The organism is Limnohabitans sp. Jir72, assembly GCF_003063575.1.
Lineage (GTDB): Bacteria > Pseudomonadota > Gammaproteobacteria > Burkholderiales > Burkholderiaceae_C > Limnohabitans_A.
Genome location: NZ_NESC01000002.1, coordinates 223,297 through 278,241 on the forward strand (window position 1 = coordinate 223,297; position 54,945 = coordinate 278,241).

Consider the following 54,945-nt stretch of genomic DNA (forward strand, 5'->3'; position numbering starts at 1 on the left):
GAAAGAGCCGTCCATGCCCTTCCAGAAGCAGGTGGTGGCAGCAGAGGTGATCGTGATGCCACGCTCTTGCTCTTGCTCCATCCAGTCCATGGTAGCAGCGCCGTCGTGCACTTCACCAATTTTGTGGTTCACGCCGGTGTAAAACAAGATACGTTCGGTCGTGGTGGTCTTGCCAGCGTCAATGTGCGCCGAAATACCAATGTTGCGATACCGCTCGATAGGGGTGATGCGAGCCATAAATTTCTCCAATGATTAAGTACCAAAGCCCGCCACCCCTTTTGGGGCCAGCGGGCTGGCTTCTGACAGTGTCGGGCTTCTTTGTGAAGCCCTTGTGAATCAGAAGCGGAAGTGCGAGAACGCCTTGTTGGCTTCGGCCATGCGGTGAACTTCGTCACGCTTTTTCATGGCACCGCCACGGCCTTCGTTGGCCTCGAGCAATTCGTTGGCCAAACGCAGGGCCATCGACTTCTCGCCGCGCTTGCGTGCGGCTTCTTTGATCCAGCGCATCGACAGGGCCAAGCGACGAACAGGGCGCACTTCAACAGGCACCTGGTAGTTCGCACCACCCACGCGGCGGGATTTCACTTCCACCATGGGCTTGACGTTGTTGATGGCGATGGAGAACAGCTCGACAGGGTCTTTGCCTGTTTTCTTTTCCATGTTTTCGAGGGCACCATAAATGATGCGCTCGGCAACAGCTTTTTTGCCGCCTTCCATGATCACGTTCATGAACTTGGACAACTCGACATTGCCGAACTTGGGATCCGGCAGGATTTCACGTTTAGGGACTTCGCGACGACGTGGCATATTTCACCTCATATTGCTTCAGTTGGCGTCTTTTCAGACACCGCGAGCGTTATTCAAAACACTCACTTACTCGACCCACCAGGACAATTCCGGGCTTCGGGTCACTTCGCTGGATCACCGCGCCACGCGGGAAACAGCACCGAAAAATTTCAACCCGTGAGGGCTTACTTGGCTTTTGGCTTCTTCGCGCCGTACTTGGAGCGAGACTGCTTGCGGTCTTTCACGCCTTGCAGATCCAGAGAACCGCGGACAATGTGGTAACGCACACCTGGCAAGTCTTTGACACGACCACCGCGCACCAGAACAACAGAGTGCTCCTGCAGGTTGTGGCCTTCACCGCCGATGTAAGAGATGACCTCAAAACCGTTGGTCAAGCGCACTTTGGCAACTTTACGCAGAGCGGAGTTAGGCTTTTTAGGCGTTGTGGTGTACACACGGGTGCAGACACCACGACGCTGTGGAGAGTTTTGCATCGCAGGGCTTTTGGACTTGATCGTTTCGACCTCGCGCCCCTGACGCACCAATTGATTGATGGTTGGCATTGTTTGTAACGTCCCTAAACGTTGAATTTAGACAAAAGAAACTTCCCCGCCCCAAAAGCGGAAAAGCCCGCCAGTATAACCGCCCGACGAGCTTGTGACAAGTTCTGCACAATTGACGGGGGCTGACAGGGACCCGATTCACTTGACCCACAGGCGTACAGCATCCCAGGCACGCCCCAGCACTCCGGCTTGCTCCACGCCGTCCAAGGCCACGAGAGGCACATCCAGCAAAGGCTGATCGCCGCGCAAAACCTTCAAAGTGCCCACCGCCTGCCCTTTGGCAAAAGGCGCAACCAAGGGATCTGGACGCACAACCTGAGTTTTGATCTGTGTCGCACTGCCCGACGGCACAGCGACAACCAACGGCCGAAATGTGCCCAGTTTCAAGGTGTTTTCTTTTCCCTTCCAAACAAAAGGCACAGCAACTGGCTGGTTGGCATCAAACAGCTTGACCGCATCAAACGCTGTGTAACCCCAATTCAGAAGTTTTTGACTTTCATTGGCACGGGCGTTTTCGCTGTCGGTGCCCACCACGATGGACAGTAAACGACGCACGCCCACATTCGGGAATTCCCTTTTTGCCGTAGCTACCATGCAATACCCTGCAGCCTGGGTGTGTCCGGTTTTCAAACCATCGACCGTTGGGTCGCGGAACAACAACAAATTGCGATTGGACTCGTTGGCGGCAGGGGTGCCTGGATAGCGGTACTTCTTGATCGCGTAGTAAGACAAATATTCTGGGAAATCTCGCATCAAGCGCGTAGCGAGAATACTCAGATCACGCACCGAAGTCCTGTGACCAGGGGCGGTCAAGCCCTCTGGATTCTTGTAGTTGGTCTGGTGCATGCCCAAGGCCTGTGCCTGGTTATTCATCATCTCCACAAATCGATCCACGTGGCCGCCCACGCCTTCAGCCAATGCGATGGTTGCATCGTTTCCGGACTGCACGATCATGCCCTTGATGAGATCCTCAACAGGCACTTTCATTTTCGGGTCGATGAACATGCGAGAACCTGGCATCCTCCAAGCACCCTTGGACACCGGGAGTGTTTGCTTCAGATCGATCTTGTGGGCCTTCAAAGCATCAAACACCAGGTAAGCCGTCATCAGTTTGGTCAGCGATGCAGGTTCAATTGCCGTATCAGGATCTTTGGCTGCCAGAACCTGATTGGCTGTGACGTCCAGTAACAAATAGGCTTTTGCTGCAACTTCTGGCGCTTGCGGCATTTGCGCATGAACGCTCACAGCAAACGCTGCCCAGCCACTCATTAGAAAAGTTTTAAATAAACGAGTCATAGACTCCAAGTGAAGACCTCAAAATAGGCGATCTAGAATGTATCTCAGGCCCGCAAGTGACGAACCACCAGAGACTTCAGAAGGGGCAATTGTCCATGAAAGAAGTGCCCAACACCGGGAATCACCGTCACGGGCAAGGTTTGTGGCCGGGCCCAATCCATCACACTGCTCAAGGCTACCGTATCGTCCTGCTCACCATGAATGACCAACGTGCGTTCATGCATCTCGGGAACCACGGATGCCACCTTAAAACGGGATACAGCCGTGCCCACCAAGACCAACTTGTCTAAGTTGCGCTGCATGCACTCAGCTTGTGCCACATGGCTGGTCACGAAAGCGCCAAATGAAAAACCCGCCAAAGCCAAAGGTCCATCAGCTGCGACTTGCGCAATGACCGATCGCATATCTGATGCCTCGCCTCGTCCTTCATCATATGTGCCATCACTGGCACCCACACCACGAAAATTGAAACGCACTGCTTGCCAGCCACATTGAACAAAAGCACGTGCCAATGTTTGCACTACCTTGTTTTGCATGGTGCCGCCAAATAAAGGATGGGGATGCGAAATCACAACCGTGCCCCGCACAGCGCCATGAACAGGCAAATCACGCAAGGCCTGCACCTGACCAGCGCCTCCCTCCAAAGTAAGAGATTGGGTAGCCGAGTTCATCAGCGCCCCAAATGCTCAGGCGTGACCAAGCGCTGCACAATTTGGCCATTTTTGAGATGCGATTGAACAATTTCTTCAATATCTGCGTGATCGACATAGGTGTACCAAACACCCTCCGGGTACACCACCGCCACTGGTCCACCCGAACAACGGTCCAGGCACCCCGCCTTATTCACCCTCACCTGACCCGTGCCAGACAACCCCAGCTCTTTGATGCGGTTTTTACAATGGTCAAACGCTGCCTGCGCGTTGTGTTGAGCGCAGCTAACTTCGCCATTTTTTCGCTCATTGAGACAAAAAAAGATATGGCGCTTGAAATATGAAGAAGTGTTTGAGTCGATCATCACTCCATTCTAGGGCCGCCTGATCAGTCCACCATCATGGATTTAACCGACGACAATCGCCGCACCAGATACAGCAAGGTCGCATACGGCCATAACCAACCCAACCACTGAATCAAGCCGTGGAAGCGGATGAACTGCCCACGCTCCCAAGTCTGCAAAGTCAAGGAGAAATATGCGTCTGCCGAAGCATTGTTGAGCAAGCTCAGTTGCCAGACCAATGCGACCAAAGCCATGACCAAGCACATCCGGGCAGAAGCAAAAATAAAGCCCCCAGCGCCAACGACGGCCAACCCAAACCCCATGGCCACCTCGGTACTGACCCAACCCCAGGCATGCACGGGGCCATAAGTCAATGCAGCAGACAAAGCACTCGCTGCAACTCCAACAACCAGCCATAAGCAAGCCACGATGAAGCGCTGCCGTCTTTCACGCAACACACTAAAAGCGAGCCAGCACGGCAAACACAAACCGATCGCTACACACAACATTTCGCTCATCGGTAAAAGAGGCTGCAACTCCACCTCACGCAAAGGCATCCATTCCAGCCAAGGCGTACCCTCCAGCAGATCAGCCAATGCCGCTTCAAATCGTTCCAAAATTTGCCCCAAGCCAAACGCTACGGGAGCAGGAAACAAAAGCGCCATTGGCCAAACCGCCAGCAGCACCAACGCACTGCCAGCATCCGTTACAAACCAACGGTCTCGAAAACGACTCCAGCGCTCAATCAGACCCACCCAAGTCAAAGTACGCGCCGCAACCGCACCGAGCCAGGCTCCAATCACGTTCAAAGCTGCATCAACATTAGAAGGAACACGGACTGGCAAAAACACTTGCAAGGTTTCCATGGCCAGTGCCAAAGCAGCCGCAGCCAAAGTGGCGATCACAATAGGCGGCCAGTCCCTTTGCGTGCGATGCAAAGCCAACGCCAGCAAAAAGCCCAAAGGGGCATAGCCAAGGACATTGGACAACACATCAAAGCCTGTCCAATACTTGGGCAAAGGGGCAGAAAGAAATGACCAGGGCGATATGCCCTGAACACGCCAGTTGTCAAACGGGTACAAGCTGGCATAGACGATCAGGACTGTGTAAATCCACGCCAAAGGCCAAGCCGCTGTTTTGCGCATCATGGCTTTGCGCGTGCAGCCCTCAGAAGGGCTTGACGACCACCAACACGACAACGGCCAACATCAGCAACACAGGCACTTCGTTGAACCAGCGGAACCAGACATGGCTGCGCTGCATGCGACTGGATTCGAATTTGCGCAAAATCATGCCGCAGCCATGGTGGTAACCGATCAGCAACAACACGATCAACAGCTTGGCGTGCATCCAGCCCTGACCGGGGCCCCGACCAATGCCGTATACCAGCCACAGCCACAACCCCAAACCCAAAGCGGGCACAGCCAAAATCGTCATGAATTTGTAGAGCTTGCGTGCCATGAGCAGTAACCGGTCGAGCTCCGCCTGCGATGCAGGCTCGATCATGGCCAGATTCACAAAAATGCGAGGCAGATAAAACAGGCCCGCAAACCAGCTGGCGATGAAGACGATATGAAAGGCTTTGATCCAGAGCATGAGGCAAGTGTAGCCATTGACCGCTGCATGCGGGCATTTTGTCCCTTGCGGACAAAAAACCCCTCGGCCATAAGCCGAGGGTGGGAAGCCTTTTTGCTGTCACACATCAAGGCACCCGCTCAGGGAGGTAAAGCGGGAGGCAGCAAGCTGCCTGGGTACAAATTTATCAAATAACAAAACCAATAACAAGCTTGTTTAAAAAATTTTTATGGTTTTTTGTTGTTTTCGCGCTTCAGCAGAGTGGTCTGTCCACAACAGGACCGCTCAGCAAAAGACTTCAGGCACAATTTTCAACATGAACCCCGTCGCCCCCTTCCCCTCCAACCGCCCACGGCGCCTGCGTCGTGACGACTTCACCCGCAACCTGGTACGCGAACACCAGGTCACGCCGCACGACCTGATCTACCCCGTCTTCGTGTTGGACGGCCAGAACCAGCGCCAGCAAGTGGGCTCCATGCCGGGCGTCGAGCGCCTGTCGCTCGACCTGCTGCTGCCCGTGGCCGAAGACTGCGTCAAGCTCGGCATCCCGGTGATGGCGCTGTTCCCGGTGATCGACGCCTCACTCAAGGACCCGACCGGCAGCGAAGCCATGAACCCCAATGGCCTGGTGCCCCGCGTGGTACGTGAGCTGAAAAAACGCTTTCCCGAACTGGGCGTGATGACCGACGTGGCGCTCGACCCCTTCACCAGCCACGGCCAGGACGGCCTGCTGGACGAGACCGGCTACATCTTGAACGACGAAACCACCGCCGTGCTGGTGCAACAAGCCCTGACACAAGCCGAAGCTGGCGTGGACATGGTGGCCCCCAGCGACATGATGGACGGGCGCATCGGCGCGATCCGCAACGCGCTCGAAGCCCGTGGCCTGATCCACACCCGCATCATGGCCTACAGCGCCAAGTACGCCAGCGCCTTTTACGGCCCCTTCCGCGACGCGGTCGGCTCGGCCAGCAACCTGGGCAAGAGCAACAAGAAGGTCTACCAAATGGACCCGGGCAACAGCGATGAAGCCCTGCGCGAAGTCGCCATGGACCTGGCCGAAGGCGCCGACATGGTCATGGTCAAGCCAGGCATGCCGTATTTGGACATCGTGCGCCGCGTCAAAGACGAATTCAAGGTGCCCACCTTTGCCTACCAAGTGTCGGGCGAATACGCCATGCTCAAAGCCGCTGCACAAAACGGCTGGCTGGACCACGACCTGGTCATGATGGAAAGCCTGCTGGCCTTCAAGCGCGCAGGCGCCGACGGCGTGCTGACCTACTTTGCACGCGACGCGGCCCGTTTGATCCGCCAGGGCTGAGCCCATGCGGGTCTTCAGCGTTTCGGGCACACAGGTTCAGGCGGGACTGGCCCTGCCCGAGCAACTGCCCGAACACGGCTACCTCTGGATCGCCTGCTCGCGCGAAGCCTTTTTGGCCGAGCTGAGCGCCATCCAAAGCACACTGGAAAAACTCACGGGCCAAACACTGGTCGACCTGCACGTCTCCGACCTGCTCAACGCCCAGCTGCCTTCGCGTTTTGATTACAGCTCGCATTACGACCTGATGGTGTTCAGGCGTCTGGCGCAGCGCCCGGACAGCGCAGCCGCCAGTCCCACCGCGCTCACAAACAACGGCCTGACGGCACAAGGCGCCAAGCGCTCGGGCCCGCCTGTGCTGCACCGCATCGACACCAGCCCGGTGGGCTTTGCGGTGTTCGACCGCGTGCTGGTGAGCGTGCACCCGGCCGACTGCGCCGTGCGCGAGGCCTACGCCAGCCGCCTGCTGGCCAGCACGCAGGCCCACGATGCGACCGACCCGCGCTCGACTGGCGCACGCGGGGTGCCCCACAACCCGGCCGACATGATGCTGCGCATCGTCAGCCACATGGTCGACGGTTACTTGGATCTGCGCCGCGAACTGAGCCGCCAGCTGGACCACTGGCAAGCCGAACTGCTGCACCCGCGCACGCGCTTCAACCGCTGGGACGCCTTGCTCCACGCCCGCATGGCGCTGCACCAACTCGAAGCCCTGTGCGACGACCAGCACACCGCCATGCAAAGCTGGACCGAATCACTGGACAGCTGGCGGATTGCACCCGACAACACAGCGCAGCGCGAACACGAGCTGCTCAAGATCCGCAGCCGTGACGTGCTCGAACACATCGACCGCGTGGTCCAGCATGTGCGCCGTCTGGAGCACAACACCGAAACCGCGGTGCAAATGCACTTCAATGTGCAGGGCAACCGCACCAACGACATCATGCGCACCTTGACGGCGCTGACGGCCATCTTTTTGCCACTGAACCTGATTGCAGGCATCTTCGGCATGAACTTCGAGTTCATCCCCTGGCTGCACCAAGCCTCGGCCTTCTGGTGGACGCTGGGCACCATGGGCTTCATCGCACTGAGCATGGGTCTGCTGTTCTGGCGCAAGCGCTACCTGGCCAGAACCGGCGACTAGGGACAAACTGTCGCAGCGGGGCGCATTTCCTACAGGGGCCTTTTGTTGTGGGAGCCGCGCCCTCGCGGCGAATGCTTAGGCCTTCAAAGGGCCTATCGCGGCTGAGCGCCGCTCCCACTCAATCAGGCGAGGTGCTTGGCAAAAAACGCCAGCGTGCGCTCACGGGCCAGCTGGGCCGATGGGGCATGCCAGGCACCGCGCTGGTCGCAGTTGAAGCCATGGTGCGCCGCATAGGTGTGCACCTCGACCTCAGGATGCGCCTTTCTGAAGGCGTCCACTGTGTCCAGCGGGATCCACTTGTCTTCCTCGGCAAAGTGCGCCAACACGGGCACTTGGGATTGGCGTGCGGTTTCTTCCGGGGTGGTCACGCCACCGCCGTAATAAGGCGCAGCAGCGCTGAGACCCGTGAGCGTGCAGGCTGCGCGCCAAGTCAGCAGGCCGCCCCAGCAATAACCCACGATGCCCACCTTGCCGCCCGAGGCCTTGGCCGCGTGGTCAATGGCAGCCTGGATGTCCTGCATCACGCCGGGTGCAGGCAAAGCCTCGACCGCGGTCTTGTAGCCAAAGCCCTCGCCCATGTCGGCGTCACTGTAGCCCAGCTCGACACCGGGCTTGACGCGGTGAAAGGCCGCTGGAGCCACGGCCACATAACCCTCGGCCGCATAGCCATCGGCCACGTTGCGGATGTGGCTGTTGACGCCAAAAATCTCCTGAATCACCACCACCGCGCCTTTGGGTGTGCCTGCTGGGCGGGCCTCGTAAGCGGGCACCAGCGTGCCGTCTGCGGTTTTCAATTCAATCATCGTTCCCATGTTCATTCCTTGGTTCAATTCAACACATCAACGGCTCAGGGCCCGCTCAACAAAGTCGAGACGGTCCTGACCCCAAAAAATCTCGCCACCGACCACGTAGCTGGGCGCGCCAAACACCCCCGCATCGATGGCCGCTTGCGTGTACGCCTCATAACGCTCTTGCACCGCCTGGCTGTGCGACTGCTCCAGCAATGCCGCAGGCAAACCCTGCTCGGCCAGCAACTCGGCCAACACCTTGTCATCGGCGATGTTGCGCTCCTGCGCCCAGCACGCCGACAGCACCGCGCCCGCCACCTGCATGGCCGCAGCCGAGCCTTGTGCCAAGTCCGCCGCGATGATGAGCCGCGCTGCATCGTCGCCGCCCACAGGGAAATACTTGGGCTTGAGGTTGAGTGGTGCATTCAGGTGTTCGCTGAAACGCTGCAACTCCACCAACCGGTAAGCCTGGCGCTGCGGCGCGCGCTGCCCCAAAGGCAGCCCGCCCGAAATAGGGAACACCTTGCCCCCCAGGTCGATCGGCATCACCCGCACCGTGGCCCCTGCCCGCGCCGCGATTTCAACCAAGCGCTGGTGCCCCAAATAAGCCCAGGGGCTTTGGGGGGCCAAGTAATAGTCCACTGCGTGACCCATGTTGTCTCCTTGTCTGTTGTGTAATCTTTGGACGAAACAGCGGTTGTAACCGCCATACCGAATTTTTGCAGGAGACACACGATGAACAAGGTCTTGTTGGTGACCGGCGGCAGCCGGGGCATTGGGGCGGCCACCGCCTTGCTGGCAGCGGCGCAGGGTTGGACTGTGGCGGTGAACTACACCGCCAATTCGCTCGCCGCAGATGAAGTGGTGCGGCAGATCCGCAGCACGGGCGGCAATGCCATCGCGGTGCAGGCCGATGTGGCCGACGAAGCGCAGGTCCTGCGCATGTACGAGCACATCGACGCCAAGCTGGGCCGCCTGTCGGGCCTGGTCAACAGCGCAGGCGTGGTCGACGTCTACGCCCGCGTGGCCGAGATGAGTGTCGCGCGCCTCAAACGCATGTTCGACATCAACGTCATCGGCTCCATCGTCTGCACCCGCGAAGCCGTGCGCCGCATGAGCACGCGCTACGGCGGCGAAGGCGGCAGCATCGTCAACGTGTCGAGCGCCGCGTCCCGCCTGGGCTCGCCCGGCCAGTACGTGGACTACGCCTCGGCCAAAGGGGCGATTGACGCCTTCACGCTGGGCCTGGCCAAAGAAGTCGCCGCCGAGGGCGTGCGCGTCAACGCCGTGCGCCCCGGCCTGATCGACACCGAAATCCACGCCTCGGGCGGCCTGCCCGACCGCGTCAAAGACCTGCAGCACCTGGTGCCCATGCAGCGCGGCGGCACCGCCGACGAGGTGGCGCAAAGCATCGTCTGGCTCTTGTCCGACGCCGCGAGCTACACGACCATGAGTTTGATCGACGTCTCCGGAGGCCGCTGATGGCCGAGTTCAAGTATTACTGGGAAGACTTTGCCCCCGGCCAGGTCCGCGACCTGGGCACCATCACGCCCACCCGCGAAGACATCCTCGCCTTTGCCCAGCAGTTTGACCCGCAGCCCTTTCATCTGAACGACGAGGCAGCCAAAGCCTCGGTCTTTGGCGCTTTGTCGGCCAGCGGCTGGCACACTTGCTCAATGGCCATGCGGCTGATGGTGACAAACTTTTTGAACGACACCTCCAGCCTCGGCTCGCCGGGCCTGGAAGGCATCAAGTGGCTCAAGCCCGTCTACCCTGGCGACACCCTGCGGCTGCAAAGCACCATGCTCGAGACCAAAGCCATGAGCAAGCGCCCGGACGTGGGCATGACGCGCAACCTGTGGGAAATGTTCAACCAGCACGGTGACAAGGTGCTGCACATGGAAGGCTGGGGCATGTTCAGAAGGCGCACACCGGCTGCCCCCTCTGCAGCCGTGCCCGCCAACCCGGCTTAAAGCCGCACAATGCGGTCATGGATTTCAAACCGCTCATCACCCTGATGGCCATCGTCAACCCGCTGGCCTGTGTCCCGTTCTTCATCCACTACACGCAAGGTTTCAGCCCGGCCCAGCGCAAGAAGACGATTTGGGTGTCTTCCTTTTCTGCCTTTGTGGTGATCGCGGCCAGCGCCCTGCTCGGTTTGCAAATCTTGGAGTTCTTCGGCATCTCGCTGGCGAGCTTCCAGGTGGGTGGCGGCATGCTGCTGCTGACCTCGGCGCTGTCCATGCTCAACGCCCAACCGGCCGAGGCCCGCGCCAACGCAGACGAAGTGCAAGACGCCGAAGCCAAAGCGGCTGTAGGCGCCAGCATCGCCGTGGTGCCACTGACCATCCCGCTGCTGACCGGCCCGGCCACCATGTCCACGGTGGTGATTTACGCCGAAAAAGCCAAAACCATGTTCCAGCTCGGCACCCTGGTCGGCTACGGCGTGGTCATCGCCCTGGCCACCGCGCTGTGCTTTTCATTGGCAGCGCCCATCGCCCGGGTGCTGGGGCGCACCGGCATCAACGTCATGACACGCTTGATGGGCCTGATCCTGGCTGCCTTGGCGGTCGAGGTGATGACCGACGGGCTGCACAAGCTGTTTCCGGTGCTGGCGCGCGGAATCTGACCGGGCCAAACGGCATCGGCAAGGTCAGTTCGTGGCCGTCTGCAAGTTGGCACCACGCTCAATCACGAATTCGCAGTCCACCAGCTTGCGTGAGTGGTTCAGATCGCTTTGTGCGATCAAGACCGACACCTCAGTACCTTTGAGGCCAGCAATGACCTCGCCCAAGCGCTTGGACAAGGCGGGCGCTACCCCCTCAAAGGGTTCATCGAGCAACAACAGACGGGTGCCGACGGCCAATGCACGTGCCAAGGCCACCAGCTTTTGCTGCCCACCTGAGAGCAGCAAGGCCCGGCGGTCTTTCATCTCGAGCAACTCAGGCAAGACTTTGTAGACCAGCGCCAAGCGCTCCTGAGGGTCCAGCGTCGGACTGACCCAAACGGGGATCAGGATGTTTTCTTCCACCGTCAGCTCAGGCACCAAGCCGCGATCCTCGGGCATGTACCCAATGCCCAGGCCCGCCCGTGCGTGTGGGGGCAAGGCGGACAGATCCTGCCCATTGAAAGTGATGGTGCCTTGCGTGGGCGTCAGATGGCCCATCACCGAGCGCAGCAAGGTGGTTTTGCCTGCGCCGTTTCGGCCAATCAAACCCACCATGGTGCCGTCTTCGACGGCAAGCGACAAACCGCGCAAAGCGACGACCGACTGGATGGCCACATGGAGGCCTTCTACCTTGAGCATGCGTGTTCCTTTGGGGGCGGTGTCTTATTCACTCAACAGTTCGCCAGTGACATAGCGCCGCACATCGTCGGTGGCCAAAGCCACTTCGGGTTTGTCGTCGGCAATGATGCGGCCGCTGTAGAACGCCACCACCCGGCTGGCATAGCGGTTGACGATGTCCATGTCATGCTCCACAAACAAGACCGTGGTGGACTGGTCCTGTCCCAGCCCGGCCATGATGGTTTCCATCATCGGAAATTTTTCTTCTGCTGACACGCCACTGGTGGGCTCGTCCAGCAGCAGCAGCTTGGGTGAACTCGTCAGCGCCATCGCAATGTCCAGCAGTTTGCGCACACCACCGGGCAACTCGGCCACGCGGCGCGAGCGGTGCTCGGTCAAAGCAAAGCGCTCGAGCAAGGCATCGGCGCGTTCGATGGCATCGCGTCGCCGCGCAGGCTGCCAAAAACTCAGCTTTTGGTCATGACACGCGTTGGCCACGAGCATGTTGTCCAGAACGGTCAACTCGCCATAGAGCTGCGGAATCTGAAACGACCGCGCCACACCCAAGTGCGTGATGGCGCGCGGGAACAAAGGTGTGATGTCCTGACCATCGAGCAGTATCTGCCCATGGTCGGGCTTGAGGTAGCCCGTGATCATGTTCACGAATGTGGTCTTGCCTGCGCCGTTGGAGCCGATCAGGCTCACACGCTCACCAGCAAAGATGTCGATGTTCAGGTTCGACGCCGCCACCACGGCACCGAATTTTTTACCCACATCGCGGGCCTGCAGCATGGCCTTCATCGCGTGCCCCCTTTGACCCAAAGGGACCCAATGCCACGCGGCAAGAAACGGATCACGATCAACAAGAAAATACCCAAGGCCATTTGCCAAGTGTTGGGGAAATAGGCACTCGAGAACGAGCGCACCACTTCCAGCACCGTGCTGGCCAGGAACAGGGCAATCACGCTTTGCCAGCCGCCCAAAATGGCGACAAACACGAACTCACCCGAGGTGGTCCAAAAACTGAAGTTCGGTTCGATGTGCCCCAAAGCCATCACCGCCAGGGCACCGCCCAAACCGCCACAAAAAGCCGCCAGGATGAAGTTGATGGCCATGGCGTGGCGCACCGAGCCGCCCAAATACTCCACCCGCAATTCGTTTTCTTTGGCGGCCACAGTGATCAAGCCACGCGTGCTGTCAAAATAAATTCGGGCCAGCAAAGCCATGACCGTCGACACCACCACGGTGAGCACATACATGATGTAACCCACCTGCTCGTCGGGCAGCTTTTGCCCCAACAGCGTAGGCCGTCCCAGATTGAACCCGTCAGAGCCGCCCAGCACCTCCAGCTTCATCAAGAGGCCATAGGTCACCATCGACAAAGCCAGGGTCAGCATGGCAAAAAAGATCCCACGGTAACGCGACAGCAGCGGCGCGAAAGGCGCCGCCACCAAAGCGGCCGCCACACCACCGCACAAGGTCAGCAGCAGCGCATCGGTGATGCCCAGCTTGTTGAACAGCAAGGCAGCGGCGTAACCGCCAACCGCAAACACCATGCCTTGACCAAAAGGCACCACACCACCGCGCATCAGCACCACGATGCCCAGCGATACAAGGCCATTGGCCGCCGCCATGGTGATCAGGAAGGTGAGCCACTTGGGCATGACGATGCCGGCCAAGGCCAAGGCCAGGCAAATGCCTGCCGCCCACAACACGGTTTGCCCCACGGGCGTTTCTTGAGAAGGCAGCACTGTGCCCAGATTTTTCGCCATGGCTCAGATCTTTCGGGCCTGAATGCGCTGGAACAGTCCTTCCGGACGGAACATCAGCACCACAGCCATCACCACATAAATTGAGAACAGTTCGGCCACGGGTGCCAGGTGAACGGCCATGGCCCGGGCCAGACCCACAATCAAAGCGCCAATGGCTGCGCCTTCAATGCTGCCCAAGCCGCCGATGATCACCACCGCGAACGACACGATGATCACGCCAACAGACACCCCAGGCTGCACTGAAATCATCGGCGCGGTGAAGGCACCGCCCAACGCCGCCAGAAAGATGCCCACCGAGAACGCCAGCATGTACACACGCGAGACGTTCACACCCATGCTCGACGCGATCTCCGAGCTGTGGATCACGGCGATCATGATCTTGCCCTGTTGGGTGCGGTTGAGCCACCACCATACGGCCAAACCCACCACCACCGCCAAAGCCACCAGCGCGAAGTCGTAACCCACATAGGTTTGCGTGCCGATGTCGATGTTGCCAAACAGCCCGTAAGGCTCCGACACGTAGTAAGGATTGGCGCCCCACAACAACTTGGTGCCATCTTCCATGACCAAGAACATGGCGTAGGTGACCAACACCAACAGCACCTCGTCGCGCCCATAAAAGAAACGCAGCAAGCCACGCTCAGTCAGGGGTGCCACGAGCGCTGCCACAGCCACGGCGGCCAACAGCATGGCCACCAGCGTGTAACCAGGCGCCCACTTCATGGCGCTGGCCCAGCCCACGAAACTGGCGGCCGCATAGGCCCCCAGTGCGTAGAAACTGCCGTGCGCGATGTTGAGGATCTTCAGCACGCCGAACACCAGCGTCAGCCCCAGCGCCACGATGAACAGCCACGAGGCGTAGGTCAGTCCGTCAATCAATATGGTCAGCATGCCTTGAGAACCTTATTTACAGCAGCTTATGGGCAACCCTTGGCGCCCGCGAAGCCAGACTTGATCCAGTCTTCAGACTTCATGTTGGCAGGCGGGTTCACACACTCCGCAGGGAAACGCATGATGTCGTCCAGCACCACCATCTTTTTGGCAGCGTCGTAACGTGTGCGGCCAATGGCGGTTTCTTGTGTGGCCTGATGCCCGCCACCCAAGTTCATGCGGATCTTGCCTGCAGGCGAGTCCCACTCGGAATTGCGCAAGGCCGCAGCCAATTGCTCGGCGTTGGGCTTCTTGCCGCCGTTGGCAGCCATGGCTTTTTCAACCGCCAACTTCAAGCCCAGCAGCGACTGCACCATGCGGTAGGGGGCTTGCACCGGGTACACGTTGTTGGCCTTGCTGTAAATGTCCCACCACCAGTCGTTCAGGGCCGACTTGGGCGCCATCAGGCCGTAGGCACCCCGCGCACCCAAAATCACGCCGTCGGGCATCTTCTCACCCAGGCCAGGCAACACATGGTCACCTGCAGAGAGGATCACTTGCGAGCGCTTGAACAAACCGCGCGGTCCAGCCTGCAAAATGAAGGCCTGCAAATCGCCGCCCCACAAGCTGCTGTGGGTGATGTCTGCTTGCTTGGACATCAGGGCTGAAATTTCTGTTCCGTACTGGCCTGCGCCAAATTTGGGCAACTGGTCTTCACCCGCCTTGGCGTTGGGGTAGAGCTTTTCCATCGACCAGACAAAGTCTTTCTTGGAGTCTTGGCCCCAAGCGTAGTCCTGGTTGATCATGTTGAAGGTGCCGACCTTGATGTCCTTGGCCTTCAGGTAACGGGCCAGGGCCACGTTGTCCATGGCCGCATGAGACGCGGTGCGGAACACGTAATTGAGTTTGTTGTCTTCAAAAATACGGGGCGTGCCGCAGTCATAAAGAATCAGGAATTTCTTCATTTCCTCGGCCACCGGGGCCACGGCCAGACAGTCGCCTGAGCCCACATAGCCCACCACCGCATCGACTTTTTCGCGCTCGTACAGGTTGCGCAACTCTTGCACTTGCTTGGTGGCACCACCGTTTTCATCGACATAGACCGCTTCGAGCTTCATGCCCCCAAAACCGGTCTTGTTGTAAGGCGCAGGCGCTGCGCCTTTGTTGAAAGCATCCACCAACACCTTGGCACCATTGACGGCCGGAATGCCAAAGCTCTCTGCCGCTTGGCCCGACAAGAAACTCACAATACCGACCTTGAAGGTCTCTTGGGCCTGAACCGCCCCGGCCGTGCACAGTGCAGCGACCAAGCTCACTGCCGTGCCGACCACCTTGCGCGACCAAGTCGCTTTGCGAATGCCTTGAATTGCCATGAGCCTCTCCACTTGTTTGTCCTAAACGGGACGACATCGAAAAAAACGCCAACGTCATCTTGTGCGGAGAAACTGGAAGGGCTCATCAGTGCAAACCCCTGCCTTCGCCAGCAAAGGGCTGAAAAATGTCACGCCCGTGACCTTTTCGTCATTGCTTGCGACTTGGCACTGCACTCAATGGGCTTACAGCGGCCTCACACGCCAAACCCACCCGCCAGCCCTTGGCGCAGGTGACCCACCAGCGCCGTCACTGCCCGAGGCACATGGGGCGCATACGGGCGAATGGCGTAAATGGTTTCAGCAAATGCGCCAACGGGTCGCCAGTTGGGCAGCACGCGCACCAACTTGCCCTGGCGCAGAGCGGCCTGGGCGCTGAAGTCGGGCATCAGGGCGATGCCCGCGCCCATAAGGGCCGCTTCGCGCAGAGCCTCGCTGTTGTTGGCGGACAAATTGCCCGACACAGGCACGGTGATGCGCTCGCCAGCTTGCGGATCGCGGGGCTCGAAGGTCCACGCCGGGGTGTCTTGCGAACGGGGGTAGTGCAGGCAGTTGTAGCTTTGCAGGTCGGCAGGGGCCTGCGGCTCCCCCTGCTTGCGCAAATAGGCGCGGGTAGCCACCAGCACCGATTCGGTGGGGCACAGTGCCCAAGCCACATGGGTGTCGGGCGGACGGGCGGTGTGTCGGATCGCCAGATCGAAGCCTTCGGTGGTCAGCGCGCTCAGGCGGTCAGACATGTCCAGCTCGATCCGCACATTGGGGTAGTCCTTGAGGAACTCGGCCAATAAGGGCATCAGTTGCTGACGTGCAAAGGCCACCGGGGCGGTCACCCGGATCAAGCCACCCGGTTGCTCGGCCAAATCGCGCACTTGTGCAAAGCTCTGCTCGATCTGCTCGAACGAGGTGCGCGTGTCATCCACCAGCTTTTGTCCCGCCTCGGTCAAGCGCAGGCTGCGGGTGGTGCGCTGCACCAGTGTGACTTTGGCTGCCCGCTCGAGCTCGGCAATGCGCTGACTCATGGCGGCCTTGCTCACGCCCAGCCGGGCGGCGGCGGCCGTGTAGCTGCCTTGCTGGGCGAGCACGCTCAGCCAGTGCAAGTGCGTCCAGAGGGTGTTGATTTTTTGCTCTTCCATACGTGTATTGTTCACTATTTTGAACAATCAATTCAGGTTTAAAGGCTTGTGAGGGGTGTCGGGGGTGCCTACACTCTGGGCTCTTTCGGCGCTTCTTATCGGCAAGAGCTGCACACAAAGCGCCGATTTTTTGTAGGAACCCACCCCTGTGGGCGATTGTTTGACGCTGTGGCCAGGCATCATCGCCCACGGGGTGGGCTCCTACAAAATACAAATTCACAAGCCACAAGGAGCACCCCATGAACATCACCCACATCGGCCATTACATTGGCGGCCAAGCCGCTGCAGGCGCTTCGGGCCGCAGCCAGCCCGTCACCAACCCCGCCACCGGTGCCGTGACCGGCAACGTGGCCCTGGCCAACAGCGCCGAAGTGGCCAAGGCCGTGGCCGCTGCGCAAGCCGCCTTCCCCGCTTGGGCCGACACGCCACCACTGCGCCGCGCCCGCGTGATGTTCAAGTTCCTGGAATTGCTGAACCAGAACAAGGACACGCTGGCCCACATGATCACTGCCGAGCACGGCAAGGTGTTCACCGACGCACAGGGCGAAGTCTCGCGCGGCATCGACATCGTGGAATTCGCCACCGGCATTCCGCAGCTGCTCAAGGGTGACTTCACCGACCAGGTCTCCACCGGCATCGACAACTGGACGCTGCGCCAGCCTTTGGGCGTGGTGGCGGGCATCACGCCCTTCAACTTCCCTGTGATGGTGCCCATGTGGATGTTCCCGGTCGCCATTGCGGCGGGCAACACCTTCATCTTGAAACCCAGCCCGACCGACCCGACACCCGCCTTGTTCATGGCCGAGTTGCTCAAAAAAGCCGGTTTACCAGACGGCGTGTTCAACGTGGTGCAAGGCGACAAAGAAGCCGTGGACGCGCTGCTGGAGCACCCCGATGTGAAGGCCATCAGCTTTGTGGGCTCCACACCGATTGCCAACTACATTTATGAGACCGGCGCACACCACGGCAAGCGCGTGCAAGCCCTGGGCGGCGCGAAAAACCACTTGGTGGTCATGCCCGACGCCGACATCGACCAGACCGTGGACGCGCTGATTGGCGCAGGCTACGGCTCGGCAGGCGAGCGCTGCATGGCGATTTCGGTCGCGGTGCTGGTGGGCGATGTGGCCGACAAGATCTTGCCAAAGCTGATCGAGCGCACCAAAGCACTGCAAGTGCTCAACGGTGAAAACCTGGCCGCCGAGATGGGCCCCATCGTGACTGACGCGGCGCGCCAGCGCATCAAGGGTTACATCGACGCGGGCGTGGCCGAAGGCGCACAGCTGCTGGTGGATGGCCGTGAGTTTGACGGCGCGAAAGCCGGTGCAGGTTGCGAGAACGGTTTCTGGCTTGGCGGCACCTTGTTTGACAACGTGACCACCGACATGAAGATCTACAAAGAGGAAATCTTTGGCCCGGTGCTGTCCTGCGTGCGTGTGCCCGACTTTGCAACGGCTGTGCAGATCATCAACGACCACGAGTTCGGCAACGGCGTGAGCTGCTTCACCCGCGACGGCAATGTGGCCCGTGAATTCTCGCGCCGCATTCAGGTGGGCATGGTCGGCATCAACGTGCCGATCCCCGTGCCCATGGCTTGGCACGGCTTTGGCGGCTGGAAGCGCTCGTTGTTTGGCGACATGCACGCCTATGGCGAAGAGGGCGTGCGCTTTTATACCAAGCAAAAGTCCATCATGCAGCGCTGGCCTGAGAGCATCGGCAAAGGTGCTGAGTTTGTGATGCCTACGGCCAAATAAATTGCCGTAGTCAACAGCCGTGGTGATTTCCGCGGGGGCGACTGGCCGGGGCCGCAGGGCCTCATCAGTCGCTTCGCGCCAGCAAATCGGCCCAGCGGCCCCGGCCAGTCGCCCCCGCTGCGCTGGCTGTGTCCATACTGCAAATGGGAGGCCTTGTAGGTCGGCACCTTCAGGTCCGACATGGTGTGCTGATCAAAACAGTTCGCTTGTCATGTGTGCATCAACCCCATCAACGTCGGCTCTCAAGCGCCGACCTGCAAAAATCCACAGGCACAATCGTTCCATCAGGAGACTGGGAAGAACATGAACGACAACACCTTCGACTACATCATCGTAGGCGGCGGCACGGCAGGCAGCCTGCTGGCCAACCGCCTGAGCGCTGACGCCAGCAAGCGCGTGCTGCTGCTGGAGGCGGGCAAAAAAGACGATTACCACTGGATCCACATCCCTGTGGGTTATCTGTACTGCATTGGCAACCCGCGCACCGACTGGCTGTACCAGACCGAGCCAGCCGAAGGCCTGAACGGCCGCACCCTGCGCTACCCGCGTGGCAAGGTGCTGGGCGGGTGCTCCAGCATCAACGGCATGATTTACATGCGCGGCCAGTCGCGGGACTACGACCAGTGGGCGCAGATCACCGGCAACGACGAATGGCTCTGGGAACGGTCCTTGCCTTACTTCAAGTTGCACGAAGACCACTACAAGGGCGAAAACGAATTTCACGGAGCCAAGGGTGCCAAGTCCGAATTGCTGGCCCCCACCGATTTAGCCAAGGGCAGTTACCTGCACACCCTGCGCGGGCGCAACACCGGCGGTGAATGGCGCATCGAAAAGCAACGCCTGCGCTGGGACGTGCTGGATGCGTTTGCGCAAGCTGCGCAGCAAGCGGGCATTCCGGCCACAGACGACTTCAACCGGGGCAACAACGAGGGCGTGAGCTACTTCGAGGTCAACCAAAAAGACGGTTGGCGCTGGAACACGGCCAAGGCCTTTTTGCGGCCCACCTGCTACGCCCGCCCCAACTTCGAGTTGTGGAACAAGGCACAGGTGGCCAAGCTGATCATCGAAACCCAAGCCGATGGCAGCCAGCGGTGCACCGGCGCGCAGGTCTGGTCGGGCGTGGAGATGGTCGAGGTCAAAGCCACCCGCGAGGTGATTTTGAGTGCGGGCAGCATCGGCTCGGCGCAAATCCTGCAGCTGTCGGGCATTGGGCCTGCCGCCTTGCTGAAAGACAAAGGCGTGGACGTCAAGCACGAGCTGCCCGGCGTGGGCGCCAACTTGCAAGACCACTTGCAGATCCGCTCGGTCTACAAGGTCAAAGGCACCAAAACGCTGAACACCATGGCGGGCAGCCTGTGGGGCAAGGCCATGATCGGGCTGGAATACGCCCTCAAACGCACCGGCCCCATGAGCATGGCGCCCAGCCAACTGGGCGCGTTCACCAAAAGCGACCCGTCGCAGCCACACGCCAACATCCAGTACCACGTGCAACCCCTGAGCTTGGACGCTTTTGGCGAGCCGCTGCACAGCTTCCCGGCCATCACGGCCAGCGTGTGCAACCTGAACCCCACCAGCCGGGGCTCGGTGCAGATCAAAACCCATCGTTTCGAAGACGCCCCTGCCATTGCGCCCAACTACCTGGCCACCGACGAGGACCGCAAGGTGGCCGCCGACAGCTTGCGCGTGACCCGCCGGATCATGGGCCAAGAGGCCATGAAACCCTTTCAGCCCGAAGAGTTCAAGCCCGGCGTGCAGTACCAGACCGATGAAGAACTGGCCAAATTGGCCGGTGACATTGCCAGCACCATCTTCCACCCCGTGGGCACCACCCGCATGGGGCGCGATGACGACCCGATGGCGGTGGTCAATGCGCGGCTGCAGGTGCGCGGCGTGGCGGGCCTGCGCGTGGTCGATGCGGGCGTGATGCCCACCATCACCAGCGGCAACACCAACAGCCCGACGCTCATGATTGCCGAGAAGGCCGCGCACTGGATCGCACAGGACGCCCAGCGTTGGGTGCCCTGAATTCCGGTTTGGGTCAGCTCATATCCAGTTTTGATCAGGGATTTCCCGCGAATCGGGAAATCCCTGAGGGTTTCATCTCCCGCCAGCCCTTACATTTCATTCACTCGATGCATAGCAGTACCTTGCATCCCGAGGGCCGAGGAGACAACTCGAACCCCTAAGAACTCCAACATGAACCAACATCCGAACGAGATGTGACTTCTCAGGCGCCGCGCAAGCGGCGCTTTTTTTTCGCCCGTCGCTGGCCCGACAGGCCTTGCGCCGCCCCAATGCCACAATCGACTGCATGGAATTGCTGATTGTTTCGCTGGCCTCGCTGCTGGCTGGCTTGGTGGACTCGATCGTCGGTGGCGGTGGCCTGATCTTGCTGCCCGCCCTGTTTGCCGCCTTCCCTGGCGCGGCCCCGGCCACCTTGTTTGGCACCAACAAAAGCGCCTCGATCTGGGGCACCGCCTTTGCCACCGTGCAGTACAGCCGCAAAGTGGTCATGCCCTGGCGATCTTTGCTGCCCGCAGCCGGTCTCGGTCTGCTGGGCTCTTTGGCCGGTGCCTGGGTCGTCACCCAGGTGGACCCCAGCCTGTTTCGCAAAGCTTTGCCGGTGCTGCTGGTCTTGCTCTTGCTGTACACCTTGGTCAAAAAAGACATGGGCCGCAGCCACGCGCCGCGCTTTGCCGGTTCGCAAGAGGCTTGGGTGGCGGCAGGCATCGGCCTGGTGATCGGGTTTTACGACGGCTTCTTTGGCCCCGGCACCGGCAGTTTTTTGGTGTTTGCCTATGTGCGCTGGCTGGGTTATGACTTTTTGCACGCCTCGGCCGCTGCGAAATTCATCAACCTGTTCACCAACATGGCGGCCTTGGTGCTGTTCACGCTCAAAGGCCATGTGTGGTGGCACATGGCGCTGCCCATGGCGCTGGCCAATGTGGTGGGCAGCCTGATCGGCACCCGACTGGCCCTGAAACACGGCGCTGATTTTGTGCGCCACGTTTTCATCCTGGTGGTGCTGGCCTTGATCTGCAAGACCGCTTACGACACCTGGCTGCGCTGACGCCTCAGCGCAAGCGCCACTTGATCTGCCCGGCGTACTGCGCCAGCGCCACACCCGACAAGATCACGCCCGCCCCGGCGATCTTGATCCAGGTGTAGTGTTCCCCAGACCAAGCCCAAGCAAACAGGCCCGTCATGGGCGGCATCAAATACATCAGGGGCGCGGTGCGGGCCACGCCACGCACGGTGTTGATCCAGCCCCAGATCAGCCAGCCCATGAAGGCCGACACCAGCACCGACCAGAACAGCCCTGCCCAGGCCCACATGTCGAGGCTGGCCCATGGCGCCTGCAAGCCCACCGGGATCGACAAGACCAAAATCGGCAGGCTGCCGAGCAAGGTGGTGTAACCCATGGTCAGCACCGGCCCATGCCGCTCCATGAGGGGCTTGGCTGCCACGGTGTAATAAGAAAACAGGCTGGCCGCGATCAGCAAGACCAGATCACCGCCCCCGGCCCGCCAGTGGCCGCCCAGCAGCTTGTCGGACAGGAACATCAAAACACCCAGCAGCGCCAAGCCAACCCCGGCAACTTGGGCCAGACTCAGGCGCTCAAAACCTTTGTACCGCAGGATCAGCAAGGTGAAAACTGGCCCGCACGCGAGGATGACCGCGCTGGAAAACGCCGTGGACCAATGGATGCCGTAGGTCACCAGGCCCACATGCAAGGTGTGGCCTGCAAAGCCCAGCCAGGCCATGTGCAGCAGGTCTTGGCGGGGCAAAGCGGGCAACCAGCGGCCCAGACGCCAGCGCATCAACAAGAGCGCACACGTGGGCATGATGATGTAACGCGCCATCAGAAAACCGGTGGGCGAGACCAGCTCGAACAGAAATTTTTGCAGTGTGAAGTTGGCCCCCCAGATCACGATCAGGGCCAGCGCGGCCATCAAAGCGGTCTGATCGTGGCGGTGCGTGGGCGATCGGTGGGGCATGGGCCATTGTCACCGTGACCTGCCAGAAGGCTTGTCACGCGTGCAGCAAACCGCTGGACCCCACTGGATCGCCACGCTTCGCTCGCGATGACAAAAGGACGTCTGCGATGACTGGTGGGGAGAAGTTCAGTCCACCACCACCGGCACGCGCTGGGACAGTGCGCACATCAGCTCATAACCCACCGTGCCAGCGGCCTGCGCCACCTCGTCGATGCTGAGCACCGCACCGTCAGCGGCACGCCCCCACAGGGTGACTTGGCTGCCCACACCTGCGGCTGGGACATCGCTCAGGTCCACCGCCAGCATGTCCATGCTCACGCGGCCCAAGGTGCGGCTGCGCGAGCCACCTACCAGCACCGGCGTGCCCGTGGGGCACAGGCGCGGATAGCCGTCGGCATAACCGCAGGCCACCACACCGATGCGCATCGCGTCGTCTGCCACAAAGCTGGAGCCATAACCCACGCTGTCGCCCGCTCGCAGGTGCTGGACCGCAATGACGTTGGCGTGCAGGCTCATGGCGGGCTGCAAAGCCCAATCGGCAGCAGTGTGCGCCGGGAAATCTGGCGAGCTGCCATACAGCGCAATGCCTGGACGGATCCAGTCGGCTTTGACGCTGGCCTCTTGGGCATGGCGCAAGGTGGCAGCGCTGTTGCTCAAGGAACGCTCTCCGGGGAGATCGCGGGTGGCTTCTTCAAAGCGGGCCACTTGCTCGGCAATGCCCTTGTCGCCATCGGCATCGCTGAAATGGGTGATCAGCGAAATCTCGTCCACTTGGGGCAAGGCGTTCAGGCGCGTCCAGGCCGAGCGAAAGCGCTGCGGCGCAAAACCCAAACGGTTCATGCCCGAGTTCATCTTGAGGAAGACCCGATGCGGCTCGTGCGTTTTGTGCAGCGCCAGCATGTCAATCTGCTCATCGCAGTGCACCGTGTGCCACAGGTGCAGGCGCGAGCACAGCTCCAAGTCTCGCGCCTCAAAAGCGCCTTCAAGCAACAAGATGGGGCCGCGCCAACCCAAGGCCCTGACGCGCTCGGCTTCGTTCAGGTCCAGCAAAGCAAAGCCGTCGGCCCCGCGCAGGCTTTCAAACACACGCTCAATGCCGTGGCCATAGGCATTGGCCTTGACCACCGCCCAAGCCTGAGCATCAGGCGCAGCCTGGCGGGCAACTCCCAGGTTGTGGCGCAGCGCGGCGGTGTGGATGGTGGCTTGTATGGGGCGGGGCATGGGTGCAAACGTGAAAAAGGCCGATGAAGTATGCCAGCTTCACCAGCCCTGAAGGCGCCGAGTCCAAACCAGACCCACCGCCCGCTGATCCGGCTCAGCGGGCTTTCAAAAACTCGCCCACTTCCAACAACACCAGCTCGTTGTCGTCGGCCTTGTTGGGCTCACGGCTGCTGGAAAACGGCAGGTTGTTGTCATTGCCCACCACGATGTGGGTGGCATCCACCACCTCCACATTTTCGATGGTGAAGAAGGGAAAGCTCAAAGCACCGTTCACCAGCGGCTTGCGAGCCAACTTTTGGGGGTCGGCCATGTTCAGCAAGTCGATGTAACCGATCTTGCGCAGTGGGCCTCCCACGTTGGCTTCGGTCAGTTCGACTTTGTAGACGCGCTTGAATTGGGGCAAGTCATGGAAGCAGTCTGTGCGTTTCACGCCTGCGGGGCAGGCCTTGTCGGGCGTGCCCTCGCCGTTGTCGCGCTCGATGATCAGGCCGGTGGTCTCGTCGATCATGTTGAAGTCACCGATGGCGTGGTGATTGGCTTCCAGCACGTATTTCCAGTGGCGACCGGTCCATTTTTCGGCTTTCACGTCAAATTCGAGCACGCGCAGGTAGGGCTTGCCATTCAGCGTCTCGGGGGCTTTGGCCGCTTCGTCCCACACAGCGCCTTCCAGCAGCGCATAGAGCTTGCTGCCGTCTTTGGAAGATGCCATGCCCTCAAAACCCTTGGAGCGGCGCACCTGGAACTTCACGGCCTGGTCCGGAGAGCCTGGCGTGGTGACTGCGGGGTGGTCGGGGGAGCGCACCACTTGGCCATCCACTAGCGTTTCAAACACCGCCAGCACTTTGCCATTCAGGTCGGCCTTGACCAAAAAAGGGCCAAATTCGTCACCGATCCACATCGCGCCACCCGCAAACTGGAAGCTCTCGGTGTCCAGGTCCGAGCCGGTCAGGTAGCGCTGCGGGGTGCCTTCGTGGACGATGCGAAACGGCACTTTTTTGTCCGGGTCGTGCAAGAACACGGTGCGCAGGCGTTTGAATTCGCCGGACTTGAAATCGACCTTGTACTGGTTCAGGTAAAGCATGAAGTCGGGCGAGTTGGCTTTGGAGCCCGCGCCGTTGTCGGTCAACAGCCAGTAGCTGCCATCGGCCATGCGCTTGATGCCCGAATGGCCCTGCACCGGCTGACCCTTGAAGGGCAAAAACACGCCGGTGGGGCGGCCTGCCGACAGGCCTTCCACGCTGCCGATCTTGTCAACGCGCTGGCCAGTGGTGAATTTGCCGCTGACCTGCAAGTCAGCCGGGGCATCCTTGGGCGCAGGGATCAGGCTCAGGGCGGGCAGCACGGCATGACCGGCCAAGGTGGCGGGAAATGCGGTTTGCGCTGCGGCTGGCAAAGTCCAGGATGCCGCCGTGGTCAGCAAGATCGCTGCCAGAGTGCAAGAACGTGGGTGCAAAGATGAAATCATGACATGTTCCAGAGTTAAGCCGTGATCTCAGCTTAGAAACACAGAATGAAAGTGGCATGACGAAGACATGACGCCAGCAAGTCAGACAAGCCCGTTCATCCTTCGGGAATACCCCCTGAACCCCGTTTCGGAAGGGGCATTCAAATGAATTACACTGGCCCGCTGCCTTTGCAGACCGAGCATTTCGCTCACCCGCCAAGGCGCTGGTTGAACTTTGATATTCGATGGAAGTTTTTCAATTTCTGATGCCCATTTTCACCGAGTACGGCTACTGGGCCGTGTTCGTGATGCTATTGGTTTGTGGCTTCGGCATTCCTGTCCCTGAAGACGTGACGCTGGTGACCGGCGGGGTGATCGCGGGTCTGGGCCATGCGCATGTGCACACCATGTTTGCCGTGGGCATGGCGGGTGTGTTGATTGGCGACGGTTTGATGTTCACCCTGGGCCGCTTGTACGGCCAACGCATCTCGCAGATGCCTGGTTTTCGCAAAGTGCTCACCCCCGAACGCTTTGCCAGCGCGCAAGACGCATTTCACAAATACGGCAAATGGGTCATGTTCGTGGCCCGTTTCCTGCCCGGTCTGCGCACCCCCGTGTTCTTCTCGGCTGGCATGAGCCAGCGCGTGACCTTCCCCACCTGGTTCCTGATGGATGGTTTTGCCGCCCTCATCAGCGTGCCAATCTGGGTGTACCTGGGCTACTACGGCGCCCAAAACTGGGACTGGATGTTTGGGGTGTTGCGCCAGTTCCAGCACGGCATCTTTGCACTGCTCGCACTGGGCTTGGGCTGGGTGGGCTGGCGCTGGTGGAACAAGCACAAAGCTTCAGCCGCCACCAAAGACCCTCTCTGAGCCTGCCCCATGGCACGCACCTCTGACAAAAGCCTGGCCGTGGCCGGGCTGCTGTTCAATGCCCTGGTCTGGGGTCTGTGCTGGTGGCCCTTCAAACAACTCGAAACCCAAGGACTGCACCCGCTGTGGGCCACGGCGCTGGTCTATGGCTTTGTCTTCCTGTCGATAGGCCTGTGGCTGGGGCTGCGGGGCAGCTTGGTCAGCTGGCACCAACACCCTGCACTGTGGCTGCTCTTGCTTGCATCGGGCCTGACCAATGTGGGCTTCAACTGGGCCGTCACGGTGGGCGATGTGGTGCGTGTGGTTTTGCTGTTTTACCTGATGCCCGCCTGGTCGGTGCTGGTGGCTTGGTGGCTTTTGGGTGAAAAGCCCAGCGGCATGGCCTTGCTGCGGCTGGTGCTGGCGCTGAGCGGTTTGTTCATCGTGCTCAAAACACCCGAAACGCCTTGGCCCGTACCTGAAAGCCTGGCCGATGTGCTGGCGTTGCTCAGCGGTTTGACCTTTGCCATCACCAACGCCTTGCTGCTCAAACTCAAAGACTCACCCAGCGCCTCGCGCACCTTGGCCATGTTTGGCGGCGGCGCCACCATGGCCGCCGTGGCTGCACTTCTGGGCATGGCGACCGGCGTGGTCCATGCAGGCGCAGCGCCCACCTGGGCCTGGCTGCCCTTCGTGGCTTTGCTGGGCACCTCCTTCCTGTTTGGCAACTTGGCCTTGCAATACGGCGCAGCACGCTTGGCAGCACACACCACGGCCTTGGTCATGTTGTCCGAAGTGCTGTTCGCCAGCGTGTCTTCCGTCATACTGGGCGCTTCAAGCTGGGAAGGCCGCACCTTGGTAGGCGGCTCGCTGATCCTGCTGGCGGCGGTGCTGTCGGTGGTCAGCCCCGGTTCACACGATTGAAGCAGGAGCGCCCCCATGAGCATTTATGACTTTGAAGCCCTCGGCATCGACGGCCAAGCCGTTCGCCTGAACCAATACCAAGGCCAGGTCATGCTGATCGTCAACACCGCCAGCGCCTGCGGCTTCACGCCCCAGTTCACCGGCCTCGAAAAACTGCACCAGCAGTTCGGCACACAAGGCCTGGCCGTGATCGGCTTTCCGTGCAACCAGTTCGCCAGCCAAGACCCGGGCGACGATGTACAAATTGCCAACTTCTGCCAGAAAAACTACGGCGTCAACTTTCAGATGATGAGCAAGGTCAAAGTCAACGGGGAGGACGCACACCCGCTGTACCAATGGCTCACCGCCGAGGCCCCCGGCATTTTGGGCAGCAAGGCCATCAAATGGAACTTCACCAAGTTCCTCGTCGGCAAGGACGGGCGTGTGGTCAAGCGCTACGCGCCGCAGGAAGCGCCTGAAAAAATCGCCAAAGACATCGAGGCTGCGCTGGCGGCTTGATCAAAACAATGCCGCCTGAATCGACGAGACCGGCTCGGGCAGGCCATCACACCGCCATCTGCATGCCTGGTCCCACATAGCTTTCACGCTGCAAGGTCGTTTGCAGCACCGCCTCGTAAAACGCCTGCGCACGCAGCACATCGCTCACCGGAATTTCAAACCAGTCAATCACTTTTTGCATATTGTCTTTCTCCCTGAAAGCACACAGACCATCTGTGCACAGGAAAAGACTTTGCCTGAGGGGTACTGACAACGTGGTGTCAGGAGGGTGGGTGTCCTGCAGCGTTCAATCCATTGAATTCAGCTTTGCTGCTTTGAACAATACAGCTTGCGGTAGTGCTGATGATTGAAATCCAATCGCTTGGAAGAATTTCTCGGACGTCCCTAGTGTCTTCACATACATGGGAGCATTTGGAAAGCGTTTTTCAATGGCTTGGAACATGTCTGTTCCAATGCCTTGGTTTTGATGTTCTGGGTGAACAACAACTTCACCAAACATCGTCGTGAACACACCATCAGAGAAAACCGAAACATACCCCACCAACACCCCATCGAGGTCACGTGCGCAAACTGTTTCGGTATATGCAGCAATCGATGTTTGAAGCGCATCCAACGCATTCACGCCCCAACCTACAGCTTCCAATAAATTCGCCAATTCTTGTGCATTGGGCCTCTCACAATTGATCTCGTAACTCACTCCATCCCCCTTTGACGTTGTTTGCTCAAGACAACCCCATCCAAATACTGCGCCAGCAGATCCATATCCGCATCGCGCACATGCAAATGCTTGAACACCGCTTTCCATTGCGCGACTTGTGTGGCGATTTCTGCCACGGTCTGCCGTGCCTGTGCATCCGTCAGACCAAACGCCCGCACTTCTGACAATGCGTTGGCGATGCTGCTCTCATGGCCCTGAGCACCCACACGCATTTGCTGATAGCCCAGACCTTGCGCAGAGGGCAACACATCGAAGGCGGGCGACAAGGCATAAAAGCCATCGTCGCCTCGCACCAGTGCATGGTTTTTTTCGTGGTCGTCGGTGTTGTCGATCAGGATGTTGAAGACCATGCGCCTGAACAACTCTTGCTGCTGTGCACGAACTTGCTCAGGGTGGCCCAAGCGTCGGATCAATTGCGCCAACTCGGGGTAGCCCATCGCTTCTCCCGCTGCACGCAAGGCCACATGGGCGGACAAGACATGTAGGCGCTGATCGCCTTGTCGGTCAAACCGTTTGATCGCCACCGCATGGCCTTGCGGCAAAGGCAACGCCAAGGTCTCGGCCGTGTGGATGCCGCAAGCACGCGCCAACTGCATGCTGGCATGTTCGATCAAAGGCGCGTCAAGCTCGCTGCCCTCTGAAAACTTGACCACCCAGGACAAGCCATCGATTTGCATCAAGGACTTGGGCCTGGCCCCGCCCATGCTGACGCCCGGCTGCAACAAGCGGCGCTGATGTTCAGTGACCGCCTCACCCGCCATGATGCGCTGCACCGCTTGATGCATGGCGGCCAAGCCCTCAAACGTGGGCATGGCCGCTGTGGGTGCGGGCACATATTTTTCAGCGTGCAATGAAACACCCAATGCGCCAAAGCGCTCATCGCCCGCAAAGTACAAATACTCCAGCAAAGACAAACGCGCAGGTCGCTCGATCAAGCGGATCACGCGCTCGCCCCACTGGTCAGGCCGGGCATCGTCCACGGCACCGGCTGCCGTATCGCGCATGTCAGGCATGTGCAAACCCGGCTGCAAGGGCAAGTCTTCGCTCAAGGCAAAGCCTAGCGGCGATGCGATCCATGCAGGGTCGTAACTCAATGCCACCTTGCGGCGCTGGTCTTGCAAGCTCAAGGTACCAATGCGTTGTGGTGACTTGGCATCGGCCAGCCACCACAAGCTCATGCTGTCCTGGGGTTCATAGCTCATGCGGGCTCCTCGGCTTTGCGCGACATGCGACGACCACGTTGACGCACCGCCTCAATGTCCTGCTCCAACGCGTTCAGATCTTGCGCAGGCGCGGCCACCTCAGGCAGAGCCGCATGTCGGCCCATGAGCCACAGCGCAGTGGCGTACACCCCCATGCCCACCGACGGATCGCCCTTTTCCATGCGAATGAGCGTAGGCACCGAAACCGCCATGCGGCTGGCCCATGCACGCAGACTTTCCTTGCGACGCTGTCGGGCCAGCGCCAGGTTTTCACCGAAATCCTTCAGCGCTTTGGCAGCGGATGCCGGCAGTTGGTCGTTGGCACTGGAAGGTTTTGGCATAACACAAACTTTAACAGAAGCTAAATTTTGTGTCTTTTTGTGTTTTATTTAGGAACGTTCTACATGTCTGCCGCATTTCCGCACGCAGCATATTTCAGGGGCGACACACCCGACATGGCGTGTATCCACGATTTATTGCTGCTTCTCGGGAGGTGAAATTGATCTCACTCGCAGCAACTACGCTGTGCATCTTGGTGCAACTGCTCCGATGAAAAATCCGGTTTTCACTCTCCGACGTTCCCCAATAACGATCGCTGTCCTTGTACGGCACTGACTCCACCACCACCGACTTCGCGCCACACTGAGAACACTTCAGACGCGGGGCAATGGCCTCAATTTCACCGACCGTCGGTCGACGCGCACCGGCCAAAATACCGGCATTGCGGAACGCCAGAAAAGCCGAAACCTTGTGATGACAAGCGGTGCAGTGAAGGAAGATCGCGATGTCAGGCATTCAGATCAGTGGAATCAATTGATGGCTGTACACGATTTTTCAGACAAGTCCATAGCCTGCGGCAACGATTGATGCCGAAATGAGCAAGCCCAGAAGAAAGGGGGACTTTGGGATGGCGATGACGCCAACGATGGATACAACAAGCAAGTAAACCCCAACCAGTTTGTAAAGCCCCATATCGCCAATTGCTGCTGCATGTACGGCCACTTGGCCTGCAAACATAAGAAGAGGGCCGAACATGACAAACCAAAAGGCCGTGCGTCTGACTTCGGGTGCACCGAACTGACCTACGCACCCCGCCTTCAGACCGCCCATCAATGGCGATCCAAACTTTACGAAGGCATAAACAATGTGCCCTATCCCCAGTGCGAAGAGCAGCCAAGCGAGTGCGATGTTCATGGTGGTGTAGTGATTGAATGTATGAAGGTTGAATGGCCGCTGTAGACCTGACGCATTCGATGTCGACGTTTATTTCTGCCTGAGCACAGCCACAGACAACCCAGAGGCCACAAACGCCACACCAGCCCCCACATTGAGCCCTGCCACGACGCGGGGTTTTTGACGGAGCCAAGTGGACAAACGCGATGAGAAAACCCCCATCAATGCAAAACCCCCCGCCGTTAAAAGTGCAAACCATCCGCCATAAACCAGCATCTGGGTGGTCACCGAGCCACGCTCAGGGCTGACGAACTGAGGGATAAACGCCAGTACAAACAAGCCTGGCTTGGGATTGAGTGCTGCTGACAAAAATCCGGTCGCAAATATGGTGGAGAGGGGTTGCTGTGCAGCGGGTGCAAAACTGATCAAGTTGCGTGAGCGCAAGACCTTGATTCCCAACCACAGCAAATAGGCGGCACCTGTCAGTTTGACCGCCCAAAACGCGAGGACCGAGGTTTGCATGAGCAGGGTCAAGCCAAATGTTGCGGCGGCAACGTGAAACAAAATGCCCGCCCCCGATGAGATACCCGAAACCATGGCCGCCTGCTTGCCCTGGCTGAGGCCGCGCCCAATGGCCAACAAGTTGTCCGGGCCTGGCGATAACACCAACAACAAACAAGCCGCGCTGTAGGCCAGCCAGATTTCGATGGGGAACATGAGAACTCCTCCTGAGCGCTTCGATACGCCGACTCCGCAAGCCATTGTATGGCTGCCAATGACTACTTAAATCGTATAAGCCATCATCAAGATCCCGGGTGCCGCAACACCCCATGCGCCAATGCGGGCGGCATTGTCGGCATAGGCCGGGTCGTCCTTGAACGCCCCGACGGTCACTCAAGGTTCCACCGTTTCCATGTGGATCAGTGTGGGCAACAACCTCAAAAAAAATCCGCTAAACCTTTTCAATGAAGACGATACGACACTCTTTCCGGAGATTTCTTTCTTGAAATTTCAACGCCACACGTTAAAATTTCAATGATGATTGACCGTCAAACCCTTTCTGTCTTGTCTGAACGCCTGCATGAAGCACCGGCTGTCGTGCTGCTCGGGCCACGGCAAGTGGGCAAAACCACCTTGGCCCTGACACTGGCCGAGCGGTGGCCAGCTGGCTCCACCTACCTGGATCTGGAGAGGCCTGCAGACCGTTTGCGGCTCCAAGATGCGGATGCATTTTTGCGCGCACAAGGCGGCAAGCTGATCATCCTGGACGAAATTCACCGCATGCCGGGCCTGTTTGAAGTGTTGCGCGGCATCATCGACGAGCGCCGCCGTGCAGGCCAACGCTTTGGGCATTTTTTGCTTTTGGGCTCGGCTTCGCTGGACCTGATGCAGCAAAGCAGCGAAACACTGGCCGGACGAGTGGCCTATCTGGACATTGGCCCCATCCATGCGCTGGAATGGCCCGCCACCGATCTGGACTCGCTGTGGCTGCGCGGCGGTTTTCCAGACAGCCTGCTGGCCGCCAGCGATGCGGCCAGCCTGCGCTGGCGTGAAGATTTTGTGCGCAGCTATTTGCAACGCGATGTGCCCATGTTTGCGCCGCGCCTACCCGCCGAAACCGTGGGCCGACTGTGGACCATGCTGGCCCATCAGCAAGGCGCCTTGCTCCAGCAAAGCCGCTTGGCCAGCGGACTGGGCGTGAGCAGTCCGGCGATTGAGCGCTACATCGATTTGCTTGTAGACCTGCAACTGGTGCGCCGCTTGCGCCCCTGGAGCGGCAACGTAGGTAAGCGCTTGGTCAAAGCCCCCAAGGTCTATGTGCGCGACAGCGGTTTAGTGCATGCCTTGCTGGGCGTGGGCAGTTTGCATGATCTGGCCGGGCACCCGGTGTGCGGTCCCAGCTACGAAGGCTTTTGCATCGATAACCTGATGGCTGCCGCTAACCCGCAATGCACGGCGTACAGCTACCGAACCCATGCAGGGGCCGAAATTGATCTGCTGATCGAGCGAGCAGGACAACCCTGGATGGCCATCGAAATCAAACGTTCGACAGCGCCCACCCTGAGCAAAGGCTTTGACATCGCCTGCGCCGACTTGAACATCGCGCAACGCTACGTGGTCTACCCCGGTGCAGAACGCTTTCCGATGCGCTACGGCACGCAGGCCATCGGCTTGGTAGAGCTGATGGGCGCACTCGCTGCAGGGTGAGGCTGGGCACTCTTCACGGGGGTGCTGCTCCACTCGAAGCCTGCCTTTACGCAAATTCAAACCAGTAGCAGACGTGATTCAACACTTCAATGCTTCGTTTTTAACCGTCGGCGGATGCGCGAAAGCGCTACATCGGTCAATCCCAGATAACTGGCAAGGCGGTGCTGCGGCACTCGATCTAACCAGCTCGGGGCCTCATGCAGAACTTGCAGGTAACGCTCGGTGGCGCTGAGCATCAGCCATTGATGTTCTCGTTGCGTCAGCCTTTGACGTTCAGCCATCAGGGCTTGCAGCATCCAATCGCCAACTCGCGGCTCCAACTCTTTGGCATCCTGAAGTTGTCCGCGGCTCAATACCAACATGCGACTGGGTACCTGCGCCTCGATACGCCAAGCATGTGGTGGCAAGCCCAATGGCGGTGCTAACCAATGGGCGGCCGAATGAAAATGGTGCACCCGCTCACGCCCTTGGGTGTCGGCAAACACGGTGGCCAACAAACCCGTTTCCACCTAGCAAACGGCCTCGCTGTCTGCTCCAATCCCCCAAACTTGGCCCGCAGCGAGCGAGATGCGAGGCAGGCCATTCCAATAAGCGCACATTCGCGCATCACCGCAAAGACTGGCCAATCAGCCCGGTTCGCAAACGGTGCACGGCGTAACTAAGGTGGGATTGATTTCCGGAGAGTTCATGAACCTGGGTTAATGCGCCTTGTGGCTTTATTACGCACAGTGACGACATCCAAACAGGAGTCAACGCATGGATTATGAGCCGACCGACACGCCCACCCGACACATCAAAAACGATTCGATTCACACGATTTTTTTGCCAGGTGGAACCTCGCCCATCTTTTGGGCCTGACCCTGTTGTTCCCCCTCGGGACGCTGATGCTTTCAATCTGGTCACCCACCACCACCACGGCCGCTTGGCTTGTAATCTGTCTTTTAGGCTTTGCAGTGGCCGAACGTCTGTGGCCATACCGCATCGACTGGCAACCCACACGCCGAGACATCAGCACAGATGGCTTACTCCTGATAACAGCCTCATTGGTGGATGGGCTCCTTAGACTTGGCGGTCTGTGGTTAACGCAATGGGCGACAGGTCAAGGTTACAGCCCGGGTTTGGCCAGCGCCTGGCCTTTGGCCTTGGCAGTGCCTGTGGCCATCGTTGTGGGCGAATTGGGGCCCTATACATTGCACCGCTGGGCGCACAAGCACCCTTGGGGATGGCGCTGGCACCAACTGCATCATGGCCCTGTGCAAGTCAATGTCAGTAACAGTGTGCGGGTTCACCCCGTGAATCTGACATGGAATATAGCTTCGCGTGGACTGCTGTGGTGGAGCTTGGGCTTGACACCTGAAACGCTCGCCTGGGCGACGCTTTTCATGATGTTGCAAAGTGTGGCGGTACATGCCAACGTGCGCGGACGCATTGGATTTTTGGCTTACTTGATTGGCAGTGCAGAGGCTCACCGCTGGCATCACAGCACTCAAGAAAACGAGGCTTTGAATTTCGGTACCACGGTGCCCCTTTGGGATCAGCTACTTGGTACATGGCACAACCCCACCGGTTTGGGTCCGAGCACGGTGGGACTGCATGCGTTGCCGAAATAATCTCCTAAATCAGAGTACCCATGCGAGTGAGGTGTTCCTGGTCATGTCATGACTGGAATGCATGAAGTTTGAATGGACACTCTGGGCCAAACGCATTCGATGCCGACATTTCAATCTAGGCAAGCGTTTGGACAAAGCCTCCACAGTCACCAAAGGCTTCTGGCAATCCCTGCAAGACGTGCAACCCGATAAAACCTACATCGTCGCCCCCGTGCAGCAGCGCTGGCCTTTCGCCGATGGGGGCGAGGTGATTGGCGTTGGCGACATTGTCAGGGTGCTGACCAGTTAATTCACTCCGCCGCTCAAAGCCTCATCCACCAACTCCACCCAATGCCGTACCGGCAGGCCGCTGCCGCTTTGCAGGTGGGTGATGCAGCCGATGTTGGCGCTGATCACACCTTGCGGCTCCAGCGCGTTCAGGTGGCCCAGCTTGCGGTCGCGCAGCTGCTTGGACAGTTCGGGGTTGAGGACGCTGTAGGTGCCGGCCGAGCCGCAGCACAGGTGCGATTCATTGGCCGTGACCTTGATCTGGAAACCCAAATCACCCAAATGCTTTTCGACGCCACCTTTGAGCTGCTGGCCGTGTTGCAGCGTGCAGGGCGGGTGGTAGGCCTGCAGGCCTGCGGCTTGCAGGGCTTCAGGTTTGAGCTTGTCTTTGAGCAAGGGCACCAACTCGGGCAGCAGCTCGCTCAGGTCGCGGGTCAGCGCACCGATGCGGGCGGCTTTGTCAGCGTAGACCGGGTCGTCTTTGAGCACATGGCCGTAGTCTTTGACCATGACGCCGCAGCCCGAGGCGTTCATCACAATGGCTTCGACTTCGCCGCTTTCAACCAGCGGCCACCAAGCGTCGATGTTGGCACGCATGTGGTCTTTGCCGCCGTCGTGGTCGTTCAGGTGGAACTTGAGCGCGCCGCAGCAACCGGCCTTGGGGGCGGTCACGGCTTGGATGCCTGCGGCGTCCAGCACTCGGGCGGTGGCGGTGTTGATGTTGGGGCTCATGCTCGGCTGCACGCAGCCGGCCAGCATCAGCACCTTGCGGGCGTGCTGCGCGGCGGGCCAGGCACCGGCGTCTTGCGGCGCGGGCACTTTGGCCTTCAGGCTGTCGGGCAGCAGGCCGCGCGCCATTTGGCCCATCTTCATGGCCGGGGCAAACAGGGGCGAAGGCAGACCTTCTTTGAGCGCCCAACGCACCAGCTTTTCGCCCACGGGTCGCTCGACTTTGGCATCCACCAGTTTGCGGCCGATGTCCACCAAGTGGCCGTATTGCACGCCGCTCGGGCAAGTGCTTTCGCAGTTGCGGCAGGTGAGGCACCGGTCCAAGTGTTGCTGGGTTTTGCGGGTGGGCGTTTGGCCTTCCAGCACCTGCTTCATCAGGTAGATGCGGCCACGCGGGCCGTCCAGCTCATCGCCCAACAGCTGGTACGTAGGACAAGTGGCGGTGCAAAAGCCGCAGTGCACGCACTTGCGCAGGATGGCTTCGGCCTCCAGGCCTTCGGGGGTATTTTGGTATTCGGGGGCGAGATTGGTTTGCATGAGGGTTCGTGCCGATCTCAGAGGGGGTGCATGCGACCGGTGGCGAACACGCCTTTCGGGTCGAACTGTTGTTGCAGCTGTCGTTGGATGCGCTCTTGCACGGCGTCCAGCGGGGTGTTCACACCGGCGATTTTGTCGACCTCGGCATGGGTGGCGCTGGCACGGAACAGGCTGGCGTGACCGCCCACCGATTGCGCCAACTCGCGCAGCGGCACCGCCGCCGAGGCCGGGGCCCACAACCAGCGCTGCGCGCCCTGCCACTCGACATATTCAGCAGGATGGTCCAGACCGGGCAAGTCCAGCACAGGCGCGGTTTGCGGCAGCGACAAGCGCCAAAGGCAAGCATCGGGCGCGGGTGCCTCAAAAAATGGCAAAGTCTGCTCACCACTTGCACGCCAATCGGCTGCGGCTTGGGCCTTGTCCATCACGGTCACCTGGGCACCCAAGGCGGCGGCATCGGCCGTCATGCGCGTCGTGGCCGACTGCACCGCCGCCACGGCGCCGCGCAGGCGCACAAACAAAACATCGGCCACGGGCTGGGCGGTGGTGTCGCGCACCCAGGCACTGGCGTTCAGTGGCAGGGGCTGACCGCCCCAGCGGTGCAACAAATCAAGGGCCGTTTTTTGCGGCAGACCCGCGCACATGAGCGTGGCCTCGGCCGGGGCCACGGGCAAAACCTTGAGGCTGACTTCGGTGATCAAGCCCAGCGTGCCCCAACTGCCCACCATCAAGCGGCTGACGTCGTAACCGGCCACGTTTTTCATGACCTGACCGCCGAAAGTGAGGTGCTCACCCAGACCGTTGATGAAGCGTGCACCCAAGACATAGTCGCGCACAGCGCCAGCGGTGGCGCGGGCCGGGCCGCTCAGGCCTGCGGCCAACATGCCGCCGACGGTGGCACCCTCGCCAAAGTGTGGCGGCTCAAACGCCAGGCACTGGCCCTTCTCGGCCAATGCGGCTTCCAGCTCGGCCAGCGGCGTGCCGCAGCGCACCGTGGCCACCAATTCGCTGGGCTCGTGGCTGACGATGCCCCGGTAAGCGCGGGTGTCCAGCACATCGCCCGTGAGGCTTTGGCCCCAGAAATCTTTGCTGCCACCGCCGCGCAAGCGCAGCACGCGGCCATCCGCACCCGCCTGGCGCACGGCGTCGATGAGGGAATTGAGTTGAGCTTCCATGGGCCAAGATGGTAACCCCCCGCCCTATGGCGCGAGTGTGAAGATTTTTAACGAGGGGGTTGTGGGAAATTGCGCAGTGGGCGCTTGTCTGAGTGTTCTCCGGCTGCGCGTTGACAGCATGCCAAAAGACACGTCGGCTTCAGTAGAAGCAAGAACGATTGCAACTTAAAAGGGTTTATCCCGAATCGTTCTTTTCATAAAATTTGTATGATGACCTGATCAATTCAGTGGGCAGGTCATCATGAAAACAGTCGGTTTGATCGGTTTGGGGGCCATGGGCTCAGGCATGGCCGCTTCGCTTCGGCGTGCAGGGCACTCGGTACACGTCTTTGACGTGCGGCGCGATGTGGCCAAAACCTTTGCCCAAGAGGGCGGCACGGCGCACGACACCCTGGCCTCTTTGGGCGCGGCGTGCGACGTGGTCGTCTCGGTCGTGGTCAATGCCGCGCAGACCGAGAGCGTGCTGTTTGGCGATGGCACCACCCCGGGCAACATGACGGGTTGCGCCGCCAGCATGAAACCCGGCAGCGTGTTTGTGATGTGCTCCACCGTGGACCCGAACTGGTCGGTGGCTTTGGAATCGCGCTTGGAGGCCATGGGTCTGCGCTATGTGGATGCGCCCATCTCGGGCGGTGCGGCCAAAGCGGCATCCGGCCAGATGACCATGATGACCGCGGGCAAGCCCGAGGCTTATGCGCTGGCCGAGCCCTTCTTGAACGCCATGGCCGCCAAGGTCTACAAGCTGGGCGACAGCGCAGGCGCGGGCAGCAAGGTCAAGATCATCAACCAGCTGCTGGCGGGTGTGCACATTGCGGCCGCTGCCGAAGCCATGGCCCTAGGCCTGCGCGAGGGTGTGGACCCGGCCGCCCTGTACGAGGTGATCACCAACAGCGCGGGCAACAGCTGGATGTTTGAAAACCGCATGGCCCATGTGCTGGCGGCCGACTACACACCGCTGTCGGCCGTGGACATTTTTGTGAAGGATTTGGGCATCGTGCTCGACATGGCGCGTGCCAGCAAATTCCCGCTGCCGCTGTCGAGCACCGCGCACCAGATGTTCATGCAAGCCAGCACAGCGGGTTTTGCCAAGGAAGACGACAGCGCGGTGATCAAGATTTTCCCGGGCATCGAGTTGCCCAAAGCACCGGGCTGATCCCCTGTGTAGGAGCCCACCCCGTGGGCGATGGGCGTGGAACACGCCCTCAAAAACCATCGCCCACAGGGTGGGCTCCTACAAAATGCAATCGCCAGCAACAAGAGATTTGACATGAGCACTTTGAAATTGGGTTTGAAACTCGGATGCATTGCCGACGACTTCACGGGCGCCACGGACCTGGCCAACAACCTGGTGCGCTCGGGCATGCGGGTGGTGCAGACCATTGGCGTTCCTACAGCGCCGCTGGCCGCCGATGTTCATGCCGTGGTGGTGGCGCTCAAGTCGCGCACCATTCCGGCTGCCGAGGCCATTGCGCAGTCGCTCGAGGCTTTGAAGTGGTTGCAAGCGCAAGGTGCAGAGCAGATCTATTTCAAATACTGCTCGACCTTTGACAGCACATCCGAAGGCAACATCGGCCCGGTGACCGAGGCGCTGATGGATGCGCTGGGCACAGACTTCACCATCGCCACCCCCGCCTTTCCGGACAACGGCCGCACCGTGTTCAAGGGTTACCTGTTCGCGGGCAACGTGCTGCTCAACGAAAGCGGCATGCAAAACCACCCGCTCACACCCATGACAGACGCGAACCTGGTGCGCGTGATGCAGGCGCAAACCCAGCGCAAGGTCGGACTGATCGACTACAAAACCGTGGCCCAAGGTGAGGCGGCCATCCGCGAACGCATCGCCGCGCTGCGCGCCGAAGGTGTTGGCGTGGCGGTGGTGGACGCCACCAGCAACGACGATCTGCACCTTCTGGGGCCTGCCTTGAAGGACATGCCGCTGCTCACCGCCGGTTCGGGCGTGGCCATTGGGCTGCCGGCCAACTTTGGCCTGAAGCCTTCGCTGCAAGCCAGCCAATTGCCGGCGGCCAGTGGCTTGCAGGCGGTGGTGTCGGGCAGCTGCTCGCTGGCCACCAACGCGCAAGTCGCGCACTTCAAAAACACCGGCCGACCTGCGATGGCCATTGACCCCGCCAACTTGATGAACGGCCAAAGCGACGCCGTGGTGCAGCAGGTGCTGGCCTGGGCCGCGCCGCTCTTGCGGGACGGCCCGGTGCTGGTCTATTCCACCGCCGAGCCCGAGGCCGTCAAAGCCGTGCAGGCGCAGCTGGGCGTGGCCGAGGCGGGCGCTTTGGTGGAACATGCCTTGGCGTCTGTGGCCCGTGGCCTGGTGAGCCTGGGTGTGCGGCAGTTGGTGGTGGCTGGGGGCGAAACCTCGGGCGCTTGTGTGCAGGCGCTGGCCATTGCGCAGCTGCAAATCGGCCCGCAAATCGACCCGGGCGTGCCGTGGTGCCATGCGCCCTCTGGCGACGGGAAGGGTGTGCACATCACCCTCAAATCGGGCAACTTCGGCACCGAAGACTTTTTCAGCAAGGCGTTTGACACATTGCATTGACCTGTAGGAGCCGCACCCTGTGCGCGATTCAGTCGCTTGCGGCGCACAAACAATCGCGCACAGGGTGCGCTCCTACAATGAATCCTCTATTTCCGGAGCCCGCAAATGAATGAATCCCAAGCCCGCGAAGAGATCTGCCGCGTGGGCCGCAGCCTGTTTGAGCGGGGCTATGTGCACGCCACGGCAGGCAACATCAGCGTGCGACTGGACGATGGTTTTTTGATCACGCCCACCGACGCATGCTTGGGCTTTCTGGACCCTGTGCGTCTGGCCAAGCTGGACCTGCAAGGTGAGCAAATCAGCGGTGACAAAGGCAGCAAAACCATCGCCTTGCACCGCCAAATTTACGCCGCAGCTTGCGAGAGTGATGCCGACACCCGCTGCGTGATCCACACCCACAGCACGCACTGCGTGGCGCTCAGCCTGAATGCCCACGGGCCAGAATTGCTGGCGCCGATCACGCCTTACTTTGTGATGAAAGTCGGCCATGTGCCGCTGTTGCGTTACCACCGCCCGGGAAGCCCGGATGCAGCCAAGGAAGTGGCAGCCCTGATCCGCAGCCATGCCGCGCAAGACACACCGATCCGCGCCGTGATGCTGCCGCGCCTGGGACCCAATGTTTGGCACGATACGCCAGCAGCGGCCATGGCCACGCTCGAAGAGCTGGAAGAAACCGCACGGCTGATGCTGCTGCAACCCCACACCCCGCCGCTGAAAGCCAGCGATCTGGACGAGTTGCGCCAGATTTTTGGGGCGAGGTGGTGAGCGAGACTGAATCGCCACGCATCGCTCGCGATGACAAAACACACCGTTCGTGATGACCCCACATACACATTGAAAGAAAACCCATGCCCCGTTTTGCCGCCAACCTCTCGATGATGTACCCCGACCTGCCGTTTCTGGACCGCTTTGAAGCGGCAGCCAAAGATGGCTTCAAGGCGGTGGAGTATTTGTTTCCGTATGCCTTCCCGGCCGCCGAGTTGACGGCGCGGCTGAAAGCCAATGGCTTGCAGCAAGTGCTCTTCAACACGCCTGCCGGGGGCACCGACACCGACAGCTTCAACGCCGCCTGGACCCAAGGCAGCCGGGGCACGGCCAGTGTCCCGGGCCGGGAGGCGGAGTTCCGTGCGGGTTTTGAAGCCGCTTTGGTCTATGCCCAAGCACTGGACTGCCCACGCATCCACACCATGGTGGGCTTGCGTGCCGATGGCGCATCGGTGGAGGCAGCCGACAACACCTTGATCGGCAACTTGAAATGGGCCGCAACCCTGGCTGCACAAGACGGTCGCGATGTGCTGATCGAGCCGATCAACACGCGCAGCGTGCCGGGTTTTCACCTCAACCGCCAAGACCACGCGCACCGCATTGCGCATGCGGTGGGTGCAGAAAACGTGAAAGTGCAAATGGACCTGTTCCATTGCCAAATCGTGGAAGGCGACCTGAGCACCAAAATTGCGCATTACCTGCCCACGGGCCGTGTGGGTCATTTCCAGATTGCCGAAGTGCCGCAGCGCCACGAGCCGGGCACCGGCGAGTTGAACTGGACGCACATCTTCCAGACCATCGACAAGGTGAGTACCGAATGCGGCTGGGACGGCTGGATCGGCTGCGAGTACAACCCGGCGGACGCCACGGCCGGTGGGACCTCGCGGGGCTTGGCTTGGGCGCGCCCCTACTTGTGAGCGCAGGCGGTCAGGCGACACGCTGGTGATGTGGGCGCTTGTTCTGCCAGCGAATGGCTGCAGACCTTCAACGCAGTATCGCCAGCAGGGCTGACTGACGCCACCGTGGATGGGTACGCCACCACAAGGCGGCTGCTTGCCACGCGGCCAAGGCCCCCAGCACAGCCAATGCCGACTGCACCGCCAGCGGGCCGTGCCAAGGGCTGGCCATCCCCACCCCCACCAGCAGCACCGGCCCCATCAGCAACGCCATGCCGCGACTGGCGCGAGGCCGCATGAGGGCGCCACCGACGGGTGAGCGGTGGCGGTTGCAATGCACCGCCCAACCCAGCGAAGGCAGCAGCATGGCCAGCACACTGCTCACGGCGCTGTTGCCCAGCCCCATGAGCGCGCCCAAGCACAGCAAAGCCAAGCTGGCATAAGTCAATTGTTCTGACGACAAGCCCCCCGCCCACTCAGGCAAACGGTTTAGCCCGTGAAGCACAAGCCCGACCAGCGTCGGCAAGCCAGCCATCAAGGCCAGATGCACGGCCACCATCTGCCCAGTGGACCAGCCCAGCCCCGCGCACCAGACATTGCCCAGCCACAAAGTACCCATCATCAAGCCCATGGCCGACGGGGTCAGGCAGGTGTGAAGTCCGGCGCGCTGGCCGCGGCATGCCGAGACACGTCCGCTGCCGTGCCGATCTCGTGCATACACAAGCGCGGCGCACAGCGCCAGCAAGAGGCTGACGCCCCATGGGGCTGCAGTGTCGCTGCCCGGCATGCGCCAAGCGCCACTCACCAACCCGGCAGCCACCAAGGGGTGCCAGGCCACGCGGCCCATTTGAAAAGTACTGACCCGGGTGCGTGTTTCGATCAAGGCACTCCACAGGCCCCACACCGCCGCCAGCACCAGCAAGCCCGCGTGGGCCGCAGCCGGGCGGGCTAAGAGCCCAGGCAGCCACACGCCGCAAGCGGTCAGCACACCACACACGCCCATCACGGACGAGGCAGTTTGAAAAGCCCAGCCACTGCCCCGGCAGACGATGCGCGCAGCCCACCACACAGCCACCGCCAACACGCCGCTGGCCATCGACCAGCCCAGGCGCATGCCCTGCTCGCCCAGCCACAACCAGCCCAGCAGCAACACCGCCCATTGCGCGACCTCGCCTGCATGCGCCAGCCATGCGTCGCTGGGGTCAGTGCGGGTTGCTGCATCAGACATGGGCATACCCGTGCAACTGGTCCGAGCCGCCTGCAGCATGCACGCTCACATTAAAAGACACGATCACCCGGTCGGCGCTGCCGTGGTAGGGCATGGCCTGGTGCGCCAGCCACGAGGGGAACACCACCAGCTGGCCGGGCACAGGCTCAATGTCAAGGTGCGCGTTTTGCAAATAGGCGTTGCCAAAGTCCATGGCCGCGCCGCCCAGACGGTTGAAGTGCGGGCCATAAAACCGCGTCACGCCGTTGGCCGCTGCCAGCACCGGGTGCTGGCAGCGCTGCTCGGGCGGGTCGACCTGCAGGCAATACACCCCTGACCACGAACAGTTGCCGTGCGTGTGCACATCGTGGTGGCTGCCCTGGCTGGAGATTTGGAACCAGATGCCGCGCAGCGCGATCTGAAAGCCCGGTTTGGCCTCGGGCCAGGCGCCTTGGTTGGCCAGCACCACGGTCTGGCGCACGCTGTCCACGATGAAGCGCACCAGCTGCTCCCACTCGGCCAAGCGAATGCGTTGCAGCAAATCGTCGCGGCTGGCGTAGAAAGCTTTGGGCTCACCCGACACGGCCGGGTCGGTGGCACGCAGGGTCTGAAACACCCGCACCAGCACGGCGTTGACGGCCTCGGCTTGCGCAAAACGGTGCACGCCGATGGGCGTGTGCCACAACTGGTGGAGTGGGTCGGGCTGGAGCATGGTGCGCTGTGGATCAGATCGTGCAGATCAGGCCGTGATCATCAGATCAGCCGGCCACTTGAGCCGGTGACCGGTGCGTGCGGCCAGCGCTTCGATGTCTTCCAGCGTGTCGACATCGGTGCGGTAACGGGTGTTGGTCGTGGCCCAGGGATGGACTTGTTCAGGGTTGGCCGACTGCCATTGGCGGCAACCCACGTTGGCCGCGCCCGCCAGAATTTGGTCACGCACTTCGGCGCTGAACATGACCGGGTTGCCCGGCAGGCCATCGACCGTGGGCTGCACCACTTGCGCGCCCTCAGGCCGCTTTTTGTAGGCCCCGATCAGGTCGTTGATGTCTTGCGAATTGATCAGCGGCTGGTCGGCCAGCGCCACCAGCACCGCGTCGAGCTTGGGCGACAGGGCTTGCAGCCCCAAACGCAGCGAAGAAATCTGACCGGCGTCCGGGTCGGGGTTGCGCACCAGCGTGACCGGGAACTCTTTCACCGCCTCTTCGATGCGGTCAGCGTAGTGGCCCAAAACCACCACCACTTCGTCCACCCCCGCGCCCGACAGCGCGATCAACTGACGGCGAATGAGGGGCACGCCACCCAACTCCAGCAGGCTTTTGGGCCGGTGCCCCATGCGCGAGCCCGAGCCCGCCGCCAACAACACCGCGCCCACGGTGACGCGGCTGTACAAGCCCCCACCGCCTTTGAGAATGCAACCCATATTCAGCCTCCGCAGCAAGAAGATTTGGCCGATGCTGCCACAGGGGTCAGCGCGGCTTTCGGCTCGGCAGTCAAGGCCGGGACGGCGACAGCGTCGGACGCTGTGGCTGCGGCCTTTTTGGCCCCACCGCAGCAACTGCTGGCAGCTGCCACCGGCGCGACGGTTTGGGTGCTTGTGGCCTCCTTGGGATCGGTGGCCGCAGTGGTCGAACAGCAAGACGACGAAATAGCCGCAGATGCGGCAACCGATGACGGCGCTGCAGACGACGTGCAAGAAGCCATGGACGTTGTCAAGGCTACCTGAGCGGTAGACGCCACAGGCTCACGCCCACGCCGCGCCGCCACCACCGAGGTCAGCACGGACAGGGCAATTTCTTCAGGCGTCTGCGCGCCAATGACTGCGCCGGCCGGGGCCACGATGCGGGCCACAGCGGCAGGATCTTCACCGCTGGCGACCAAACTCTCGAGCAACACACCCGCCTTGCGCGCACTGGCTACAAACCACAGGCCCTGCGGCTGCAAGGCCAACGCGGCTTTGAGACCCTGTACATCGCGGCGGCCTTGTGTGGCCACCACCACAAAGGGCGATGCCAAACGGGCGCTCACTTGCGATACGTCGTCGCTGTCCAGCACGGTGTCGGCATCGGGAAAATCTGCAGCCCGAGCGCCGTGCGCCACCACCGCCACCCGCAAGCCCACACGCGGGGCCAGGCCGACCAGCGCACGCGCCACGGGCGAGTCACCCACCACCGTCAAGGTGGCGCTGGGCATGACCGGGTCGATGAACAATTCCAGCGTGCCGCCCGAGTGGCAAGCCATGCCGAATTCGAGCACATCGCCCAAATCGCGCTCTGCGCTTTCATCCGATGGGGCGATGCGGATCTTGCGCGGCTGGCCGTCCAGCAAAGCGCGGCGCACTGTCTTGATAACCGCCGGTTGGGCGCAGCCGCCGCCAATCCAGCCGTGGATTTGACCGTCGGCTGTGACGACCGCTTTGTCGCCCGCTTTGCCCGAGGTGGGGGCTTGGGCGCTCAAGACCGTGACCAAGGCAAAGGGCTGGTCTGCGCTTTGCAGGCGTGCGGCTTGGGTGATCCATTCGTTGCGGTTCATGGGGAACTCCTTCAAAGCTCAAATTCAATGCAAAACGTGTCGGGCAGCGGCCAGATCGGCCAGGCTGGCCAGCGGCACAAAACGCTCGATGCGGTTGCGGGCACGCTGCAAGGCACCCGCTGCGGGCACCTGGCGCGTGGGGTGAAACCAGGTGATGCGGGCACCGCGTGCACGCACTTCCTGCAAAGCTGCATCCAGCAGCTCGGGCCCGTCGGTGTCAAAGCCGTCCGAAAACACCCACACGCGTGCGCCCCGGTTGAGCTGGGCGCGGGCATGCTGGCGGGCAAATTCTTGCAAGCTGGCGGCGATGCGGGTGCCGCCGCCAAAGCCTGCCGTCACGGCGTTGACCTTTTCCTGAATGGCGGGCGTGTCGCGGTGCATGTAGGGCGTGACTTCGGCCAGGCGGGTGTGGAACACAAACACGCGGGCATCGGCCTCTAAAGCAAAAGCACGGGCCACGCGCAAAAACAACGCGGCGTGTGATTCCATCGAGCGGCTCACATCGGCCAGGATGAACAGGCGCGGCGGCTCGACGCGTTTGACTTTCCAGGCCGGTTGCATCAGCTCGCCCCCCCAGGCCACGCTGCGGCGCAAGGTCTGGCGCAAAGCCAGCCGTGGCCCACGCGGGGCCACGCGCCAGCGGCGGGTGGGGCGCGCTTGCAGTTGGTCGGTGATCTGGCGCGCCAGCTGTTGCAAGGCGCTCAGCTCTTGCGGCATCCACATCTGGCCATCGCGCTGGTGCAGGGCTTCGGTGCGGCTCGCACCCCCTTGGGCGCGGGGGGTGCCGCTGCCCTGTTCGTCATGCGGACTCGATGCCGAGTCGCCTGCGGTTTGGGGCGCGGCATTCTGGCCGGGTTGGCTGGCGGGCTGTTGGGCCGCGTCCATTTGGTCGTGCATCGCCTGCACGCTTTGGCGCAGGTTGCGGCTGGGCCGGGTCTGGCCGCTGACTTTGACGCCACCGCGCAGTTTTTCGGGGTGCCAAAAACGCTCGTACACATCGGGCCACAGCTGCCATTCGCGGTGGCTGTGGCAGGCAATGGCGCGCCAGGCGGCTTGCAAAGGTTTTTCCTGCAGGGGTCCAAAGTACAGGGCTGCTTGCAGCATGGCCTGCTGTTCGGCCACGCCCACCGTGAGGCCGTGGTCGCGCAACAGCGCGGCAAAACCCGCCAGACGCTCAGACGGCGCGGTGGCCTGCGCTGGGGTGGTCGGTGCGGCCAGGTCGTGGGTCATACAAACGCATTCATTGACGCAGGAGGCGACCCTGTGGACGGTGGTTTCGCGGGTGTGTGCCACGCCCAATCGCCCACGGGGTGGGCTCCTACAGGGGGATGGGGCCGGGTGCTCATGCTGCGGCCTTGGCCTGCAGGGTGTTTGTGCGCCGCAGACATGCTGTTGCCCCTGCCTTGGTAGGAGCCCACCCCTGTGGGCGATGGTTTCGTGGGTGTGTGCCACACCCAATCGCCCACGGGGTGGGCTCCTGCAGGGGGATGGGGCCGGGTGCTCATGCTGCGGCTTTGGCCTGCAAAGTGTTTGTGCGCCGCAGACATGCTGTTGCCCCTGCCTTGGTAGGAGCCCACCCCTGTGGGCGATGGTTTCGTGGGTGTGTGCCACACCCAATCGCCCACGGGGTGGGCTCCTACAAGGGGATGATGGGGCCGGGTGCTCATGCTGCGGCCTTGGCCTGCAGGGTGTTTGTGCGCCGCAGACATGCTGTTGCCCCTGCCTTGGTAGGAGCCCACCCTTGTGGGCGATGTTTTCGTGGGCGTGTGCCACGCCCAATCGCCCACGGGGTGGGCTCCTACAGGGGGATGGGGCCGGGTGCTCATGCTGCGGCTTTGGCCTGCTCGGTGCTGTTTTCGGCCACGCCCACGGTGCGGCGGCCTTCAACCAATTGGCGAAGGCGGTCGGGGCCCATCACAAAGCGGTCTTCGCGGGTCTTGAGCAGGCAGCCCAAAGTGCCCAGCACCGCCGACATGTCTTCGGGCAGGCTGTTGTGGCGCATCTGAAAGAGGGCGTTCACCCAGTCCAGGGTTTCGGCGATGCCAGGGATCTTGGCCAGGTCTTCGCGGCGCAGGCGCTGCACGAACTGCACAGCGTCTTCGACCAAGCGGGTATCGACCTCGGGCAGAGCGGCTTTGACGATGGCGATCTCTCGCGCCAGCGTCGGGTAATCGAGGTAGTGGTAAAGGCAGCGGCGGCGCAGCGCGTCCGACAACTCACGCGTGCCGTTGCTGGTCAAGATGACCTGCGGGATGTGCGTGGCGCGGATGGTGCCGATCTCGGGCACGGTGATCTGGTATTCGGCCAGCACTTCGAGCAAGAAGGCTTCAAAGGCTTCGTCGGCGCGGTCGATCTCGTCGATCAGCAGCACACAAGGGCCTGACTGGCTGATGGCGCGGAGCAGGGGGCGCTCCAGCAGGTAGTCGCGGCTGAACACATCGGACTCGCGCACACGGCCAGCGCTGTCTTTGTCGGCTTCGCTCATCCTGATCGCCATCAGCTGGCGGCCGTAGTTCCACTCGTAAGCGGCTTGCGCCAGGTCCAGACCTTCAAAGCATTGCAGGCGCACCAGGATCGCGTTTTGGGATTGCGCCAAGGCCGTGGCCAAGGCGGTTTTGCCCACGCCCGCGTCGCCCTCGAGCAACAACGGACGCTGCAAAGCCGACGCCAGCCACACGGTGGTGGCCAGGTCGGCATCGGCCAGATAACCCGCACGCTGCAGCCGCTCGCGCAGCAAGCGCTCCTGCGCTGCGGGCTGTCCGGGCTGGTCTGGCGTCGTCATGCTCAGGCCTTCTTGCCAAACAAACCGCCCACCCAGCTCTTGAGCAAAGCCCAGAAGATGGCCAGACCGTTGATTTCGCGGGCCACCACGGGGGCTTTGGGCGCAGCGGCAGGTGCCGCAGCCTCACCACCCGATGCAGCACCCGATGCAACAGCAGAGGCATCCCCCGTTGCAGCCGTCGCAGCCGCAGGCGAACCCTCAGCCGCAGGCAAGGTCAGCGCGGTCTGGCGGAAGTTCTCGACAAACTGCGCCAGCAGCATGTCGGACACTTGCACCATCATGCGGCCACCGAATTGCGCGAACTTGCCGTTGACGATCACCGCGGCCTGGCCGTTCAGCACGCAGTGCGCCGGGTTGGCCGGGTCGGCGGTGATGATCGCGGTCAGGTCCATCGAGGCGGACGAGCCGCCCTTGTCAGCACCTTTGCCGCGCAAGACCATCTTGCGCTCAGCGGCCACGGCTTCGATCACGTCCACGGTGCCGCCGAACTGCGCGACAGCCGGGCCGACCTTGACCTTGACGCCGCCCTTGAACGAGGTCTCAGACAGCTGCTCGGTGATTTCGGCACCGGGCATGCAGTTGGCTGTCGCCTTCAGGTCGGTGAGCAAGGCCCACGCTCGTGCGGCATCCACATCGAGCGGGTATTGTTTGTCGAGTTTGACTTCCATTTTCTTTCCTGATTACAAATTTGCCCCGTGCTCGCGCAGCGCTTTCCAAGTGCGGAAAGCGTTGTGCGGCATGTCCAGGTGGGTGACACCCAGGTGCGAGAAGGCATCGACCACGGCCGAGGTGAAGGTGGGGATCGAGCCGACGTGGGGCGACTCGGCCACGCCCTTGGCACCCAGCGGGTGGTGCGGCGAAGGCGTCACGGTGTGGTCGGTTTCCCAATGCGGGGTTTCCACGAAGGTGGGCAAGAAGTAGTCCATCAGCGTGTTGCCCAGCAAGTTGCCCTGTGCATCGAACGGCATTTGCTGGCCCATGGCCACGGCAAAACCTTCGGTCAGTCCGCCGTGGATCTGGCCGTCGATGATCATCGGGTTGATGCGGGTGCCGCAGTCGTCCAGCGCATAGAAGCGGCGGATCTTGGTCTCACCGGTCGCACGGTCGATGTCCACCACACACAGGTAGATGCCGAAGGGGAATGTGAAGTTCGGTGGGTCGTAGTAGTGCACGGCTTCCAGGCCTGGCTCCAAGCCATCTGGTGGCTGGTGGTAGGCCTGCCATGCCACGTCGGCCATGGTCTTGAACTTGCTGTCGTCGCCCTTGACCTTGAAGCGGTCGACTTCCCAGTCGAGGTCGTTTTCGTTGACTTCGAGCATGTGGGCGGCGATTTTGCGGGCCTTCGCGTGGATCTTGCGGGCTGCCAAAGCAATGGCGGCACCGGCCACGGGGGTGGAGCGCGAGCCGTAAGTGCCCAAGCCGTAAGGCGCAGTCGATGTGTCGCCTTCTTCGACCTGAATCACTTCAGACGGAATACCCAGCTCGGTGGCGATGATCTGCGCGTAGGTGGTCTGGTGACCTTGGCCCTGCGTGATCGTGCCCATGCGGGCGATGGCGCTGCCGGTGGGGTGGATGCGAATTTCGCAGGAGTCGAACATGCCCACGCCCAAGATGTCGCACATCTTGGACGGGCCAGCGCCCACGACTTCGGTGAAGGTGACCAGGCCAATGCCCATCAGCGTGGGGCTGTTGGGGTCGGCGCGTTTGGCCGCTTGCTCGGCACGCAGACCTTTGTAGTCCACGGCTTCGAGCACTTTGTCGAGTGCCGTTTGGTAGTCGCCCGAGTCGTACTCAAAACCGAAGGCACTGGTGTAGGGGAACTGCTCTTTCTTGACGAAGTTCTTGGCGCGGATTTCGGCCTTGTCCATGCCCAGCTTTTGCGCCAGCACGTCGACCATGCGCTCGATCAAATACACGGCTTCGGTCACACGGAAGGAGCAGCGGTACGCCACGCCACCGGGGGCCTTGTTGGTGTAGACGCCCTTGACGCTGGCGTGTGCCGCAGGAATGTCGTAGCTGCCAGACACGATGTGGAACATGCCAGCAGGGAACTTGGTTGGGTCGGCACAGGCGTCAAACGCGCCATGGTCGGCCACCACGTTCACGCGCAGGCCGGTGATCTTGCCGTCGGCGGTGGCGGCCAGTTCGCCGTCCATGTGGTAGTCACGGGCGAAGGCGGTGGACGAGATGTTTTCGATGCGGTCTTCGACCCACTTGACGGGGCGGCCCAGCACGATGGAGGCCACGATGGCGCAGACATAACCGGGGTAAATGCCGACCTTGTTGCCAAAGCCGCCACCGATGTCGGGGCTGACGATGCGCACTTTGGACTCGGGGATGCCCGAGAGCATGGACACCACGGTGCGCACCACATGCGGCGCTTGCGAGGTGATGAAGGTGGTCAGGTCGCCCTTGATCGGGTCAAAGCTGGCCACGCAACCGCAGGTCTCCAGCGGGCAGGGGTGCACGCGGGGGTAGTACATGTGCTGCGACACGGTCACTTCGGCCTTGTCAAAGGCGGCGTCGGCGGCCGACTTGTCACCGGCATCCCACGTAAAGATGTGGTTGTGGTGGTCACGTTTGCCGTGGGCGCCTTCGGTCTTGCCGGCCAGGTCTTCACGGATCACCGGGGCGCCGGGCTGCAGCGCAGCATAGGGGTCGAGCACCACGGGCAGCTCTTCGTATTCGATCTCGACAGCTTCGACCGCATCGGCGGCGATGTAGCGGTCGTCGGCAATCACGATGGCGACTTCCTGCATCTGGAAGTGGACCTTTTCGTCGGCCAGCACAGCGGCCACGTCACCCGCGAGGGTGGGCATCCAGTGCAGTTTCAAAGGCTTCAAGTCGTCGGCGGTCAGCACGGCGTGCACGCCGGGAATGGCGAGCGCGGCTTCTTTGTTGATTTTGACGATGCGGCCGTGGGCAATGGGGCTGCGCACGATGTCCATGTGCAGCATGCCGGGCATTTTGATGTCATCGACATAGTTGCCCTTGCCCTGGATGAAACGGGCGTCTTCTTTGCGCAGGCGCGAAGCGCCCATGCCTGCCAGCGCGAGTTCGCGGGCTTCAGCGGTTTGTACCGGTGCGTTCATGTGTGTCTCCGATCAAATGGGTGTTCGCATCAAGCCGCAACGGGCTCTTGCAGTTTTTTGGCGGCGTACTGGACGGCTTTGACGATGTTTTGGTAACCGGTGCAGCGGCACAGGTTGCCGGCCATGCCGTGGCGGATTTCGTCTTCGCTCGGGTTGGGGTTCTCTTGCAAGAAGCGGTAGGCGCGCATCAGCATGCCGGGTGTGCAGAAACCGCACTGCAGGCCGTGCTCTTTGTAAAAGCCTTCTTGCACCGCGTGCAGCACGCCTTTGTTGGCCAGGCCTTCGACAGTGAGCACTTCCGAGCCATCGCACTGCACCGCCAGGTGGGTGCACGACTTGACCGATTGGCCGTCGATGTCCACGGTGCAAGCGCCGCAGTGGCTGGTCTCGCAGCCGATGTGGGCGCCGGTCAGGTTGAGTTCTTCGCGCAGGAAGTGGATCAGCAGGGTGCGCGGTTCAACGGCTTTTTCTTCTTTCTTGCCATTGACGGAAACGGTGACGAGTTTTTTGGACATGTTGTTTTCCTTTTGCTTTATGCGCAGCGCGACCAGGCTTTGTTCAGGGCGCGCTTGACCATTTCACCGGCCATGGCCGTTTTGTATTCCACGTCGCCACGCAGGTCTTCTGCGGGGTCGCAGGCGGCGATGGCGGCTTCAACGGCGGCTTGCACGTTGGCGGCGTTGAAGGGCTTGTTCAGCAAGGCGGCTTCAGCGGCTTCGACGCGCAGTGCGGCCGGGGCCACGTTGGTCAGGGCCACGCGCACATGGCTGACCTGGTCACCGGTCTTGCGGATCACCACGGCGCAACCGGCTGTGGCCCAGTCACCGGTTTTGCGCTTGAGTTTTTCGTAGGCGTAACCGGTGCCAGCGGCAAAGGCGGGCACGCGGATCTCGCACATGACTTCGTTTTCTTCGAGCAGCGTCATGTAGGTGCCGAGAAAAAACCCGTCAGCGGCCACGGTGCGGCGGCCGTTCGGGCCTTCCAGCACAAAAGACGCGTCGATCACGATGGACAGCGCGGGGTGGTCGTTGCCGGGGTCGCCGTGGGCGATGTCGCCGCCAATCGTGCCGCGGTTGCGCACCTGGGGGTCAGCGATCAGCTTGGCGGCTTCGCACAGCAAAGGCACTTTGGCTTGCAGGATGGGCGAGCTGATCAGCTCGTTTTCAACCGTCATTGCGCCGATCACCACGGTACCGCCTTCTTCGCGGATGCCCTTGAGTTCGGGGATGCGGTTGATGTCGATCAGGTGTTCGGGCTGGGCAAAGCGCAGCTTCATCATGGGCAGCAGGCTGTGGCCGCCGGCCAGCAGCTTGGCGTCAGAGCCCAATTGGCCGAGCAAGGCCACGGCCTCGCCGACGGTTTTGGGCGCGTGGTATTCAAAACGCGGTGGAATCATCAAGGTCTCCTGAGTTTTGTGAAAAACAACTCGGAGTATTGGCGAGAGTCCTTTTCCGACTGATGAGTCAGGTTTTAGACAAATTCACGGTTTATCGGCTCATTTACTGCACGAAACGCCTTCAATCGCGCACGAGACGAATAGATCGCTGCATGGCCCATTGGCAATCAGGGTATGTCCTTAGCTGAGGCCGAGCTGGGGATTTACCCTAGAAGTGACATCAGAGGCATCACAAACCCAAGGCCTGACGCAAGCGCGCCACCACCGATCGCGACACCGGCACAGCTTGCGCGCTCTTGCCTTTGAGCACCACATGCGTTTTGCTGCCCTCGCGTCCCAAGGCTTGAACCGCTTGCAAGTTGACAATGAAGCAGCGGTGCACGCGCATGAACTGCGCTGGATCGAGTCGCAGTTCCAGATCCCCAATGCTGAGGTTGCAAAAGTGATAACCCTCACGGGTCAGCACGCGGGTGTAATGCGCCTGCGATTCCAAAGACAGCACCTCACGGGTGTCGACAAAAGCAACTTTTTGGTTGGCCACCATCGGGATGCGCGACAAACGCATGTTCCTGGCGGGTGGCTCGGCGGGAGCTTGCTCTTGCCCGACGACTTGGGTCACGTCGTAAAACACCAGAGCAAACCCGGTGGTCACGCCTTGCGCATCACCAAGCCGGCTGACCTTGATCAGCAGCACCTGCTCAGGAATGTTGATGATCATCGTCATGGGCACCGCATTGGCCATGGGGCAACCCGACGCTTCATCCAACAAGAACTTCACCTTGGGTTTGGACCGCTCAGGATGGAAAGAAGTCACCAATTTGTCAAACGGTTGCTTGTCTTGCACGGGCAGCACGCGCCGCGCATAGTCGTTCATGGCGAGCACGTGGCGTTGCGCGTCCAAATGTATGACGCCAGCTTCGAACTTTTCAAACAAGTACAAGCTTGGATTCGCCGTGGTTTTTTGATCCATCGTTTTGCCTCCTGGCCATTGCGCCCAGTGGGGCCGATTCTGCCACCGCCGCCCAGGGCGGGCACGTTACCGGTCAGGCAGGGTGTAAAGTCATTTCTTCGTCCAGCTCTCTTGCGACCTTTTTTGGGACCCTCCATGAACGCCCCCTTGCACCTTGAAATGCCCGCAGGGCACCTAGACAGCGCACAAGCCTTGCGCGAAGTGACCCAAGCCTGGGACGCATCGATCCTGCCCGAGTTGAAGCAGTACATCGAAGTCCCGGCCAAGTCACCTGCCTTTGATGCCGACTGGGCCGCTCACGGGCACATCGACACCGTGGTCCGGCAAGCTGCCGATTGGGTGACAGCGCAAAAGGTCGAAGGCTTGACGCTGGAGGTCATCCGCTTGCCCGGTCGCACGCCGGTGGTGTTTTTTGAAGTGGCCGCTACACGCACGGCCAGTGAGGGTTCGGGTCAAACCGTGCTGATGTACGGCCACTTGGACAAGCAACCCGAATTCACCGGCTGGCGCAACGACCTGGGCCCGTGGACACCCACTTACGAAGACGGCAAGCTCTATGGCCGTGGCGGTGCGGACGACGGCTATGCGGTGTACGCCAGCATCACGGCACTGCAAGCCCTCAAAAGCCAAAAGACACCGCACCCGCGCATCGTCGGTCTGATCGAGACCTGCGAAGAATCGGGCTCTTATGACCTGTTGCCTTATGTGGACGCCCTGCGCACGCGCTTGGGCGATGTAGGCTTGGTGATTTGCTTGGACAGCGGGGCGGGCAACTACGACCAGCTGTGGCTGACCACCAGCCTGCGCGGCATGGCCAGCGGCACGCTCAAGGTGCAGATCCTGACCGAAGGCATCCACTCGGGCGATGCCTCGGGCGTGGTGCCGTCGAGCTTTCGCATCATGCGCCAGGTGCTGGACCGGCTCGAAGACAGCACCACCGGCCGCTTGTTGCCGCAGAGCTTTCACTGCGAAGTGCCTGCTGAGCGCATGGCGCAAGCCCAGGCCACGGCGGCGATTTTGGGTGACGAACTCTACAAGCGTTTCCCTTGGGCGACATATTCCTGTGACAGCGACTGCGGCGGCTCCACCAGCTTTGCGCTGCCCACCACCACCGACCCGGTGCAGGCCTTGCTCAACCGCACCTGGGCACCCACGCTGAGCGTGACCGGGGCCGATGGTTTCCCGGCCCTCAAGGACGCGGGCAATGTGCTGCGACCCTACACGGCCTTCAAACTCAGCCTGCGCTTGCCGCCGCTGGTCGATGCGGCCACTGCCGTGCAAGAGCTCAAGACCTTGCTGGAAGACAACGCGCCCTACCAAGCGCAAGTGACCTTTGAAAGCGGCGGCGGTGCCACCGGCTGGAACGCGCCCGACACCCAGCCTTGGTTTGAGCACGCGCTGAACCACGCCAGCCAGGCGCACTTTGGTGCCTCGGTGGGTTACATCGGACAGGGCGGCACCATCCCGCTCATGAACATGCTGAGCGCGGGCTTTCCGAAGGCGCAGATGATGGTCTGTGGCGTGCTGGGCCCCAAGAGCAATGCACACGGGCCCAA

General features: G+C 61.0%; 59 protein-coding genes (2 of these 59 cut by a window edge). 19 read left to right on the forward strand and 40 right to left on the reverse strand.

Annotated elements, in window-relative coordinates:
- From fusA to B9Z52_RS04110, 8 genes are all read right to left on the reverse strand, one after another.
- Positions 1–237: the 5' portion of an elongation factor G gene (gene fusA, locus B9Z52_RS04075; RefSeq protein ID WP_108412563.1), read on the reverse strand. 1,866 nt of this gene lie to the left of the window's left edge; only the first 237 of its 2,103 coding nucleotides appear in the window; its start codon is at positions 235–237; its stop codon lies beyond the left edge, outside the window.
- Positions 238–336: 99 nt separating this feature from the next.
- Positions 337–807 (reverse strand): 30S ribosomal protein S7, encoded by a 471-nt coding sequence (rpsG, locus tag B9Z52_RS04080; protein WP_019426275.1) that lies wholly within the window; start codon positions 805–807, stop codon positions 337–339.
- Between the two features lie 164 nt (positions 808–971).
- On the reverse strand, positions 972–1,349 hold the full coding sequence (rpsL, locus tag B9Z52_RS04085; RefSeq protein WP_011466063.1) for a 30S ribosomal protein S12: 378 nt from the start codon (positions 1,347–1,349) through the stop codon (positions 972–974).
- Between the two features lie 138 nt (positions 1,350–1,487).
- A complete protein-coding gene (locus B9Z52_RS04090) occupies positions 1,488–2,618 on the reverse strand; it encodes a D-alanyl-D-alanine carboxypeptidase family protein (protein WP_233251814.1) in 1,131 nt (376 codons plus the stop codon).
- Positions 2,619–2,689: 71 nt separating this feature from the next.
- A complete protein-coding gene (locus B9Z52_RS04095) occupies positions 2,690–3,316 on the reverse strand; it encodes an alpha/beta hydrolase (protein ID WP_108412565.1) in 627 nt (208 codons plus the stop codon).
- Entirely contained in the window at positions 3,316–3,660 is a 345-nt protein-coding gene (locus B9Z52_RS04100) for a ferredoxin (protein ID WP_108412566.1), read from the reverse strand. Before B9Z52_RS04100 ends, B9Z52_RS04095 begins: the two co-directional genes overlap by 1 nt.
- Before the next feature lie 23 nt (positions 3,661–3,683).
- On the reverse strand, positions 3,684–4,784 hold the full coding sequence (locus tag B9Z52_RS04105) for a VanZ family protein (RefSeq protein ID WP_369907849.1): 1,101 nt from the start codon (positions 4,782–4,784) through the stop codon (positions 3,684–3,686).
- Positions 4,785–4,806: 22 nt separating this feature from the next.
- Entirely contained in the window at positions 4,807–5,235 is a 429-nt protein-coding gene (locus B9Z52_RS04110; RefSeq protein ID WP_108412568.1) for a CopD family protein, read from the reverse strand.
- A 295-nt stretch (positions 5,236–5,530) separates the two neighbouring features.
- Between B9Z52_RS04110 and hemB the strand changes: the two genes are divergently transcribed.
- Positions 5,531–6,535: a porphobilinogen synthase gene (gene hemB / locus B9Z52_RS04115; protein ID WP_108412569.1), complete on the forward strand. Its 1,005-nt coding sequence runs from the start codon at positions 5,531–5,533 to the stop codon at positions 6,533–6,535.
- A 4-nt stretch (positions 6,536–6,539) separates the two neighbouring features.
- Entirely contained in the window at positions 6,540–7,676 is a 1,137-nt protein-coding gene (locus tag B9Z52_RS04120; RefSeq protein WP_108412570.1) for a magnesium transporter CorA family protein, read from the forward strand.
- 122 nt (positions 7,677–7,798) lie between these two features.
- Here the strand turns inward: B9Z52_RS04120 and B9Z52_RS04125 are convergent, their stop codons facing one another.
- Positions 7,799–8,488: a dienelactone hydrolase family protein gene (locus tag B9Z52_RS04125; RefSeq protein WP_108412701.1), complete on the reverse strand. Its 690-nt coding sequence runs from the start codon at positions 8,486–8,488 to the stop codon at positions 7,799–7,801.
- Positions 8,489–8,515: 27 nt separating this feature from the next.
- Entirely contained in the window at positions 8,516–9,118 is a 603-nt protein-coding gene (locus B9Z52_RS04130; RefSeq protein ID WP_108412571.1) for a 2-hydroxychromene-2-carboxylate isomerase, read from the reverse strand.
- 81 nt (positions 9,119–9,199) lie between these two features.
- Between B9Z52_RS04130 and B9Z52_RS04135 the strand changes: the two genes are divergently transcribed.
- From B9Z52_RS04135 to B9Z52_RS04145, 3 genes are read left to right on the forward strand one after another with little or no spacing between them, the layout of a single operon-like run.
- Positions 9,200–9,946 (forward strand): SDR family oxidoreductase, encoded by a 747-nt coding sequence (locus B9Z52_RS04135; RefSeq protein ID WP_108412572.1) that lies wholly within the window; start codon positions 9,200–9,202, stop codon positions 9,944–9,946.
- Entirely contained in the window at positions 9,946–10,437 is a 492-nt protein-coding gene (locus B9Z52_RS04140; protein ID WP_108412573.1) for a MaoC family dehydratase, read from the forward strand. The genes B9Z52_RS04135 and B9Z52_RS04140 overlap by 1 nt, the downstream gene beginning before the upstream one ends.
- Before the next feature lie 17 nt (positions 10,438–10,454).
- Complete coding sequence (locus B9Z52_RS04145; protein ID WP_108412574.1) at positions 10,455–11,093, forward strand: MarC family protein; 639 nt, start codon at positions 10,455–10,457, stop codon at positions 11,091–11,093.
- Between the two features lie 24 nt (positions 11,094–11,117).
- Here B9Z52_RS04145 and B9Z52_RS04150 read toward each other — a convergent pair whose 3' ends face one another.
- From B9Z52_RS04150 to B9Z52_RS04175, 6 genes are all read right to left on the reverse strand, one after another.
- Complete coding sequence (locus tag B9Z52_RS04150) at positions 11,118–11,771, reverse strand: ABC transporter ATP-binding protein (RefSeq protein WP_108412575.1); 654 nt, start codon at positions 11,769–11,771, stop codon at positions 11,118–11,120.
- Positions 11,772–11,795: 24 nt separating this feature from the next.
- A complete protein-coding gene (locus B9Z52_RS04155) occupies positions 11,796–12,551 on the reverse strand; it encodes an ABC transporter ATP-binding protein (RefSeq protein ID WP_108412576.1) in 756 nt (251 codons plus the stop codon).
- Positions 12,548–13,522 carry a branched-chain amino acid ABC transporter permease gene (locus B9Z52_RS04160; RefSeq protein WP_108412577.1) on the reverse strand — a complete coding sequence of 325 codons (975 nt, stop codon included), beginning with the start codon at positions 13,520–13,522 and terminating at the stop codon, positions 12,548–12,550. Before B9Z52_RS04160 ends, B9Z52_RS04155 begins: the two co-directional genes overlap by 4 nt.
- Before the next feature lie 3 nt (positions 13,523–13,525).
- Positions 13,526–14,413, reverse strand: a complete 888-nt coding sequence (locus B9Z52_RS04165; RefSeq protein WP_108412578.1) for a branched-chain amino acid ABC transporter permease — start codon at positions 14,411–14,413, stop codon at positions 13,526–13,528.
- A 26-nt stretch (positions 14,414–14,439) separates the two neighbouring features.
- On the reverse strand, positions 14,440–15,765 hold the full coding sequence (locus tag B9Z52_RS04170) for an ABC transporter substrate-binding protein (RefSeq protein WP_108412579.1): 1,326 nt from the start codon (positions 15,763–15,765) through the stop codon (positions 14,440–14,442).
- 194 nt (positions 15,766–15,959) lie between these two features.
- Positions 15,960–16,895: a LysR family transcriptional regulator gene (locus B9Z52_RS04175; protein WP_108412580.1), complete on the reverse strand. Its 936-nt coding sequence runs from the start codon at positions 16,893–16,895 to the stop codon at positions 15,960–15,962.
- Between the two features lie 239 nt (positions 16,896–17,134).
- On the opposite strand from B9Z52_RS04175, the gene B9Z52_RS04180 reads away from it, so the two are divergent.
- The 3 genes from B9Z52_RS04180 to B9Z52_RS04190 all read left to right on the forward strand — a co-directional run bounded on the left by B9Z52_RS04180 (position 17,135) and on the right by B9Z52_RS04190 (position 21,716).
- On the forward strand, positions 17,135–18,646 hold the full coding sequence (locus B9Z52_RS04180; protein ID WP_108412581.1) for a CoA-acylating methylmalonate-semialdehyde dehydrogenase: 1,512 nt from the start codon (positions 17,135–17,137) through the stop codon (positions 18,644–18,646).
- Between the two features lie 303 nt (positions 18,647–18,949).
- Entirely contained in the window at positions 18,950–20,671 is a 1,722-nt protein-coding gene (locus B9Z52_RS04185) for a GMC family oxidoreductase (RefSeq protein WP_108412582.1), read from the forward strand.
- A gap of 286 nt (positions 20,672–20,957) precedes the next feature.
- Entirely contained in the window at positions 20,958–21,716 is a 759-nt protein-coding gene (locus tag B9Z52_RS04190) for a TSUP family transporter (protein WP_108412702.1), read from the forward strand.
- A 4-nt stretch (positions 21,717–21,720) separates the two neighbouring features.
- Here the strand turns inward: B9Z52_RS04190 and B9Z52_RS04195 are convergent, their stop codons facing one another.
- From B9Z52_RS04195 to B9Z52_RS04205, 3 genes are all read right to left on the reverse strand, one after another.
- The gene (locus B9Z52_RS04195; protein ID WP_108412583.1) at positions 21,721–22,644 is read right to left on the reverse strand and encodes a DMT family transporter; all 924 of its coding nucleotides are present in this window, start codon (positions 22,642–22,644) and stop codon (positions 21,721–21,723) included.
- Positions 22,645–22,770: 126 nt separating this feature from the next.
- A complete protein-coding gene (gene alr / locus B9Z52_RS04200) occupies positions 22,771–23,865 on the reverse strand; it encodes an alanine racemase (RefSeq protein ID WP_108412584.1) in 1,095 nt (364 codons plus the stop codon).
- A 94-nt stretch (positions 23,866–23,959) separates the two neighbouring features.
- Positions 23,960–25,330, reverse strand: coding sequence for an esterase-like activity of phytase family protein (locus B9Z52_RS04205; protein WP_108412585.1), 1,371 nt, complete (start codon positions 25,328–25,330; stop codon positions 23,960–23,962).
- A 245-nt stretch (positions 25,331–25,575) separates the two neighbouring features.
- Between B9Z52_RS04205 and B9Z52_RS04210 the strand changes: the two genes are divergently transcribed.
- The 3 genes from B9Z52_RS04210 to B9Z52_RS04220 are packed head-to-tail and all read left to right on the forward strand — an operon-like array spanning position 25,576 to position 27,582.
- The gene (locus B9Z52_RS04210) at positions 25,576–26,181 is read left to right on the forward strand and encodes a DedA family protein (RefSeq protein WP_233251805.1); all 606 of its coding nucleotides are present in this window, start codon (positions 25,576–25,578) and stop codon (positions 26,179–26,181) included.
- Positions 26,182–26,190: 9 nt separating this feature from the next.
- On the forward strand, positions 26,191–27,084 hold the full coding sequence (locus B9Z52_RS04215; RefSeq protein ID WP_108412587.1) for a DMT family transporter: 894 nt from the start codon (positions 26,191–26,193) through the stop codon (positions 27,082–27,084).
- Positions 27,085–27,099: 15 nt separating this feature from the next.
- A complete protein-coding gene (locus tag B9Z52_RS04220; protein ID WP_108412588.1) occupies positions 27,100–27,582 on the forward strand; it encodes a glutathione peroxidase in 483 nt (160 codons plus the stop codon).
- A gap of 46 nt (positions 27,583–27,628) precedes the next feature.
- Here the strand turns inward: B9Z52_RS04220 and B9Z52_RS18190 are convergent, their stop codons facing one another.
- The 7 genes from B9Z52_RS18190 to B9Z52_RS04255 all read right to left on the reverse strand — a co-directional run bounded on the left by B9Z52_RS18190 (position 27,629) and on the right by B9Z52_RS04255 (position 31,392).
- Positions 27,629–27,763, reverse strand: coding sequence for a hypothetical protein (locus tag B9Z52_RS18190; protein ID WP_255417788.1), 135 nt, complete (start codon positions 27,761–27,763; stop codon positions 27,629–27,631).
- A 105-nt stretch (positions 27,764–27,868) separates the two neighbouring features.
- Positions 27,869–28,279, reverse strand: a complete 411-nt coding sequence (locus B9Z52_RS04230) for a GNAT family N-acetyltransferase (RefSeq protein ID WP_158270508.1) — start codon at positions 28,277–28,279, stop codon at positions 27,869–27,871.
- Positions 28,276–29,502, reverse strand: coding sequence for a type II toxin-antitoxin system HipA family toxin (locus B9Z52_RS04235; RefSeq protein ID WP_108412590.1), 1,227 nt, complete (start codon positions 29,500–29,502; stop codon positions 28,276–28,278). Before B9Z52_RS04235 ends, B9Z52_RS04230 begins: the two co-directional genes overlap by 4 nt.
- The gene (locus B9Z52_RS04240) at positions 29,499–29,843 is read right to left on the reverse strand and encodes a DNA-binding protein (RefSeq protein ID WP_108412591.1); all 345 of its coding nucleotides are present in this window, start codon (positions 29,841–29,843) and stop codon (positions 29,499–29,501) included. Before B9Z52_RS04240 ends, B9Z52_RS04235 begins: the two co-directional genes overlap by 4 nt.
- A 94-nt stretch (positions 29,844–29,937) precedes the next feature.
- Entirely contained in the window at positions 29,938–30,297 is a 360-nt protein-coding gene (locus B9Z52_RS04245) for an Ada metal-binding domain-containing protein (protein ID WP_108412592.1), read from the reverse strand.
- Between the two features lie 39 nt (positions 30,298–30,336).
- A complete protein-coding gene (locus B9Z52_RS04250; protein WP_108412593.1) occupies positions 30,337–30,696 on the reverse strand; it encodes a DUF6463 family protein in 360 nt (119 codons plus the stop codon).
- Positions 30,697–30,765: 69 nt separating this feature from the next.
- Complete coding sequence (locus B9Z52_RS04255; RefSeq protein WP_108412594.1) at positions 30,766–31,392, reverse strand: LysE family translocator; 627 nt, start codon at positions 31,390–31,392, stop codon at positions 30,766–30,768.
- Between the two features lie 318 nt (positions 31,393–31,710).
- On the opposite strand from B9Z52_RS04255, the gene B9Z52_RS04260 reads away from it, so the two are divergent.
- Entirely contained in the window at positions 31,711–32,883 is a 1,173-nt protein-coding gene (locus B9Z52_RS04260; RefSeq protein WP_108412595.1) for an ATP-binding protein, read from the forward strand.
- 86 nt (positions 32,884–32,969) lie between these two features.
- Here B9Z52_RS04260 and B9Z52_RS04265 read toward each other — a convergent pair whose 3' ends face one another.
- Positions 32,970–33,380, reverse strand: coding sequence for a Crp/Fnr family transcriptional regulator (locus tag B9Z52_RS04265; protein ID WP_146182781.1), 411 nt, complete (start codon positions 33,378–33,380; stop codon positions 32,970–32,972).
- A gap of 387 nt (positions 33,381–33,767) precedes the next feature.
- On the opposite strand from B9Z52_RS04265, the gene B9Z52_RS04270 reads away from it, so the two are divergent.
- Both B9Z52_RS04270 and B9Z52_RS17575 read left to right on the forward strand, forming a co-directional pair.
- Positions 33,768–34,493, forward strand: coding sequence for a sterol desaturase family protein (locus B9Z52_RS04270; RefSeq protein ID WP_233251815.1), 726 nt, complete (start codon positions 33,768–33,770; stop codon positions 34,491–34,493).
- A 61-nt stretch (positions 34,494–34,554) separates the two neighbouring features.
- The gene (locus tag B9Z52_RS17575) at positions 34,555–34,782 is read left to right on the forward strand and encodes a hypothetical protein (protein WP_146182782.1); all 228 of its coding nucleotides are present in this window, start codon (positions 34,555–34,557) and stop codon (positions 34,780–34,782) included.
- On the opposite strand, the gene glcF is transcribed toward B9Z52_RS17575, so the two are convergent.
- Positions 34,779–36,026, reverse strand: coding sequence for a glycolate oxidase subunit GlcF (glcF, locus tag B9Z52_RS04275; protein WP_108412598.1), 1,248 nt, complete (start codon positions 36,024–36,026; stop codon positions 34,779–34,781). The two genes, B9Z52_RS17575 and glcF, sit on opposite strands and share 4 nt — an antisense overlap.
- Positions 36,027–36,043: 17 nt before the next feature.
- Positions 36,044–37,201, reverse strand: coding sequence for a glycolate oxidase subunit GlcE (gene glcE, locus B9Z52_RS04280; protein ID WP_108412599.1), 1,158 nt, complete (start codon positions 37,199–37,201; stop codon positions 36,044–36,046).
- A gap of 241 nt (positions 37,202–37,442) precedes the next feature.
- Here glcE and ltnD point away from each other — a divergent pair, with 241 nt between their 5' ends.
- The 4 genes from ltnD (at position 37,443) to otnI (ending at position 41,434) form a co-directional block, all read left to right on the forward strand.
- On the forward strand, positions 37,443–38,354 hold the full coding sequence (gene ltnD, locus B9Z52_RS04285; RefSeq protein WP_108412600.1) for an L-threonate dehydrogenase: 912 nt from the start codon (positions 37,443–37,445) through the stop codon (positions 38,352–38,354).
- A 114-nt stretch (positions 38,355–38,468) separates the two neighbouring features.
- Positions 38,469–39,752, forward strand: a complete 1,284-nt coding sequence (otnK, locus tag B9Z52_RS04290) for a 3-oxo-tetronate kinase (RefSeq protein WP_199222031.1) — start codon at positions 38,469–38,471, stop codon at positions 39,750–39,752.
- 105 nt (positions 39,753–39,857) lie between these two features.
- Complete coding sequence (locus tag B9Z52_RS04295) at positions 39,858–40,517, forward strand: aldolase (RefSeq protein ID WP_108412601.1); 660 nt, start codon at positions 39,858–39,860, stop codon at positions 40,515–40,517.
- Positions 40,518–40,600: 83 nt separating this feature from the next.
- Positions 40,601–41,434, forward strand: a complete 834-nt coding sequence (gene otnI / locus B9Z52_RS04300; protein WP_108412602.1) for a 2-oxo-tetronate isomerase — start codon at positions 40,601–40,603, stop codon at positions 41,432–41,434.
- A gap of 67 nt (positions 41,435–41,501) precedes the next feature.
- Here otnI and B9Z52_RS04305 read toward each other — a convergent pair whose 3' ends face one another.
- The 11 genes from B9Z52_RS04305 to B9Z52_RS04355 form a co-directional block, all read right to left on the reverse strand.
- Positions 41,502–42,641 carry a hypothetical protein gene (locus B9Z52_RS04305; RefSeq protein ID WP_146182783.1) on the reverse strand — a complete coding sequence of 380 codons (1,140 nt, stop codon included), beginning with the start codon at positions 42,639–42,641 and terminating at the stop codon, positions 41,502–41,504.
- Positions 42,634–43,332 carry a TIGR02466 family protein gene (locus B9Z52_RS04310; protein WP_108412604.1) on the reverse strand — a complete coding sequence of 233 codons (699 nt, stop codon included), beginning with the start codon at positions 43,330–43,332 and terminating at the stop codon, positions 42,634–42,636. The genes B9Z52_RS04305 and B9Z52_RS04310 overlap by 8 nt, the downstream gene beginning before the upstream one ends.
- A gap of 27 nt (positions 43,333–43,359) precedes the next feature.
- Positions 43,360–44,040, reverse strand: a complete 681-nt coding sequence (locus B9Z52_RS04315) for an NTP transferase domain-containing protein (protein WP_108412605.1) — start codon at positions 44,038–44,040, stop codon at positions 43,360–43,362.
- Between the two features lie 2 nt (positions 44,041–44,042).
- The gene (locus B9Z52_RS04320; RefSeq protein ID WP_108412606.1) at positions 44,043–45,149 is read right to left on the reverse strand and encodes an XdhC family protein; all 1,107 of its coding nucleotides are present in this window, start codon (positions 45,147–45,149) and stop codon (positions 44,043–44,045) included.
- Between the two features lie 24 nt (positions 45,150–45,173).
- A complete protein-coding gene (locus tag B9Z52_RS04325) occupies positions 45,174–46,379 on the reverse strand; it encodes a VWA domain-containing protein (RefSeq protein WP_108412607.1) in 1,206 nt (401 codons plus the stop codon).
- A 592-nt stretch (positions 46,380–46,971) separates the two neighbouring features.
- On the reverse strand, positions 46,972–47,931 hold the full coding sequence (locus B9Z52_RS04330) for a MoxR family ATPase (RefSeq protein ID WP_108412608.1): 960 nt from the start codon (positions 47,929–47,931) through the stop codon (positions 46,972–46,974).
- A gap of 2 nt (positions 47,932–47,933) precedes the next feature.
- The gene (locus B9Z52_RS04335) at positions 47,934–48,599 is read right to left on the reverse strand and encodes a CoxG family protein (RefSeq protein WP_108412609.1); all 666 of its coding nucleotides are present in this window, start codon (positions 48,597–48,599) and stop codon (positions 47,934–47,936) included.
- Between the two features lie 12 nt (positions 48,600–48,611).
- Entirely contained in the window at positions 48,612–51,023 is a 2,412-nt protein-coding gene (locus tag B9Z52_RS04340; protein ID WP_108412610.1) for an aerobic carbon-monoxide dehydrogenase large subunit, read from the reverse strand.
- Between the two features lie 29 nt (positions 51,024–51,052).
- Positions 51,053–51,538: a (2Fe-2S)-binding protein gene (locus B9Z52_RS04345; RefSeq protein ID WP_053169257.1), complete on the reverse strand. Its 486-nt coding sequence runs from the start codon at positions 51,536–51,538 to the stop codon at positions 51,053–51,055.
- A gap of 17 nt (positions 51,539–51,555) precedes the next feature.
- On the reverse strand, positions 51,556–52,419 hold the full coding sequence (locus B9Z52_RS04350) for a xanthine dehydrogenase family protein subunit M (protein ID WP_108412611.1): 864 nt from the start codon (positions 52,417–52,419) through the stop codon (positions 51,556–51,558).
- 229 nt (positions 52,420–52,648) lie between these two features.
- On the reverse strand, positions 52,649–53,389 hold the full coding sequence (locus tag B9Z52_RS04355) for a LytTR family transcriptional regulator (protein WP_108412612.1): 741 nt from the start codon (positions 53,387–53,389) through the stop codon (positions 52,649–52,651).
- Between the two features lie 135 nt (positions 53,390–53,524).
- Between B9Z52_RS04355 and B9Z52_RS04360 the strand changes: the two genes are divergently transcribed.
- Positions 53,525–54,945 carry the 5' portion of a M20 family metallopeptidase gene (locus tag B9Z52_RS04360; RefSeq protein ID WP_108412613.1) on the forward strand. It continues 73 nt past the right edge of the window, so the window shows 1,421 of its 1,494 coding nt (coding positions 1–1,421); its start codon is at positions 53,525–53,527; its stop codon lies beyond the right edge, outside the window.

What these genes read in the sequence shown, in the direction of transcription:
- rpsG (WP_019426275.1), bottom strand. Translation starts at nt 807, where the DNA reads ATGCCACGTCGTCGCGAAGTCCCTAAACGTGAAATCCTGCCGGATCCC.
- rpsL (WP_011466063.1), bottom strand. Translation starts at nt 1,349, where the DNA reads ATGCCAACCATCAATCAATTGGTGCGTCAGGGGCGCGAGGTCGAAACG.
- B9Z52_RS04090 (WP_233251814.1), bottom strand. Translation starts at nt 2,618, where the DNA reads ATGAGTGGCTGGGCAGCGTTTGCTGTGAGCGTTCATGCGCAAATGCCG.
- B9Z52_RS04095 (WP_108412565.1), bottom strand. Translation starts at nt 3,316, where the DNA reads ATGAACTCGGCTACCCAATCTCTTACTTTGGAGGGAGGCGCTGGTCAG.
- B9Z52_RS04100 (WP_108412566.1), bottom strand. Translation starts at nt 3,660, where the DNA reads ATGATCGACTCAAACACTTCTTCATATTTCAAGCGCCATATCTTTTTT.
- B9Z52_RS04105 (WP_369907849.1), bottom strand. Translation starts at nt 4,784, where the DNA reads ATGCGCAAAACAGCGGCTTGGCCTTTGGCGTGGATTTACACAGTCCTG.
- B9Z52_RS04110 (WP_108412568.1), bottom strand. Translation starts at nt 5,235, where the DNA reads ATGCTCTGGATCAAAGCCTTTCATATCGTCTTCATCGCCAGCTGGTTT.
- hemB (WP_108412569.1), top strand. Translation starts at nt 5,531, where the DNA reads ATGAACCCCGTCGCCCCCTTCCCCTCCAACCGCCCACGGCGCCTGCGT.
- B9Z52_RS04120 (WP_108412570.1), top strand. Translation starts at nt 6,540, where the DNA reads ATGCGGGTCTTCAGCGTTTCGGGCACACAGGTTCAGGCGGGACTGGCC.
- B9Z52_RS04125 (WP_108412701.1), bottom strand. Translation starts at nt 8,488, where the DNA reads ATGGGAACGATGATTGAATTGAAAACCGCAGACGGCACGCTGGTGCCC.
- B9Z52_RS04130 (WP_108412571.1), bottom strand. Translation starts at nt 9,118, where the DNA reads ATGGGTCACGCAGTGGACTATTACTTGGCCCCCCAAAGCCCCTGGGCT.
- B9Z52_RS04135 (WP_108412572.1), top strand. Translation starts at nt 9,200, where the DNA reads ATGAACAAGGTCTTGTTGGTGACCGGCGGCAGCCGGGGCATTGGGGCG.
- B9Z52_RS04140 (WP_108412573.1), top strand. Translation starts at nt 9,946, where the DNA reads ATGGCCGAGTTCAAGTATTACTGGGAAGACTTTGCCCCCGGCCAGGTC.
- B9Z52_RS04145 (WP_108412574.1), top strand. Translation starts at nt 10,455, where the DNA reads ATGGATTTCAAACCGCTCATCACCCTGATGGCCATCGTCAACCCGCTG.
- B9Z52_RS04150 (WP_108412575.1), bottom strand. Translation starts at nt 11,771, where the DNA reads ATGCTCAAGGTAGAAGGCCTCCATGTGGCCATCCAGTCGGTCGTCGCT.
- B9Z52_RS04155 (WP_108412576.1), bottom strand. Translation starts at nt 12,551, where the DNA reads ATGAAGGCCATGCTGCAGGCCCGCGATGTGGGTAAAAAATTCGGTGCC.
- B9Z52_RS04160 (WP_108412577.1), bottom strand. Translation starts at nt 13,522, where the DNA reads ATGGCGAAAAATCTGGGCACAGTGCTGCCTTCTCAAGAAACGCCCGTG.
- B9Z52_RS04165 (WP_108412578.1), bottom strand. Translation starts at nt 14,413, where the DNA reads ATGCTGACCATATTGATTGACGGACTGACCTACGCCTCGTGGCTGTTC.
- B9Z52_RS04170 (WP_108412579.1), bottom strand. Translation starts at nt 15,765, where the DNA reads ATGGCAATTCAAGGCATTCGCAAAGCGACTTGGTCGCGCAAGGTGGTC.
- B9Z52_RS04175 (WP_108412580.1), bottom strand. Translation starts at nt 16,895, where the DNA reads ATGGAAGAGCAAAAAATCAACACCCTCTGGACGCACTTGCACTGGCTG.
- B9Z52_RS04180 (WP_108412581.1), top strand. Translation starts at nt 17,135, where the DNA reads ATGAACATCACCCACATCGGCCATTACATTGGCGGCCAAGCCGCTGCA.
- B9Z52_RS04185 (WP_108412582.1), top strand. Translation starts at nt 18,950, where the DNA reads ATGAACGACAACACCTTCGACTACATCATCGTAGGCGGCGGCACGGCA.
- B9Z52_RS04190 (WP_108412702.1), top strand. Translation starts at nt 20,958, where the DNA reads ATGGAATTGCTGATTGTTTCGCTGGCCTCGCTGCTGGCTGGCTTGGTG.
- B9Z52_RS04195 (WP_108412583.1), bottom strand. Translation starts at nt 22,644, where the DNA reads ATGCCCCACCGATCGCCCACGCACCGCCACGATCAGACCGCTTTGATG.
- alr (WP_108412584.1), bottom strand. Translation starts at nt 23,865, where the DNA reads ATGCCCCGCCCCATACAAGCCACCATCCACACCGCCGCGCTGCGCCAC.
- B9Z52_RS04205 (WP_108412585.1), bottom strand. Translation starts at nt 25,330, where the DNA reads ATGATTTCATCTTTGCACCCACGTTCTTGCACTCTGGCAGCGATCTTG.
- B9Z52_RS04210 (WP_233251805.1), top strand. Translation starts at nt 25,576, where the DNA reads ATGCCCATTTTCACCGAGTACGGCTACTGGGCCGTGTTCGTGATGCTA.
- B9Z52_RS04215 (WP_108412587.1), top strand. Translation starts at nt 26,191, where the DNA reads ATGGCACGCACCTCTGACAAAAGCCTGGCCGTGGCCGGGCTGCTGTTC.
- B9Z52_RS04220 (WP_108412588.1), top strand. Translation starts at nt 27,100, where the DNA reads ATGAGCATTTATGACTTTGAAGCCCTCGGCATCGACGGCCAAGCCGTT.
- B9Z52_RS18190 (WP_255417788.1), bottom strand. Translation starts at nt 27,763, where the DNA reads ATGCAAAAAGTGATTGACTGGTTTGAAATTCCGGTGAGCGATGTGCTG.
- B9Z52_RS04235 (WP_108412590.1), bottom strand. Translation starts at nt 29,502, where the DNA reads ATGAGCTATGAACCCCAGGACAGCATGAGCTTGTGGTGGCTGGCCGAT.
- B9Z52_RS04240 (WP_108412591.1), bottom strand. Translation starts at nt 29,843, where the DNA reads ATGCCAAAACCTTCCAGTGCCAACGACCAACTGCCGGCATCCGCTGCC.
- B9Z52_RS04245 (WP_108412592.1), bottom strand. Translation starts at nt 30,297, where the DNA reads ATGCCTGACATCGCGATCTTCCTTCACTGCACCGCTTGTCATCACAAG.
- B9Z52_RS04250 (WP_108412593.1), bottom strand. Translation starts at nt 30,696, where the DNA reads ATGAACATCGCACTCGCTTGGCTGCTCTTCGCACTGGGGATAGGGCAC.
- B9Z52_RS04255 (WP_108412594.1), bottom strand. Translation starts at nt 31,392, where the DNA reads ATGTTCCCCATCGAAATCTGGCTGGCCTACAGCGCGGCTTGTTTGTTG.
- B9Z52_RS04260 (WP_108412595.1), top strand. Translation starts at nt 31,711, where the DNA reads ATGATGATTGACCGTCAAACCCTTTCTGTCTTGTCTGAACGCCTGCAT.
- B9Z52_RS04270 (WP_233251815.1), top strand. Translation starts at nt 33,768, where the DNA reads ATGCTTTCAATCTGGTCACCCACCACCACCACGGCCGCTTGGCTTGTA.
- B9Z52_RS17575 (WP_146182782.1), top strand. Translation starts at nt 34,555, where the DNA reads ATGAAGTTTGAATGGACACTCTGGGCCAAACGCATTCGATGCCGACAT.
- glcF (WP_108412598.1), bottom strand. Translation starts at nt 36,026, where the DNA reads ATGCAAACCAATCTCGCCCCCGAATACCAAAATACCCCCGAAGGCCTG.
- glcE (WP_108412599.1), bottom strand. Translation starts at nt 37,201, where the DNA reads ATGGAAGCTCAACTCAATTCCCTCATCGACGCCGTGCGCCAGGCGGGT.
- ltnD (WP_108412600.1), top strand. Translation starts at nt 37,443, where the DNA reads ATGAAAACAGTCGGTTTGATCGGTTTGGGGGCCATGGGCTCAGGCATG.
- otnK (WP_199222031.1), top strand. Translation starts at nt 38,469, where the DNA reads ATGAGCACTTTGAAATTGGGTTTGAAACTCGGATGCATTGCCGACGAC.
- B9Z52_RS04295 (WP_108412601.1), top strand. Translation starts at nt 39,858, where the DNA reads ATGAATGAATCCCAAGCCCGCGAAGAGATCTGCCGCGTGGGCCGCAGC.
- otnI (WP_108412602.1), top strand. Translation starts at nt 40,601, where the DNA reads ATGCCCCGTTTTGCCGCCAACCTCTCGATGATGTACCCCGACCTGCCG.
- B9Z52_RS04305 (WP_146182783.1), bottom strand. Translation starts at nt 42,641, where the DNA reads ATGTCTGATGCAGCAACCCGCACTGACCCCAGCGACGCATGGCTGGCG.
- B9Z52_RS04310 (WP_108412604.1), bottom strand. Translation starts at nt 43,332, where the DNA reads ATGCTCCAGCCCGACCCACTCCACCAGTTGTGGCACACGCCCATCGGC.
- B9Z52_RS04315 (WP_108412605.1), bottom strand. Translation starts at nt 44,040, where the DNA reads ATGGGTTGCATTCTCAAAGGCGGTGGGGGCTTGTACAGCCGCGTCACC.
- B9Z52_RS04320 (WP_108412606.1), bottom strand. Translation starts at nt 45,149, where the DNA reads ATGAACCGCAACGAATGGATCACCCAAGCCGCACGCCTGCAAAGCGCA.
- B9Z52_RS04325 (WP_108412607.1), bottom strand. Translation starts at nt 46,379, where the DNA reads ATGACCCACGACCTGGCCGCACCGACCACCCCAGCGCAGGCCACCGCG.
- B9Z52_RS04330 (WP_108412608.1), bottom strand. Translation starts at nt 47,931, where the DNA reads ATGACGACGCCAGACCAGCCCGGACAGCCCGCAGCGCAGGAGCGCTTG.
- B9Z52_RS04335 (WP_108412609.1), bottom strand. Translation starts at nt 48,599, where the DNA reads ATGGAAGTCAAACTCGACAAACAATACCCGCTCGATGTGGATGCCGCA.
- B9Z52_RS04340 (WP_108412610.1), bottom strand. Translation starts at nt 51,023, where the DNA reads ATGAACGCACCGGTACAAACCGCTGAAGCCCGCGAACTCGCGCTGGCA.
- B9Z52_RS04345 (WP_053169257.1), bottom strand. Translation starts at nt 51,538, where the DNA reads ATGTCCAAAAAACTCGTCACCGTTTCCGTCAATGGCAAGAAAGAAGAA.
- B9Z52_RS04350 (WP_108412611.1), bottom strand. Translation starts at nt 52,419, where the DNA reads ATGATTCCACCGCGTTTTGAATACCACGCGCCCAAAACCGTCGGCGAG.
- B9Z52_RS04355 (WP_108412612.1), bottom strand. Translation starts at nt 53,389, where the DNA reads ATGGATCAAAAAACCACGGCGAATCCAAGCTTGTACTTGTTTGAAAAG.